This is a genomic window from Campylobacter sp. RM5004 (assembly GCF_022369455.1).
In the GTDB taxonomy this organism is placed as follows: Bacteria; Campylobacterota; Campylobacteria; order Campylobacterales; family Campylobacteraceae; genus Campylobacter_E.
Genome location: NZ_CP059599.1, coordinates 403,700 through 461,370, shown reverse-complemented (window position 1 = coordinate 461,370; position 57,671 = coordinate 403,700). Strand labels below are relative to the sequence as shown.

At 28.3% G+C, this 57,671-nt stretch carries 52 protein-coding genes and 2 rRNA genes (3 of these 54 only partly in view); 8 read left to right on the top strand and 46 right to left on the bottom strand.

The window, feature by feature from the left end; all coding sequences use genetic code 11:
- On the top strand, positions 1 to 756 hold the 3' portion of the coding sequence (locus AVANS_RS02365) for an O-acetylhomoserine aminocarboxypropyltransferase/cysteine synthase family protein (RefSeq protein ID WP_239818057.1). It extends 513 nt beyond the left edge of the window; 756 of the gene's 1,269 nt are visible here — the last part of the coding sequence; its start codon lies beyond the left edge, outside the window; its stop codon occupies positions 754 to 756.
- 33 nt (positions 757 to 789) lie between these two features.
- Here the strand turns inward: AVANS_RS02365 and AVANS_RS02360 are convergent, their stop codons facing one another.
- From AVANS_RS02360 to AVANS_RS02235, 27 genes are all read right to left on the bottom strand, one after another.
- The gene (locus tag AVANS_RS02360) at positions 790 to 1,101 is read right to left on the bottom strand and encodes a multidrug efflux SMR transporter (protein ID WP_239818056.1); all 312 of its coding nucleotides are present in this window, start codon (positions 1,099 to 1,101) and stop codon (positions 790 to 792) included.
- Positions 1,102 to 1,109: 8 nt separating this feature from the next.
- Entirely contained in the window at positions 1,110 to 2,282 is a 1,173-nt protein-coding gene (locus AVANS_RS09550) for a methyl-accepting chemotaxis protein (protein WP_275583451.1), read from the bottom strand.
- On the bottom strand, positions 2,279 to 2,770 hold the full coding sequence (locus AVANS_RS02350; RefSeq protein ID WP_239818055.1) for a PAS domain-containing protein: 492 nt from the start codon (positions 2,768 to 2,770) through the stop codon (positions 2,279 to 2,281). Before AVANS_RS02350 ends, AVANS_RS09550 begins: the two co-directional genes overlap by 4 nt.
- 222 nt (positions 2,771 to 2,992) lie before the next feature.
- Positions 2,993 to 4,303: a DnaB-like helicase C-terminal domain-containing protein gene (locus AVANS_RS02345; RefSeq protein WP_239818054.1), complete on the bottom strand. Its 1,311-nt coding sequence runs from the start codon at positions 4,301 to 4,303 to the stop codon at positions 2,993 to 2,995.
- A gap of 37 nt (positions 4,304 to 4,340) precedes the next feature.
- Positions 4,341 to 5,420: a flavodoxin-dependent (E)-4-hydroxy-3-methylbut-2-enyl-diphosphate synthase gene (gene ispG / locus AVANS_RS02340; RefSeq protein ID WP_239818053.1), complete on the bottom strand. Its 1,080-nt coding sequence runs from the start codon at positions 5,418 to 5,420 to the stop codon at positions 4,341 to 4,343.
- A 1-nt stretch (position 5,421) separates the two neighbouring features.
- The gene (locus AVANS_RS02335; protein ID WP_239818052.1) at positions 5,422 to 6,141 is read right to left on the bottom strand and encodes a transporter substrate-binding domain-containing protein; all 720 of its coding nucleotides are present in this window, start codon (positions 6,139 to 6,141) and stop codon (positions 5,422 to 5,424) included.
- Positions 6,142 to 6,151: 10 nt separating this feature from the next.
- The gene (locus tag AVANS_RS02330) at positions 6,152 to 6,856 is read right to left on the bottom strand and encodes a transporter substrate-binding domain-containing protein (protein WP_239818051.1); all 705 of its coding nucleotides are present in this window, start codon (positions 6,854 to 6,856) and stop codon (positions 6,152 to 6,154) included.
- Between the two features lie 11 nt (positions 6,857 to 6,867).
- Positions 6,868 to 7,602, bottom strand: coding sequence for an amino acid ABC transporter ATP-binding protein (locus AVANS_RS02325; protein WP_239818050.1), 735 nt, complete (start codon positions 7,600 to 7,602; stop codon positions 6,868 to 6,870).
- Positions 7,595 to 8,308, bottom strand: coding sequence for an amino acid ABC transporter permease (locus tag AVANS_RS02320; protein WP_239818049.1), 714 nt, complete (start codon positions 8,306 to 8,308; stop codon positions 7,595 to 7,597). Before AVANS_RS02320 ends, AVANS_RS02325 begins: the two co-directional genes overlap by 8 nt.
- Before the next feature lie 387 nt (positions 8,309 to 8,695).
- Positions 8,696 to 9,424 carry a flagellar motor protein MotB gene (motB, locus tag AVANS_RS02315; RefSeq protein ID WP_239818048.1) on the bottom strand — a complete coding sequence of 243 codons (729 nt, stop codon included), beginning with the start codon at positions 9,422 to 9,424 and terminating at the stop codon, positions 8,696 to 8,698.
- A 2-nt stretch (positions 9,425 to 9,426) separates the two neighbouring features.
- Positions 9,427 to 10,200, bottom strand: coding sequence for a flagellar motor stator protein MotA (gene motA / locus AVANS_RS02310; RefSeq protein ID WP_239818047.1), 774 nt, complete (start codon positions 10,198 to 10,200; stop codon positions 9,427 to 9,429).
- A gap of 36 nt (positions 10,201 to 10,236) precedes the next feature.
- Positions 10,237 to 11,379 (bottom strand): GGDEF domain-containing protein, encoded by a 1,143-nt coding sequence (locus AVANS_RS02305; RefSeq protein ID WP_239818046.1) that lies wholly within the window; start codon positions 11,377 to 11,379, stop codon positions 10,237 to 10,239.
- 10 nt (positions 11,380 to 11,389) lie between these two features.
- On the bottom strand, positions 11,390 to 13,996 hold the full coding sequence (gene polA / locus AVANS_RS02300; RefSeq protein ID WP_239818045.1) for a DNA polymerase I: 2,607 nt from the start codon (positions 13,994 to 13,996) through the stop codon (positions 11,390 to 11,392).
- A 59-nt stretch (positions 13,997 to 14,055) separates the two neighbouring features.
- The gene (locus tag AVANS_RS02295; RefSeq protein ID WP_239818044.1) at positions 14,056 to 14,271 is read right to left on the bottom strand and encodes a hypothetical protein; all 216 of its coding nucleotides are present in this window, start codon (positions 14,269 to 14,271) and stop codon (positions 14,056 to 14,058) included.
- Positions 14,261 to 15,283 carry a DHH family phosphoesterase gene (locus tag AVANS_RS02290; RefSeq protein ID WP_239818043.1) on the bottom strand — a complete coding sequence of 341 codons (1,023 nt, stop codon included), beginning with the start codon at positions 15,281 to 15,283 and terminating at the stop codon, positions 14,261 to 14,263. Before AVANS_RS02290 ends, AVANS_RS02295 begins: the two co-directional genes overlap by 11 nt.
- 11 nt (positions 15,284 to 15,294) lie before the next feature.
- Entirely contained in the window at positions 15,295 to 17,469 is a 2,175-nt protein-coding gene (gene flhA, locus AVANS_RS02285; protein ID WP_239818042.1) for a flagellar biosynthesis protein FlhA, read from the bottom strand.
- Entirely contained in the window at positions 17,469 to 17,867 is a 399-nt protein-coding gene (locus tag AVANS_RS02280) for an Rrf2 family transcriptional regulator (protein ID WP_239818041.1), read from the bottom strand. Before AVANS_RS02280 ends, flhA begins: the two co-directional genes overlap by 1 nt.
- Positions 17,868 to 18,027: 160 nt before the next feature.
- The gene (locus AVANS_RS09545) at positions 18,028 to 18,159 is read right to left on the bottom strand and encodes a hypothetical protein (RefSeq protein WP_275583450.1); all 132 of its coding nucleotides are present in this window, start codon (positions 18,157 to 18,159) and stop codon (positions 18,028 to 18,030) included.
- Positions 18,160 to 18,208: 49 nt separating this feature from the next.
- Positions 18,209 to 18,364: a YbdD/YjiX family protein gene (locus AVANS_RS02275; protein ID WP_239818040.1), complete on the bottom strand. Its 156-nt coding sequence runs from the start codon at positions 18,362 to 18,364 to the stop codon at positions 18,209 to 18,211.
- A 53-nt stretch (positions 18,365 to 18,417) separates the two neighbouring features.
- Positions 18,418 to 18,939 carry a thermonuclease family protein gene (locus tag AVANS_RS02270; RefSeq protein WP_239818039.1) on the bottom strand — a complete coding sequence of 174 codons (522 nt, stop codon included), beginning with the start codon at positions 18,937 to 18,939 and terminating at the stop codon, positions 18,418 to 18,420.
- Positions 18,940 to 19,033: 94 nt separating this feature from the next.
- Positions 19,034 to 19,705 carry a TonB family protein gene (locus tag AVANS_RS02265; RefSeq protein WP_239818038.1) on the bottom strand — a complete coding sequence of 224 codons (672 nt, stop codon included), beginning with the start codon at positions 19,703 to 19,705 and terminating at the stop codon, positions 19,034 to 19,036.
- A complete protein-coding gene (gene exbD / locus AVANS_RS02260) occupies positions 19,674 to 20,048 on the bottom strand; it encodes a TonB system transport protein ExbD (protein ID WP_239818037.1) in 375 nt (124 codons plus the stop codon). The genes AVANS_RS02265 and exbD overlap by 32 nt, the downstream gene beginning before the upstream one ends.
- The gene (gene exbB, locus AVANS_RS02255) at positions 20,035 to 20,457 is read right to left on the bottom strand and encodes a TonB-system energizer ExbB (RefSeq protein WP_239818036.1); all 423 of its coding nucleotides are present in this window, start codon (positions 20,455 to 20,457) and stop codon (positions 20,035 to 20,037) included. Before exbB ends, exbD begins: the two co-directional genes overlap by 14 nt.
- Positions 20,458 to 20,465: 8 nt before the next feature.
- On the bottom strand, positions 20,466 to 21,008 hold the full coding sequence (locus AVANS_RS02250) for a PepSY-associated TM helix domain-containing protein (RefSeq protein ID WP_239818035.1): 543 nt from the start codon (positions 21,006 to 21,008) through the stop codon (positions 20,466 to 20,468).
- 9 nt (positions 21,009 to 21,017) lie between these two features.
- Positions 21,018 to 23,054: a TonB-dependent receptor gene (locus AVANS_RS02245; RefSeq protein ID WP_239818034.1), complete on the bottom strand. Its 2,037-nt coding sequence runs from the start codon at positions 23,052 to 23,054 to the stop codon at positions 21,018 to 21,020.
- 124 nt (positions 23,055 to 23,178) lie between these two features.
- Positions 23,179 to 25,227, bottom strand: coding sequence for a TonB-dependent receptor (locus AVANS_RS02240; RefSeq protein WP_239818033.1), 2,049 nt, complete (start codon positions 25,225 to 25,227; stop codon positions 23,179 to 23,181).
- Positions 25,228 to 25,418: 191 nt separating this feature from the next.
- Positions 25,419 to 25,667, bottom strand: coding sequence for a hypothetical protein (locus tag AVANS_RS02235; protein WP_239818032.1), 249 nt, complete (start codon positions 25,665 to 25,667; stop codon positions 25,419 to 25,421).
- Positions 25,668 to 25,788: 121 nt separating this feature from the next.
- On the opposite strand from AVANS_RS02235, the gene AVANS_RS02230 reads away from it, so the two are divergent.
- The gene (locus tag AVANS_RS02230) at positions 25,789 to 26,868 is read left to right on the top strand and encodes a sialidase family protein (protein WP_239818031.1); all 1,080 of its coding nucleotides are present in this window, start codon (positions 25,789 to 25,791) and stop codon (positions 26,866 to 26,868) included.
- 2 nt (positions 26,869 to 26,870) lie between these two features.
- Entirely contained in the window at positions 26,871 to 27,386 is a 516-nt protein-coding gene (locus AVANS_RS02225) for a hypothetical protein (RefSeq protein WP_239818030.1), read from the top strand.
- Between the two features lie 150 nt (positions 27,387 to 27,536).
- Here AVANS_RS02225 and AVANS_RS02220 read toward each other — a convergent pair whose 3' ends face one another.
- The 6 genes from AVANS_RS02220 to AVANS_RS02195 all read right to left on the bottom strand — a co-directional run bounded on the left by AVANS_RS02220 (position 27,537) and on the right by AVANS_RS02195 (position 37,189).
- On the bottom strand, positions 27,537 to 28,520 hold the full coding sequence (locus AVANS_RS02220) for a hypothetical protein (protein WP_239818029.1): 984 nt from the start codon (positions 28,518 to 28,520) through the stop codon (positions 27,537 to 27,539).
- 1,325 nt (positions 28,521 to 29,845) lie between these two features.
- Positions 29,846 to 29,962 (bottom strand): 5S ribosomal RNA (gene rrf, locus AVANS_RS02215).
- A 116-nt stretch (positions 29,963 to 30,078) separates the two neighbouring features.
- Positions 30,079 to 32,989: ribosomal RNA gene (locus AVANS_RS02210) — 23S ribosomal RNA — on the bottom strand.
- Positions 32,990 to 33,540: 551 nt separating this feature from the next.
- The gene (locus AVANS_RS02205) at positions 33,541 to 35,505 is read right to left on the bottom strand and encodes a methyl-accepting chemotaxis protein (protein WP_239818028.1); all 1,965 of its coding nucleotides are present in this window, start codon (positions 35,503 to 35,505) and stop codon (positions 33,541 to 33,543) included.
- Positions 35,506 to 35,574: 69 nt separating this feature from the next.
- Positions 35,575 to 36,537 (bottom strand): HAMP domain-containing sensor histidine kinase, encoded by a 963-nt coding sequence (locus tag AVANS_RS02200; RefSeq protein WP_239818027.1) that lies wholly within the window; start codon positions 36,535 to 36,537, stop codon positions 35,575 to 35,577.
- Positions 36,527 to 37,189, bottom strand: coding sequence for a response regulator transcription factor (locus tag AVANS_RS02195; RefSeq protein WP_239818026.1), 663 nt, complete (start codon positions 37,187 to 37,189; stop codon positions 36,527 to 36,529). Before AVANS_RS02195 ends, AVANS_RS02200 begins: the two co-directional genes overlap by 11 nt.
- Positions 37,190 to 37,356: 167 nt before the next feature.
- Between AVANS_RS02195 and AVANS_RS02190 the strand changes: the two genes are divergently transcribed.
- Positions 37,357 to 37,659: a c-type cytochrome gene (locus tag AVANS_RS02190; protein ID WP_239818025.1), complete on the top strand. Its 303-nt coding sequence runs from the start codon at positions 37,357 to 37,359 to the stop codon at positions 37,657 to 37,659.
- 29 nt (positions 37,660 to 37,688) lie between these two features.
- Here AVANS_RS02190 and AVANS_RS02185 read toward each other — a convergent pair whose 3' ends face one another.
- Positions 37,689 to 38,156, bottom strand: a complete 468-nt coding sequence (locus AVANS_RS02185) for a YjiG family protein (protein ID WP_239818024.1) — start codon at positions 38,154 to 38,156, stop codon at positions 37,689 to 37,691.
- Complete coding sequence (locus AVANS_RS02180) at positions 38,153 to 38,809, bottom strand: nucleoside recognition domain-containing protein (RefSeq protein WP_239818023.1); 657 nt, start codon at positions 38,807 to 38,809, stop codon at positions 38,153 to 38,155. Before AVANS_RS02180 ends, AVANS_RS02185 begins: the two co-directional genes overlap by 4 nt.
- Before the next feature lie 77 nt (positions 38,810 to 38,886).
- On the opposite strand from AVANS_RS02180, the gene AVANS_RS02175 reads away from it, so the two are divergent.
- Genes AVANS_RS02175 through AVANS_RS02165 form a run of 3 tightly spaced genes read left to right on the top strand, consistent with a single transcriptional unit; the run spans position 38,887 to position 42,216 of the window.
- On the top strand, positions 38,887 to 39,978 hold the full coding sequence (locus tag AVANS_RS02175; protein WP_239818022.1) for an amidohydrolase: 1,092 nt from the start codon (positions 38,887 to 38,889) through the stop codon (positions 39,976 to 39,978).
- A 7-nt stretch (positions 39,979 to 39,985) separates the two neighbouring features.
- The gene (locus tag AVANS_RS02170; protein ID WP_239818021.1) at positions 39,986 to 41,137 is read left to right on the top strand and encodes a hypothetical protein; all 1,152 of its coding nucleotides are present in this window, start codon (positions 39,986 to 39,988) and stop codon (positions 41,135 to 41,137) included.
- Between the two features lie 53 nt (positions 41,138 to 41,190).
- Positions 41,191 to 42,216 carry a hypothetical protein gene (locus AVANS_RS02165; protein ID WP_239818020.1) on the top strand — a complete coding sequence of 342 codons (1,026 nt, stop codon included), beginning with the start codon at positions 41,191 to 41,193 and terminating at the stop codon, positions 42,214 to 42,216.
- 38 nt (positions 42,217 to 42,254) lie between these two features.
- On the opposite strand, the gene AVANS_RS02160 is transcribed toward AVANS_RS02165, so the two are convergent.
- Genes AVANS_RS02160 through AVANS_RS02125 form a run of 8 tightly spaced genes read right to left on the bottom strand, consistent with a single transcriptional unit; the run spans position 42,255 to position 54,207 of the window.
- Positions 42,255 to 43,418 carry a multidrug effflux MFS transporter gene (locus AVANS_RS02160; protein WP_239818019.1) on the bottom strand — a complete coding sequence of 388 codons (1,164 nt, stop codon included), beginning with the start codon at positions 43,416 to 43,418 and terminating at the stop codon, positions 42,255 to 42,257.
- A gap of 46 nt (positions 43,419 to 43,464) precedes the next feature.
- Complete coding sequence (locus AVANS_RS02155; protein WP_239818018.1) at positions 43,465 to 45,636, bottom strand: hypothetical protein; 2,172 nt, start codon at positions 45,634 to 45,636, stop codon at positions 43,465 to 43,467.
- Positions 45,636 to 46,892, bottom strand: a complete 1,257-nt coding sequence (locus tag AVANS_RS02150) for a F390 synthetase-related protein (protein ID WP_239818017.1) — start codon at positions 46,890 to 46,892, stop codon at positions 45,636 to 45,638. The genes AVANS_RS02155 and AVANS_RS02150 overlap by 1 nt, the downstream gene beginning before the upstream one ends.
- Positions 46,885 to 47,715: an MBL fold metallo-hydrolase gene (locus tag AVANS_RS02145; protein ID WP_239818016.1), complete on the bottom strand. Its 831-nt coding sequence runs from the start codon at positions 47,713 to 47,715 to the stop codon at positions 46,885 to 46,887. Before AVANS_RS02145 ends, AVANS_RS02150 begins: the two co-directional genes overlap by 8 nt.
- Positions 47,700 to 48,638, bottom strand: coding sequence for an NAD(P)-dependent oxidoreductase (locus AVANS_RS02140; RefSeq protein WP_239818015.1), 939 nt, complete (start codon positions 48,636 to 48,638; stop codon positions 47,700 to 47,702). Before AVANS_RS02140 ends, AVANS_RS02145 begins: the two co-directional genes overlap by 16 nt.
- A complete protein-coding gene (locus AVANS_RS02135) occupies positions 48,623 to 49,579 on the bottom strand; it encodes a 3-oxoacyl-[acyl-carrier-protein] synthase III C-terminal domain-containing protein (RefSeq protein WP_239818014.1) in 957 nt (318 codons plus the stop codon). The genes AVANS_RS02140 and AVANS_RS02135 overlap by 16 nt, the downstream gene beginning before the upstream one ends.
- A 1-nt stretch (position 49,580) precedes the next feature.
- Positions 49,581 to 53,027 (bottom strand): acyl-[ACP]--phospholipid O-acyltransferase, encoded by a 3,447-nt coding sequence (locus tag AVANS_RS02130; RefSeq protein WP_239818013.1) that lies wholly within the window; start codon positions 53,025 to 53,027, stop codon positions 49,581 to 49,583.
- Positions 53,028 to 53,073: 46 nt separating this feature from the next.
- Positions 53,074 to 54,207 (bottom strand): metallophosphoesterase, encoded by a 1,134-nt coding sequence (locus AVANS_RS02125; RefSeq protein ID WP_239818012.1) that lies wholly within the window; start codon positions 54,205 to 54,207, stop codon positions 53,074 to 53,076.
- 222 nt (positions 54,208 to 54,429) lie between these two features.
- Between AVANS_RS02125 and AVANS_RS02120 the strand changes: the two genes are divergently transcribed.
- Positions 54,430 to 55,767 (top strand): sodium/glutamate symporter, encoded by a 1,338-nt coding sequence (locus AVANS_RS02120; RefSeq protein ID WP_239818011.1) that lies wholly within the window; start codon positions 54,430 to 54,432, stop codon positions 55,765 to 55,767.
- A 74-nt stretch (positions 55,768 to 55,841) separates the two neighbouring features.
- Here AVANS_RS02120 and AVANS_RS02115 read toward each other — a convergent pair whose 3' ends face one another.
- Complete coding sequence (locus AVANS_RS02115) at positions 55,842 to 56,672, bottom strand: 1-aminocyclopropane-1-carboxylate deaminase (protein ID WP_239818010.1); 831 nt, start codon at positions 56,670 to 56,672, stop codon at positions 55,842 to 55,844.
- Positions 56,672 to 57,671: the 3' portion of an LptF/LptG family permease gene (locus AVANS_RS02110; RefSeq protein WP_239818009.1), read on the bottom strand. Its footprint extends 2 nt past the window's final position; the window shows 1,000 of its 1,002 coding nt (coding positions 3-1,002); only part of the start codon is in view: it crosses the right edge, with 1 base visible at position 57,671; the stop codon is at positions 56,672 to 56,674. The genes AVANS_RS02115 and AVANS_RS02110 overlap by 1 nt, the downstream gene beginning before the upstream one ends.
- On the bottom strand, positions 57,670 to 57,671 hold a 2-nt sliver of the coding sequence (locus tag AVANS_RS02105; RefSeq protein WP_239818008.1) for an A24 family peptidase. 769 nt of this gene lie beyond the right edge of the window; a 2-nt sliver of its 771-nt coding sequence is all that appears in the window; its start codon lies off the right edge, out of view — the gene reads right to left on this strand; its stop codon straddles the right edge of the window (only 2 of its three bases are visible, at positions 57,670 to 57,671). The genes AVANS_RS02110 and AVANS_RS02105 overlap by 4 nt, the downstream gene beginning before the upstream one ends.

The following is a 57,671-nucleotide window of genomic DNA, read 5'->3' as shown; positions in this document are numbered from 1 at the left end:
AATATACCTTTAATAATTGATAATACCTTTGCAACGCCAATTAACTGCCAACCTATTAAACATGGAGCTGATATTGTGGTGCATTCGGCTACAAAATATCTTGATGGGCATTCAAGTGTAATTGCTGGGGCTATTCTTGATAGTGGGAATTTTAATTGGGAGAATGAAAAATTTGCTGATTTTAACATGCCAGATAGCTCATATCATGGTTTAATTTATACTAAGAAATTTGGCAAATTTGCTTATATTACTAAGCTTGTTGTTCAATTAATGAGAGATATAGGAGCATGTCTTAGTCCGCAAAGTGCATTCATACTATCAACTCATATTGAAAGCTTAGCTTTAAGAGTGGCAAAACACTGCGAAAATGCTAAAAAAATCGCAGAATTTTTACAAGCTAATAAGCATATTAAAAGCGTAAATTGTCCTATGCTAAAAACTAGTCCTTATTATGAACTTGCACTTACTTATATGCCTAATGGAGTTTGTGGTGTTATTAGCTTTGAGCTTGATGCTAATAAAGAACAAACAATAAAATTCATTGATAGCCTAAAGTTAATCACAATTGCTACACATGTAGCAGATGCTAGAAGTTGCGTGCTTCATCCTGCAAGCCATACTCATAGACAACTAAGCAAAGATGAATTAATAAAAGCAGGAATTAGCGAAGGGCTTATTAGACTCTCAGTTGGTATTGAAAATATTGATGATTTGATAAATGATATAAAACAAGCTTTAAAGCAAGTTTTTAATTAAAATAAAGAATTTGAAATTCCTATTTCAAATTCTTTAACTAACAAGCTTAATTCCGACTAAACCTACTAAAATTAAAGCAAGAAAGAATAATCTTAAAAAACTCACACTATCTTGAAAGAAAAATATACCAACAAGAATAGTTCCTATTCCACCTATGCCTGTCCAAACAATATAAGCTGTTCCTATTGGTATGCTTTTTTGCGATAAATAAAGCAAAAAACCACTAAGAGCCATAGAAAAAATAGCAAATATAATCCATAGTTTTGAGCCTTCATTTGCTAATTTAAAGCCTAAAGGCCAACCTATTTCAAAAACACCTGCTAAAATTAAATATATCCAAGCCATTAAACTCCTTAGTTTTTACACATATTATAAATTAGCTTATCAAATTTTTGAACTAATTTTATTTGTTCGTTTAAATCATTTTCATTGTAAATATTTTCATATAAAGCCAAAATATCTTTAAATTGTTTAACTTGCTCTTGATTTATTGCCTTTAAAATACTTTCTTCAAGGCTTTTATTTTGCTTTAAATTTTTATTTAGCAAACACCTAATTGCATCATCTTTATAAAGCAATAAATGAATTTGTATAAATAAATTATTTTGCAAACTTCCACTATTTTTTGCATCAATGAAATTATTTTCTGATAATTGCTCATATGAACTAAGAGTGCTAAAGAACTGATTAGTTTTTTCTTGATTTTTATTGCTTATTTCATAAACTTGATTTGAATATTCAAGGCATTTTTTCACACTATCTTTTAATGAGCTAATGTTTAAATTTATTGTATTTGTTGCTTCTTCTGTATTGTTTGCTAATTTTCTTACTTCTTCAGCAACTACGGCAAATCCACGCCCATGCTCTCCTGCTCTAGCAGCTTCAATAGCAGCATTTAATGATAATAATTGAGTTTGATCGGTTATATCCTTTACCATTTCAATGATTTTTGAAATTTCATTTGTTTTATCGCTTAATGTGTGAATTAAATCAGTAAATAAATTTATATAATTTTGCAATTCATTTGAGCTTTTAGTAAGCTCTTTTACCATAGCTTGAGTAAGATGTGAGCTTTCTGCTATATTTTTTGATGAATTTAAAATATTGTTTAAATTATCTTGATTTTTATTTAAGCCTTTTGTTAGGATATTTATAATTTCTAAATCTTCACTATTTTGTTGAATCTTAATACTTAACTCATTTAGCTTTTGCGCTTCAATACTTTTTGAAATGCCTATAATTGCATTTACTAAATTATCAGCTGTATTTTTAAATCTACCCTTTAAGCCTACGCTATTTATATTCCTATAAGTATTACCTAAAAAAGCATTTTCTATTGAAGCAGCCACTTCTCTTTGCCAAACTTCAACTTGATCTAATAAATTATTTAAAAGATTAGCAAGTTTTTGATAATTTTTACCTTCTACATTTACAACTCTTGATTCTAAATAACCATTAGAAGTAAGTTCTAAAACCTTTATTATTTCTTCTAGTGTTTTTTCATTGTTTTTATTAAAAATACTCATTTTAAATCCTGTATGCTTATTATAAATTCATTATAAGTTTTGTTTTCTTTATGCAAAATCTCTTCAATGATTTTCCAAGATTCATCTACGCCTTTGCTTTTTTCTACTTCTATCATTTTTTTATATAAAGAAATAATTAATTCTTTAGCTCTTTTGCCTATTTTTCTTCTTACTGAGTAATAACCTATAATATTTCCATTTAAATCATAAGAAACACTAATATTCGCAAAAACCCAATAATATCCATTATCAAAAGTTTTATTTTTTACAAAAGCATAAACTTCTTTTCTAGCCTTTAGCTGTTGCCATAAATATTTAAAAACAGCTTTTGGCATATCTGGATGTCTTACAATATTGTGTGGTTTGTTTAAAATATCGCTTTCTTTAGCATAAATTATCTTAATGAAAGACTCATTTGCATAAGTAATATTGCCCCTTGTATCAGTTTTACTGACTATAAAATCATGTTCATTTAACTCTTTTTCCATTTGTCCCTCTTTTTAGGAAATTAATATGAAATATTATTACTTATAGGCAAAAAATTATTAAATAAATCTAATTATCTTATAAAAAATTTATTTTATTAATTAAGATTTTAATTTAAGTTTAATTTAATAACTAAACTTAAATTAAAGTATATTTTTAAAGAATTTGAATTAGGAATTTGCTTTTAATTTTTATATTTAAAAATGACTTTTAAATGAATATTTTTAAAACTCTTCTGTTTCGCTAGGTTGATTATTAAACTCAATTTGAGCGAATTTTGCTTTGCTTGTTTTAAAGTCAAGATGGATTTCTTTTAATTCACCACTTCTATTTTTTGCAATATCAAGTATGGCGTGGCGTTCTGCTGTTGGGATTGGATTATCTACAACTTGATTTATAAATAATATCAAGTCAGCATCTTGCTCTATACTACCACTTTCTCTAATGTCTGATAATATAAGCTTTTTATTTGTTCTTGAATCTACCGAACGATTTACCTGTGATAGTGCTAAAATAGGAATTTTAAGCTCAAGTGCAAGTAATTTTAAACCCCTGCTAATTTCACTTACTTGAATATGTCTATCCACTCTAGTATTAAGCGAATTCATTAATTGAATATAATCTAATACACAAAGACCTATATTGCTATGCTCTTCTTTTAATCTTCTTAAAGATGAGCGTAAAAACTCTATGTTTAAATCGCCTTGATCGTAGATATATAAAGTGCTTTCACTTAGCATATTTGCACTCATTTGAACATTTTCTAATTCATCTTGAGTAAGCTCACCTTTAGTAATAGAACCTAAAGAAATTCCTGTATCTTGAGCTATAAGCTTTGCCATAATTTTATGAGCTTCTGTTTCAAGACTATAAAACACAACTCCTACATCTTTTTTAAGTGCGTGTAATAAAATATTTAAGGCAAATGTAGTTTTACCCATACCAGGACGTGCTGCTAAGATTATTAGCTCCCCTGCTTTAAAACCTTTCGTATAATGATTTAATAAAGAAAAGCCTGTATCAACTCCGATTACATTCTTATCTAAAATCTTGCTAACTCTGTTTAATTCTTCATAAAACTCGCTTACTGCCATTCTTGAGCTTTTTAAAGAATTGTTTTTAACCCCTGAAATAAGAGAATAAATTTTAGCATTTAAATTATGTGTATAATCAATACTATCTTGAACGCTTACTAATTCATTCATTGTAGTTTGCATTAAAGAATTAAGCTGATCTTTTACACTTAAATCCCTTAACATTTTTGAATAAGATTCAACATCAATAGACCAGTTTTGCTGCTCTAATTCAGCCCAAAACATATCCTTAGCATTAGGAAAAACTATTTTTAACTGCTTTAAATCAACACTTTCTCTTAATCTTCTTTTATTTACAATGAATTCAAAAATATCGCCATTTAATCTATTAGAAAAATCACTAGGTTTAATGATACTTGCTGCTATATCAATATTTTCATTAATTTCTATACAAGCTAATAATAAGCTTTGCTCAAGCTCTATATCAAAATATTTACTCAATTTTCATCCTTTATATCAAAGAATTTGAAATAGGAATTTAGCTTTCGTGCAGTTTTGCTTCATCTAGCACTTCATCTAAAAATCTATCCACTAAAGTATCGTATTTACACTTTGCTACTACTTCTCCGTGTCTTATCACTAAGCCTTCGTTTTTGCCAAATGCAATTGCTACATCAGCTCCCTTAGCTTCGCCTAAAGCATTTACAACGCAGCCCATTACGCTTATATTTAAAGGTGCTTTAATATGCTTTGTTTTTTCTTCTACAATCTTAATAGCACTTAATAAATCGCTTTGAATTCTTCCACAAGTAGGACATGAGATTATATTTATGCCGCTTTTTTGTATTCCACTATCTTGCAAAATCGCCCTTGCTACTCTTATTTCTTCGCTAAGCTCTCCTGTCATAGAAACACGAATAGTATCTCCTATGCCATTTAATAATAATTGCCCTATTGCAATTGAGCTTTTTATGGTGCTATGAAATTTAGTCCCTGCTTCGGTTACTCCTAAATGAAATGGATAATCGCAAAGCTCTCTTAGTCTTGTATAACTTTCTATTGTGCTTTGTGCGTCTGAGGTTTTAATACTTATTTTAATATCTCTAAAATCAAAATCTTCTAAGAGTTTTATATTATAAACAGCACTCTCAAGCAAGGCTTTTACGCTTCTTCCATATTTTTCTTCAAATTGCTTTTCAATACTGCCGTGATTTACTCCAATTCTAATAGGAATATTTCTTTGCTTACAAGCATTTACAACTTCTCTTATATTTTCTTTGCCACCAATATTTCCTGGATTTATTCTAATTCCATCTATAAATTCAGCACAATATAAAGCTAATTTATAATTAAAATGAATATCTACAATCAGTGGCAAAGGGCTTTGCTTTTTAAGTTCTGCTAAAGCCCTAGCGTCTTTTATATCTAAACAAGCAACCCTTACAATATCAGCACCAGCTAATTTTAGCTCAATTAATTGCTCTAAACAGCCTTTAATATCTTGAGTTTTAGTAAATAACATTGATTGCACGCTAATAGGTGCATCACCACCGATTTTAACCCCGCCTACATTAATTTGCCTAGTTTTAAATCTAGGCTTAAAAAAATCGCTTTTCATCTTAGTTTATATTGTATTTTTTAAGTAAAGCTTCATATTCACTAGTTTTCATAAACTCTTCTAAAGCTTTATTTAGTTTTTCTCTAAGCTCTACATTTTCATTTTTGCTAAATGCAATAGAAAATCCTTCAGTGCCATCATCTTCGCTATAAAACTCTGCTAAATCAGGATATTTTGCTAAATATTCTCTTGCAACAAGCGCATCAAATGCTAAAGCTTGTAATTTTTTATCATTTAAAGCCATTACTAATACAACAGGATTTTCATTAGGTTGAACTAAAGCACCTGCATTTTTTACTGCCACTTCTTGCACTGTGCCTAATTGAACCCCTACTTTTTTACCTTTTATATCATCTTTTGTAGCAATATCGCTATCTTTATGCTTTAGATAAATTGTTTTAGCTTTATAATAAACATCACTAAAATCACAAGCCTTTTTTCTTTGTTCGCTTGCACTCATAGCACTTATAATTGCATCAATTTTACCTGCCTTAAGTCCTGCAATAAGTCCATCAAAACTCATAGCCTTAAACTCATACTTAATACCTGCAATTTTTGCTAAATTATCAAATAATTCAGCATCAAAACCAGTAATTTTGCCATCTACTAACATATCAAATGGTGGATAATCAGGTGAAATTCCTATCTTATAAACCTTATCATTTGCATTTAAACACGCACTAAAAATAAGTGCAAATAAAACTAATAATAACTTTTTCATAATTTACTCCTTAAAGTCCATATTTTTTAATAAGCTCGTCATATTTACCACTAGCTTTTACTTTTTCTAAACCTTCGTTTATTTTATTTCTTAATTCTTGATTTTTACCTTTTGCAAATACAAAAGCAAAACCTAAAGCTCCATCATTTTCTTCATAAAAACTCTCAATTTCAGGATTTTTTGCCATAAATTTCTTAGCCACAAAAGAATCAAAAACAACCGCATCAATATGCTTATTAATAAGGCTCATGATAACAACAGCTGAATCTTCATGCAATACAACATTTGCACCTAAATTTCTTGCTGTGTTTTCTTGAATTGTGCCAAGCTTAACTCCAGTTTTAATACCTTTTAATTCTTCTTTATTAGATATTGCATCGCCTTTTCTTTTAAGATACATAGTTTTTCCGAAAAAATAAGGCTCTGAAAAATCACAATTCTTCTTTCTTTGCTCACTAATACTCATTCCCGAAGCAATCATAGTGATTTTTCCTGCTACTAAAGATGGAATTAGTCCATCAAAGCTCATATTTACAAATTCAATTTTTAAATTACTAGCTTTTGCGATTTCTTCTACCAAATCAACATCAAAGCCACTTAATTTACCATCAACCATCATATCAAATGGTGCGTAATTTGCCGAAATTCCAACCTTTACAACTTGATTTGCATAAGCAAATAAAGAAATAAAAAGAACTAAAAAAATCTTTTTCATACCAAACTCCTTTAATGGTTTAAAACCTTGTTTAAAAACTCATTTAATCTAACATTAGAACTATTATTAAATACATTGTGTGGGGTATCATCTACTGCGATTTTGCCACTTTCCATAAAAAATATTCTATTAGCAACATTTTTTGCAAAACCCATTTCATGAGTTACTAAAATCATAATAGGGGCATTTTTTGTATTTGCTATTTCTTTAATTAAGCTTAAAACTTCTCCTACCATTTCAGGATCAAGCGCACTAGTTGGCTCATCAAAAAGTATAATCTCAGGCTCCATCATAAGACTTCTTGCTATTGCAATTCTTTGCTTTTGTCCGCCACTTAGTTTGTGTGGGAAGAATTCTTCTTTATCTGCTAGGCCAACTTTTGCTAAAAGATTTCTAGCTTTTGTTATTGCTTCATCTTTGCTTAAAATTTGTAAGCTAGTAGGTGCTAGGATTAAATTATCTAAAACATTTTTATTTGCAAATAAATTAAAATGCTGAAATACCATTGATACTTTTTGTCTGTGTTTATTTATATCAATTTTTTCATCTAAAATATTTTCATCATTGATTAAGATTTTGCCACTATCTGCTACTTCTAATCTATTTAAGCATCTTAAAAATGTGCTTTTTCCGCCGCCACTAGGCCCTATAATCGCTATTATGTCGCCTTTATTAATATCAACACTAATATCTTTTAAAACTTGTAAATTGCCATAATTTTTACATAAATTAGAAATCTTAATCATTTTTCTTTAGCCTCATTTCTAATAATCTTACAAAAAATGTAAATACTTTAACACTAACATAATACACAACACCTGCGAAAATATAAGGTTTTGGATCGTATAAATTAGATTGAAAAATCTTGCTTTGAAATGTCAAATCCACAACACTAATAAACGCAACTACTGAAGTTTCTTTAAATAATGAAATAAATTCATTTGCTAAAGCTGGAATGATATTTTTAACAGCCTGTGGGAAAACTATCATTCTCATAGCTTGAAAATGCGATAAGCCCATTGACCTTGCTGCTTCCATTTGACCTTTATCAACGCTTTCTATTCCACTTCTAATGATTTCTGCAACATAAGCACTTGAATTAAGACCTAAAGCAATAACAGCAACAAAAAACATATTATCGAATTGAGCAAATACAACGAATGCAAAAATCATTAAAAGTAGCATTAATGGCATGCCCCTAATAAGGTCTAAATATTCGTTAATTAACATTGTTAAAAATCTATTTCTAAGCACTAACAAAAATGCTAATAAAAATCCACCCGTAAGGCCTATAACTAAACCAAGTGAAGTAAGCCCTAAAGTCGTTCCATAACTCTTTAAATAAGCTAAATGATCAGCCTTGCTAAGCTCAAATGGATAGCAATAATAAGTAGTAATTACAACTATTGCAAGTGGAAAAACTACTTTAAATATATTTTCTAAATTTTTCAATTTTTTTCCTTTAAAACTAAAAATAAATAAGGTGTAAAAACACAACTAAAACTATAAATTAATGAATATTGCGTAGATTTGAACGAGAAATTTGACGGATTGTAAGGTATTTATTGTGCTTGATTAAATCTATGATTTTCATCTTCTCGTCCTTTTAAAAAAATTAAGTTTGATTATCTCTTTTTTATCTTAATGATTTATTAAATTAATTGAATTTTAAGCTTAAAATATTTATTGCAAAGTATTTATAAATTTTCTTAATTCTTGCTATGTAATTTAATAAAGCAAAAAGAATTTGAAATAGGAATTAGGATTTGAAATTTTATGAAATTAAGTAGCAAATTCCTATTTTAAATTCTTTGGAATTTGAAATAGGAATTTGAAAAATTATTTTACATTTTCTACTGCATCAAGAATGGTTTTTTGTGATTTTATATCATTTATATCTGTTTTAAAATACAGCTCAACTCTATTATTTTTCACACCTTCACTACCATTATTATCAAATCTAGGGCTGTTTGCTCCATAGCTTTTTATACTAAGTTTTGATGAATCAACTCCGCTTTTAATTAAAATCTCTAAAACTTCTCTTGCCCTTGCTGTTGCTAAATCAAAGCTTGTTAAATAGCTGTCATCATTATCGCTAAAGCCACGAATTTCAAGCTGAACCCCATCTCCTAAGCCGTGCATTATCATTTTAATTCTTTTTAAATAAAGCATATCATCGCTATTACTTACCTTAGTTTCATCTTTGTTAAAAAATAAAACCGATGGTAATTCCATATAAAATTGATTTTCTTTTTGGTCTAAAATTGCTTTTAACTTTTCTATGCTTTCTTGTTGGTTTATATTCTGAGCTTGAAGAGCTTTTGAATCTTCATTATTTGATGGATTATACTTACCATCTGTTTTGCTTTCTTTTTCTACAACTTGTGTGCTAGGAAAATCAAAAATCTTAACAAACTCTTTTGTTAAAGCCTTTGCCTTATCTGTATTAACCGAAGCAATAGCATATAAAGCAATAAATAAAGCAAGTAATAACGAGAAGAAGTCAGCTAGTGGAACAGCCCACTTCTCGCACGCTGGAATCGGTGGGCACTTTTTTTTCTTAGCCATTATTATTCACCAAATTGTGATTTTGGAACAACACCATGTGGCATATATAAGAATAATTTTTGTTCTAAATCTCTTGGGTTTGCACCTTCTGCTATACCAATTACTCCTGCCATCATAAGCTCTTTTTCCATAATAAGGTCGTGTCCATTACCTTTGATTTTATTTCCCCAAGGAACAAACACACCATAACAACAATAAATCCCAGTAACAGTAGCCGTAAAAGCACCCGCAATACCCATAGCCATTGCTTGTGGGTCATCTAGTAGTTGAAGAGCAAGCATAAGTCCGCACACCGCTCCTACAAGTCCAAACGTAGGACATGACTCACCTACACGACAAAAGAACTCTCTACATTCATCATAATAAGTTTCTGAGTGAGAAATATCTAACTCCATACTTTCTTTTATCTCTTCTACGTCTTTACCATCAACCATCATCATCATTGCTGATTTTAAACAAGCATTATCTATTTCTGCTACTTTTGGCTCAAGTGCTAAAAGCCCATCTTTTCTAGCAATTGAAGCAAATTCTACTAATTGATCTACTCTAGCTTGAAAATTCACTCCACTACCTTTAAAAACTATCTTTAGCTCCCTAAAAGCACCTTTTATATAGTATTTATTTGTAGCAACCATAGTTGAGAAAAACGCCGTAGGCAAAACGATAAGAACCGATGATATATGTATAAGATGTAGCGGGTTACCACCCTCTAAAATATCCCCAACGCATATTGAAGTAAGCGCTAAAACCATTCCTAAGACCGTTGTTAAATCCACAATATTTCCTTTATTTTAAATCTAAAAATCATACATTTAATTAGTTAAAATTTCTTCACTATAAACTCTGATGCAATTTTTACCAGCATTTTTAGCTGCATATACTGCTAAATCGGCTTTTTTCATAAAATCATTTGCACAGGTTATTTTGCTAGGAGTTATTGTTGCAATTCCTATGCTTATGCTACTATTCCATTTATCATCTAATCTATCCCCTACTCTTATATTTAACTTTCTAGTTACTTCTAAAAGTTGGTTTGCTAGAATAAATGCACCCCTTGAGTCTGTATTTGGTAAAAGTAAGAAAAACTCATCTCCACCAAGTCTAGCAAATACATCATCAGTTCTAATTGCTTCTTTGATCGCTTGAGAAAATTCTTTTAATACTTTATCTCCCATTTCATGACCATAATTATCATTGATTTCTTTGAAATTGTCCAAATCTATCATGAGCCCACTTGTAAGAAGTAAATTTTCTTTTGCTTCTTCTAAAATTACATCTAAAGCTTCAAATAAATATCTTCTATTAGGCAAATTTGTTAAAACATCAGTAGAAGCTAAAGTTCTTAAAGTTTGATTTGCCGCTGATAATTCTCTAGTTTTTTCCATTACTTTTAACTCAAGATTTCTCTTAAGCTCTAATAATTCATTATTTCTTTTAATTACAACATTTACTAAGCCATTTAAAGCTTTTACTAAAGGTTCTGTTTGTTTATTGGTATTTTGTTCTACCATTTCATAAGCTTCGTTAGGCGAATGTCCTTTATCAATCAAATCAATTTGCTTTGCCATATTTTGATCTGTTCCTAAAATATGAAAAGCAAGCCATGAGATTAAAAATTCTAAAAGACTTCTAACAGCTTCTTTATTAACCCCATCTCCAACTTCAAGGAATAATTGTTGCACTTGCTCTACAAATTGTTTATGGCTTTTTTCGTGTTTTTCATAAAAAATACTATTGATATTTTTTTCTTTCATCAATTTTTCTTCAGCCATAAAGTGATAACTTGCATAATCTAATATCTTCTTAAAAGCTTCATCTAATTCTTGCTTATTAAGAGATTTTTCACTAAGTTTAATCGCAATTTCATTTGTTAAGCTAACTAAATACTTATGTTGCTCATCAACTTCATTTAAACTAGTTTCATAGTCTTTTGTCCAATCAAATAATAAATTCATTTTGTCCCCTTTATTTTAACTCTGCCCAACTTTTGCCTACACTAAGGCTAGTTTTAAGCTTTACATTTAATCCATAAGCATTTTCCATAATATTACGAGCTATTTTAGAAAACTCTAAAACTCTTTCGTCTTTTACTTCAAATATTAATTCATCATGAATTTGCAAAATTAATTTAATTTCTTTATTTAAATATGGATAAAGTTTAATCATAGCTAATTTAATTAAATCAGCAGCCGAGCCTTGCAAAATACTATTTATACATTCTCTATCGTGTGCGTTATTAACCTTTATATCATTTGTATATTTAAAAAATCTCTTCCTACCTAAAAGAGTTTTTATATAACCTAAATCTTTTGTTTGTTTTTTTGTATTTTCAAAGTAATCTTTAATACTACTAAAAGAATTAAAGTATTTTTTGATATATTCACTAGCTTCGCTATAAGGTATTTTTAGCTCTTCACTAAGACGCCTTGCACCCATTCCATAAATTAAACCAAAGTTTATGCTTTTTGCATAATTTCTCTTTTCTTTATCGCTTTCTTTAAAAATCTCAATCGCCGTTCTTGTATGAATATCTTCATCTAATAAAAAGGCTTTTAATAAATTTTCATCTTTACTAAAATGAGCAAGCATTCTTAATTCTATTTGAGAATAATCAAGACTTATAAAAGAATATCCTTGCTTTGCAACAAAAGCTTCTTTTAATAAATTAGCATATTTGCTTCTTGCTGGAATGTTTTGTAAATTTGGATTATTTGAGCTAAGTCTTCCAGTAGCTGTTCCTGTTTGTAAGAAATTTGAGCGAACTATAAATTCATCTTCATTATTTGTATTTAACTCAAGTAAAGGTAGAACATAAGTGCTTAAAACCTTATTAGCACTTCTATATTCTAAGATTATTTTAGCCACAGGATGAGCTAGGTTTTGCAATGCTTCTTCGTTTGTTGAGCCTTTATAATTATTAGGGAGTGCTAATTTCTCATATAAAATCTCTTTTAATTGCTTAGGAGAATTTAGATTAAAGCTTTCGCCAACTTCGCTAAATACTTGCTCTTCTAATTCTTTTAAATTATTTTCTAAGATTGTTTTTAATTCTAATAATTTATTTTTATTAAGACTAATTCCATTAGTTTCTAAAGAAATTAAAACCTTAATAAACTCACATTCATAAACAAAATCTTTTTTACGCTCATCATCTAATTTTGAATACGCATATTCATAAATAGCTTTTGTAATGAATGCATCTTCACTTGCGTATTTACAAGCTAAAGCTGTATCAATATCGCTAAAATTTTCGCCCTTTTTTACCACTTCTTCAAAAGCTAAGCAAGAATAATCAAAATATTCTTTAGCTAAAAAATCAAGAGAAAATTTTGAACTTGGATCAAGCAACCAAGCTGCTATCATACTATCTTTATAATTTTTTGGAAAATTAATTCCTAAATCATTTGAAAGCATTTTTAAATCAAACTTTAAATTATGTCCTATGATTTCGTTTTCAAATAATTTTGCAATAGCTTTAATTGCATCTTCTTTTGAAATATTTTTTGAGTTTTTATGCAAAATCGGCACATAATAACTATTGTTCTCATAGCAAAATGAAAAACCAACAATCTTATCATCAAAATTAAGCCCCGTTGTTTCTGTATCAAAACCTATTACGCCATTAATACTATCAACAACTTTAAATAATTCTTCTTTTGTATCTAATAAAATAGCATTAAAATCCATTGATATTTCTTTTTGTTTTTCTACTTTTACTTCATTGTTTATTAGCTTTAAAAACTTAAATAATTCAAATTCTCTTAATTCATCAGCTATATTATTAAATACATTTATACTAGGTTTTCTAGCACTTTCTAAGAAATCTCCTAAAGGCAAATCATCAACTAATTTTGCTAATTTCTTAGATAAAATTGCGTCTTCTTTATGCTCTATTAGTTTTTTTTGTGAGCTTTTATTACCTAAAACATTTAAATTTTTATATACATTATCAAGGCTTCCGTATTCATTTAATAATTTCTTCGCAGCAACTGGACCTATGCCTGGAATACCTTTAAAATTATCTGCACTATCGCCTACCAATGTTAAATAATCTAGCATTTGATTAGGCTTTACTCCGAATTTTTCTAAACACGCTAATTCATTAATAATTTCATAATTTTTGCCTATTAGCTCGGTATTATTATCATCAAGTAATTGATAAAGGTCTTTATCGGTTGAATAAATGCTTGTAAATAAGCCTTTTTCTTTTGCGTATTTTGCAACACTTGCTATTACATCATCAGCTTCGTAATTTGATACTTCTATGCTTAAAAATCCTGATTTTTTAATAAGCTCAATACAAATTGGAATCTGAACTCTTAAATCATCTTCTAATTCTTTTCTATTTGCTTTATAGTCTGGCAAAAGCTCTTTTCTAAACGAACCACCTGAGCTATCTAGTGCAAATACTACATAATCGCATTCAACTTCTTCAACGATTTTTAAAATAAAGTTAAGCAAACCAAAAATCATTCCTATTGGTTTTTCATCTTTTGCACTTCTTAAATTTCTCATAGCATAGTATGAACGAAATAAAACGTTTAAAGTATCAATTACAATTAATTTTTTCATATTAGCAACCTTTAAAGTAGATTTTAAGAATTTGAAATTCCTATTTCAAATTCTTTAGATTAATTATTAAAAAACTCAGGGTGTTTTTTCTTTAATAATTCCATCGTTTTTATAATAAGTTCGAAGTCATCTTCGCAATCAACCTCATCAATTAATTCAAGATATGCAAAAGCTGCTTTTTCTAAACAATTTTCCTTAACTCCTGCATAATATAAAGCTGCTTTATGCATTAAAGCAATTTCTAGCATTAAATCTTCAATTTCTTCATTTTTCATTAAATTTCTCCAAATAAGTTTTAGTTTGTTCGTAGATTTTAGAATATACATTAGAATCTTTATAAGATGAAAATATTCCGCCACTTGCATTAGCGTGTCCGCCACCATTAAATGCAGTCTTAGCAAATAAACTTACATCTATTTTATTATTTGCTCTAAGAGATATTTTCTTGCCTGGATTTATTTCTAAAAAGAAATCATATTCAGGATTTTTAACTAAAAAATCATTACCTATTACGCTAACATTGCCTATATCATAAACTAATAAGCCTTTTTTGTCTTTATAATATATTGTGTAATCTTCTTTGTTTTCGCTTAAAATTCTTACTAAATAATCACTTATTAGATTGCATAAAGTATCGTTTTTATTGCTTTTAAAGAACTCTTTTTTAATTTTATGTGTTGCATCTTCTAATGCAATATGTGGCTCATTTAGGTGAAAAAATTCTTTAGCTTTATTTAATAAAAAGAACATATAAGCATGGTTTTGCTTAGAAAACATAACTCTATTAATCTCTTTACTACTTGCAATTATTTGCATTAAAATTTTGCCCAGTTCAAAATGCTTATTATCACTTAGCCAAATATCAATACTATTAATAATATCAACCATTAAACTAAGCTCTTTATCTTCGCCAAAAATTTTGCTAAAAAAATCATAAGTAATCTTAGTAGCACACCTTGAGCTATCTAGCAAATACCACGGATATTTTTCCATACAAGCCTTGCCTGTTTGGTGATGATCTAGTAATAATAATTTAGCATTTTCTAACTTTGCAACCCTATTGCTAAAATCTTCGCAAACACTATCAACTGGATTTACATCGGTTATTAAAATAAGTGCTAATTCATTTGGATTTGCTTCTATTTTTTGTATGATTTCATCAAATCTTTCTTCAATTTCTTTGCCATAATTAGAATTATAAAATTCACAATTTTTAAAATAATTAGCTACTACATATTGACAGCCATATCCATCTAAATCAGTATGGCTTAAGTGATATATCTTCATTATTTTCCTTTCTAAATATCTGCATCAATATTGCCTAAGTTATTAAAGTTTGTATTATTTGCCATTTCTGAAAACGCTAATACAACAACTTGCTTTAAGCCATATTTCATACAAATTTCAGCTATTTTTCTTCTTACATTAGATTCTACTAATAATACAAAAGCACTAGATTGCATACTATAATGCTCATTTACCTTATCGTTTAATGCAGTATATAGTGCATGAGTTTGCTCCATGTTAATAGCCAAGGTAATATTTCCTAATTTATTTGTTACTAACATTTCTTGCAATCTTGCATTTACCTTATTTGAAAATGCGTAAAATTGTAAAGTGCCGTTCTCATCTAAATATAAATTAGTAATAACCCTATTTAAAGCAACTCTTACATGATCGGTTATAATATCTTCGTCTTGAGTAACTTTTGCTAAAACTATGATTTGTTCTAAAATACTTCCCATATCTTTAATAGGGATTTGATCTTTTAATAATTGTCTTAAAACCTTTTGAATTAAGCTAATAGGAGCTACTTTTAAGCATTCATCTACAACAATGCTTTGGGTTGCTTTTAATTTTTCTAATAAATAATGCACTTCTTGTAAAGTTAAAAGCTCGGCAGCATTTTGCTTGATTAATTCACTAATATGAGTACAAATCACAGCTCCTGGATGAGCTACAACATAACCACTCATAGTAGCTTTGTTTTTCTCGCTTGGATCAATCCAAATAGCTTTTGAACCAAAAGCAGGCTCAATCACTTCAATACCTTCAAGCTCATCAGTTTCATCAAAACCATTATCAATTGCCAAAAATTTATCAGGATAAATAATATTTTTTGCAACAGGAATTCCTCTTATAATAAAGCAATATTCATTAGGTTGTAACTGCAAGTTATCAGTAATTCTTATATCTTGCATTAAAAAGCCTAAGTTTTTAGCTATTGTTTGACGCATTGTAGGAATTCTATCTACTAAGTCATTTTCAGCAATTTTAAGCAAAGAATAACCTATTTGAAGCTCTAACATTTCAAGTTTTAAGCTATCTTCTGTCTTTTTCTTTCTTTCAGCTGCAATTTCTGCTTCACTCTTTTTAGGTGGTGTGCTTGGTGTTGCACCTGCACTTGTAGGCGCTTGTTGTCCTGCTTGTGTTTTTGGCTTTGTTTTTGTCTTTAAGAAATTTTCATCTTTAGTTTTAAGCATTAAATAGCCTAAACCAGAAAAGACAAAAGCCATAAAACCCAAAGAAAGCGTAGGAAGACCAGGAACTAAAGCAAAAACAAATAAAATAAAGCCTACTATAAACAATGTTTGAGCATCGCCAAATAATTGCTCTAAAGATTTTTCAGCAAACGGTTTTTCTTCTTTACTTGCACGAGTAATTATTATCGCTGTTGCAGTTGAAGTAATAAGACCTGGTATTTGAGATACTAGACCATCGCCTATTGTTAAAATAGTATAATAAGAAGCTGCTAGCGAAATATCCATATCATGCTGAAACATACCTATCATTAAGCCACCAACAACGTTAACGATAGTAATAATAATACCAGCTACCGCATCACCCTTAATAAACTTAGAAGATCCATCCATAGCTCCATAGAAGTTTGCTTCTCCTATGATTTCTTGGCGTCTTTCTCTAGCTTGTTCTTCTGTAATAAGACCTGCGTTTAAGTCCGCATCAATTGCCATTTGCTTTCCTGGCATTGCGTCTAGTGTAAATCTTGCTTGAACTTCGCTTACACGAGTTGAACCCTTTGTTACAACCATGAAATTAATTAAAACTAATATACAAAAAACAACCACCCCTATTACATAATTTCCACCTACAACGAATTCGCCAAAACTTGCGATTATATCGCTAACTGCAGCAGGTCCTTCATGACCTTTGCTTAAAATCATTCTTGTTGTTGCTATGTTTAGACTTAATCTAAAAAGAGTAATTACCAATATTAAGGTAGGAAAGGTTGTAAGATCAGTTGGCTTTGGTATATACATTGAAATCAATATCATAAGCACCGATATTGCAATACTTAAAGCAAGACAAAAATCAAGTATTCCCGAAGGCAATGGAACAATAATAATTGCTAAAATAGCAACTATTAAAAACACCATTGTAAGGCTTTTGAATTTTAGCACCGGTGCTAAATACGGAGCTACTAATTCCCCTATACTTTTTGTCTGTCCTGCCATTATTTTAAAATCTGTTCAAGCGTAATATTTGTTAAAAACACATTAATTTTATTCTGAAGATTATTGATTATTGGATAAATCTTGCAAGTATCATGCCTATTATTAGGGCATTTATCATCGCCACTACATTCAAATACTAAAGGCTCTTTTTTCTCAGCCGAAATTATCACATCTTTTATATTTATTTTACTTGCATCTTTTGCTAAAATAAAGCCGCCATTTATACCTTTATAGGATTTTAAAATATCAGCTCTTGCTAGATTTTGTAAAATTTTTGCTAAAAAACTTCTTGGTATATTTAATTCATTTGATAAAGTATCTACATCAACTGGGCTTTGATGTTTTGCTATATAAATTAAACTAATTAAAGCATACTCACTTGCTCTTGTAAATAACATAATTTTCCTTAAATATTTTTTATATAAATCTTAACTTTTTTTATTTAATACACGAATTAAATTATAGTGATTATTGATTAGCTTTATCAGTAAAGCTAAGAGTAAAGTATCTCCTAAAAAAGGAGATTTTTGTATAAACTAACTAGTTTCTTTTAAATATTCAGCAACTTTTTTTAACTGCTTGAAATTCTTCTTTACTTTTTGGCTTTACGCCATTTTTTTCACACTCTGCTAAATAGCTTTCATAGCTTTGTGTTTTTGTTTTAAAAACTTCTAAAATTTTCTTAAACATTGCTTGTCCTTAATTAACTTGTATAAGCAAACTTGCTTCTTAATTAACCTCAAGCACAATTTGAGTTAAGGCGTTCTTTTTCACGCTTTAAGAACTCTTCTTTGCTTAAAGGCTCTTCGTTTGGGTGCTTTTCCTTATGCTCTTTTAAGTAAGCTTCATAATCAGGAATTCCACAAGCTGCTTTTATTTTGTCAAAAAATCCCATAGCTACTCCTTGTTATAATTTAAAATTAAAAGATAGCATAAAATATTTGCTAATTAATTTCTTTTATGTTCTAATCTAAAATCTCTTGGATTTTGTGGGTTTTTGCTTTGCCATAAGCCTAATTTGTTTGCTCTTGCATATTTTTCATCTTCTAAATATTTTTTAGTGTAATTTTGATAAGACCAAGCACATCCATTTCTTACCATTTTTTGGTTTATATCTTCATTATTCGCATAAACTATACCTACTACTCTTCCGTATTTATCCTTATCTTTTATTTCTAATTTAATCTCTTTTCCTTTTAAAAAATCTCCTAACATATCTTTACAAAACTGCCCGTATTCTTGAGCACTCTCAGGTGCGTCTATACCATAAAATCTAACTTTTATTTTTTCTCCTTTTGTAAGTAAGGTTATAGTATCTCCATCACTTACATGCTCTAGTGAATATTCTTTAGTAAAAGAGCTAAAATAAGAAAAATTTGCAACAACTAAAAATATAATTAAAGCTATTATTTGATATTTAAATGGTAGTTTTTGAATTAATTTCATTTGTGCTTTTGTGGGTTTTTTCATAATTTATCCTTATAATTTTTATTGCATATAATAATAAAATTATTTAATATTGCAGTGTAATTCCTATTTCAAATTCTTAAAATAGGAATTTATTTTAATGTAGGCTAAATTTAAGTGGAACGCTAATATCTAAAATTCTATCATATCTTTTAAATTTAGCATTTTCTACGCTTTTAATACCTGCTTGATTTAAGTTTTCGTATTTTGATGCTTTGATAATTTTTATATTTCTTGCATTTCCATAATCATAAGTAAATCCAACAACCACAATTCCTTGTTCTCTTCTTTTTCTAGAACTCATAGGATAATTTTTCTTAGCACTTTTATTCAATACTGATTGTATATGAGATATAAGCTCATCTTTAGTATTTCCACCAGCCATTGTTTCATTGCTTGGCTTATTATCCTTTATATTGCTTACTTGATTATTTACTTCGTTTATTTCTTGTTTTGCTTCTTCTTTAATTACTTGTTCTTCTTTAATTTCTTTTTTTACTTCCTTTTTTCTTTCTTTTTTAAATTCCTTTTTTGGCTTTTTGAAATGTTTTTTCTTAATAGCTAGCGGCTCTTCTATAATCTCTTCTTTAATCACTTCTTCTTTAATAGCTACGCTAGGAGTATAAAAAAGCACCGATAATGCCTTATCATTCTTAATCTCACTTGCCTTTACATCGAATTTTAAAAAATACACCAACAAAATCGCATGAATTAAAAAGGAGATAAAAAATGCGATTTTATTTTTGTGTTGCAATAGCGAAATTTTCATGTCTTAATTCTTTTAACAAATCTATTACCATTACAAAATACTTATAACTAGCGTTTTCGTCTGAGCGTAAAATAATTATTTCATCTTTACTTATATTATTTAAGCTAGACTTTAGTTCTTCGTAGTTTAAAGCTTTGTCATTGTAAAAAAACTCACCATTTTCATTAATACTAATAAAAGTCTTTTGCTTATCTTCTACACTTACACTATTTTCTGATTTTGGTAAGTTTATAGCGATTTTTTCTTCTGCTATAAAAGTGCTAACACTTAGCACAATACATAGTAAAACCAGCATAATATCAATGAATGGAACTAGATTTAAGCCTTCTTTATTTACTCTCATTGCCAAACTCTGCTAATTTTACTTCTACTTTTCTATTAAAAGCGTTGTATATCATAAGAGTAGGAATTGCTACAACAAGTCCAAGTGCCGTTGCTTTAAGAGCAAGTGAAAGTCCTAGCATAATGTTTTTTGCATCCATGCTAGCAGCATTTGCCATATCATAAAAAGTAATCATAATTCCAATAACCGTGCCTAAAAGCCCGATATAAGGTGCATTTTGATAAACGATGTAAAGACAGGTAAGATTTTTGCTAAGCGCTACTTCTAACTCATTTTTATTTTTATAATTATTTACCTTTACATTGCTAAAAAATATAAGCCTTTCAATACTAAATGCTAAAACTAAAAAACTCATAAAAAACAAAATAGCAAAAACAAAATAATCCAAATATTCTTTTAAAAATTCCATCTCTTCTCCTAAATACTAAAATAAACACATAATGCTGTAATAACAATGCCTAAAATTGTAGATATTAAAGCACCCTTTTTATCTCTTTTACAAAACGCTGTTAAAAAAAGCCCTGAGATATAAAAAATCACTAAAGCAACAGCAAAACCAACTGCTAAAATATCAAACCAAAATCCGCCATTAGATTTATGCAAAAGCAATAAAACACCATATAAATTCCTATCAAAAGATAAAAATCTATGTTCATCTTTACCTAATTTAATCAAGTATTTATTATTTAAAGTTCCCATAGAATAAGTATTTCTTGCAAATTTTACACTTGTATCATCTGGCATTTTTAAATTATTTTCTTTAATAAGATTTATCATTATATCTTTAGCGTTATTGTGATTTACCTCATCTTTTATTTTAATTTCTAAAGTATTTGCTCCAGCATTTACTCCGTAACCAAAAATATAAAAAGCTCCCGTAACAGCATAAATTAATGCCATCGGCAAGAAAAATAAGCTTAAATACAAATGTATTTTCATCCAAGTTTTATTACTAATCATTATTTATCCTTAAAAATCATATTTGAAACTTAAATAAAAGCTTCTTCTATTAGTGTAATCTTCATATTCATTGCCCCAAACCATAGTTTTTGTTCTTTGTCCTGTTTCATATTCGTAAGGACTAAAGTAATTCTTATCAAAAATGTTATAAACTACAAAAGAAAGCGATGAATTCTTTGTAAAATCATAATTAAAACCTAAATCAAATGTATAAAAATCTTTATATTTAGGCTTATTTATAGGTGCTTCACTAAAGTCTTTTAATGTATTAAGCCTAGCATTTGCTTGAAAAAATGATGAGAATTTATCTTTTTTATAATTTAGCGTTGCGTTAATTATATGCTTTGGCAAGCCTTCGACCCTATTTGTGCCAAATCTATTCTCTTTATCATCGTAAGTTTTATTCATAAATGTATAACTTGAATTAATACTAAAGCCATTAAAACTAGCGCTCTTAAAGCTTAGTTCGATTCCTTTTGTAGTGTTTTTATCTTTATTGATAGGAATTCTGCAAACTTTGTGATTATTTCTTGCGCTTGCTGGCTTTTCACAAATTAAGCCATTTGGCATTAAATCACCATCTGAAAATCTTTCTTGAGCTATTTCGTTTTTAAGCTTTGTAATAAATCCAACTACACTAAAATTATTATCCAAATAATCAACATAAAATCCTAATTCATAATTAATACTATTTTCTGGCTTTAAATTAGGATTACCATAAATATTTCTGCCACCACTTCTTACTGTTCCTAATAAGCCATTATAAATTTCTTTAATTTTTGGTAATTTATAACCTTTTGAAACCCCACCTTTAATAGTAAAATTATCATTTAGATTATAACTAGCATAAATTCTAGGGCTTATTTCTTTATCAAATAAATTGCTTTTTGTATATCTTAAACCTTGAGTAATAGTTAGATTTTCTGGCAAAAAATATTCTAATTCTAAATATGGCGAATAAGTTTTCTGACTTAATTTCTTATCATTTAGCATTTTACTTTCATTTTCACTTTCGCCCTTATAATCTTCATATTGATAATTAATCCCAGCACTTAAAGTCGCAATGCCAAACTTATCAAAATCAAAAGGATGAATTAGCTTATTATCAATTACTATTGTTTTACCTTTTGAATTAGCGCTTTTATCTTTTATTAGATTAGTTTGTGCAAAGCTATTTATACTTGTAGTATCAATCTCGCCTTTATAATCTAATGCGAAATTATCTTGAATTACTTTTTTATCTCTTTCTTCGCTCTTATCTGATATATAAAAAATCTCTGAATTAATTCTTTCATAATCAAAATATATATTATGATTGTCTAAAAAATTATAATTAAGTCTAGTTCCTATATTATAATTTTGTAATTTATCCCCTTGATTACTTGCTAAAATACCATTAGGATAAACTAATTTTGAAGCACCTTTTTTATAATACTTTGCTCTAAAGCTTGAACTAAAATTATCAGTTATAGGAATGTTTAAAAATGTTTCAAAACCACCGCTATTTGCATACTTACTATGCTGGTTTATAAGGGTATTTAACTTTAAACTTGCATAAAATTTATTTGTATTTTTCTTAGTAATTATATTGATTACACCACCTACTGCATCACTTCCGTATAAAGTTGAGCTAGCACCTTTTATTACTTCAATTCTTTCTATTGCTTCAATCGGTGGAATTGCAAAACCATCGCTTGGGCTAATATCGTGGTCAAAAAATCCTGCTATGCTGTTTTTTCTTTTCCCATCTACTAAAACTAATACATAATCCTTACCAAAACCACGAATACTAAAATTGCTAGTTCCTTGATTGTTAAAGCTTACATCAATTCCTGCAATATTTTTTAAAGCTTGTCCTAAATCTTGGATATTTTTGCTTTTTATATCATCTTGAGTGATTATATTTATAGTTGCAGGTGCGTTTTTGATATCTTGCTCATATCCACTAGCAGTTACCACAACTTCATCTAAAATAATATTTTCATTAGCAAAGATAAAATTACTTGTAAGTAAAAACATAGAAAATGCTAACTTTTTCTTAAACATTCATATCCTTTTATGATAGTAATTATAAAAATTTTTATTAAAACATAACAATCTTAAAATATACTTAAAATTATTATCATTATATAATTTGCGACTTATTTCTAAATCGCAAATTTAAATAATATTAAAACTTATAGCTAAAGCTAATTCTTACATCACGACCAGCTTCCCAATCGTTTCTTGAATCACTACCAAATGCTCTTTGTGAATGTGAATAATATGCTTTATTGAAAATATTATTAACGCTTAAATTAAGCTCTAAGCCCTTTGCAAAGCTAGGTGTATAACTTAAATAAACATCACTTACTGCATAACTAGGTTTCACAAAAGTTTCAATATTTTTACTTGTTACATAAATCAAGTTATAACCTATGTTTAAATCAATAGGTCTAATGAAATATTCTGCATTAAATGTATATTTATCGCCACTATCGCTATATGCTAAAACACCACCTTTAATGTCGTTTTTGTTTCTTAAATCTGTTTTTTGAGTTGTATAACTTATGCTTGTTTTAAAATCTTCATAGCTATAACCTGCAAAAAGTTCAAATCCACTTACATTTGCTTTACCGCCATTAACACGAGCATAACTTGGATCGCCTTTTTTACCAGTTGTACTAACCATTTCTTTGATTAAATTTTGGTATTCTGTGTGGAAGTATTTAGCTATAAAATTTACATTGTGGCTATCAAAACTATTCTTATAACCAAATCCTATTTCTTTTGCATGTCCTGTTTCAGGCTCTAAATCTTTTGAAGCTATAATAGATGCAGCTTGACCTTCTGTAAGTCTTAAAGACTCAATCGGATCTGGTCCTCTAAATACTTTTGAATACCCTGCAAATAAATTAAAGCCATTATTAAACTTGTAATCAACTGCAATAGCAGGAGAAACGTTTTTAAAAGAATAAGAAGTTTGTTTTAAATTATCAGCAAGAGTTGTTAATTTAAAATAATCAAATCTAATTCCAGGAATTACGCTTAAATTACCATAAGCTATTGTATCTTCTATATAGAATGAATGGTTTTGTGCTTTATCGTTAGGTGCTAGATTTACATTTTTAGTAACTAGATTGCCACTTGCATCTAAAGATTTGCTACCGCTTTCTTTCATAAATGAGCTTGTATTGTAAAATTCATATCCATATTTAAAAGTATGTGTAAATCCACTATTTTCTAATATAGATTTATTATTCAAATACACACCATAAGTTCTTACGCCACCATCAAAAATTCTAGTGCTAGTGTTGTTTGCTTTCACATATTCATCACTAAAAGGTAGCCATTTTAATCTGTGTTCAGTTAAATACGCTCTTAAGTTTAAATCTACTAATTCGCTAGGATTATAATTATAATTTGCTGTATAGGTGTCTCTTAGCATTTTTTGATTTATTAAATCTTGCGATCTTTGTTTTGTAACTGCGTTAGTTCCACCAAATTCAGCTCTAAATGGATATAAACCCTTATATTCATTATGCTCTAAACTAAGATTTGCTTTGCTATCATCTTTTTCTAAGCTTGCTTTAATTAAATAGCTAAGGTCTTTTCCATCTCCACCTATTTCATTGCCATTGCCGTCTTTGCCATATCCATAATCTTTATGATTTACATAGCCTAATAAACCAAAACCGTTGTATTGTCCGTATGATGTTAATGACTTTTGCCATTCTTTATTATTGCTTGAATAAGAAGTTTTGATTTTACCACCGAAATTGCTTCCATCTTCAAGTAAATCAAATGCGTTTGCAGTAGTAAATGCAACCGAACCACCTAAAGCACCAGAGCTATTTACAACACTTAACACACCTACGCCAACATCAACTGATTTTAATAAATCAGTATCTAAAATCAAATCAGCTGAATGATGAAACACATTTCCACGCTGTCTTGCACCATCTATTGTAATATTAATACCCCTATCATTTACACCACGCATATAAAGTTTTTGGTTTAAATTATTTGTACCACCAACATAAACGCCAGGAATATCACGCATAATATCTCTTATATGAGAAGCATTTTTATTGCTAATATCAAACGAATCAAGACTAGAATAACCAATAGCATTCGCATTTACTTCAATAGTATCAAGTGTAGCATTATCATTAGCTGCTAAATTAATACCTCCTCCCATTAAACATAAAACTAATGATAGTTTAAAAGTTTTTTTCAAGATTTCTCCTTAATTGATAATAAAAATGATATTCTATAATAAAAAAAGTTAATATTAAAATTTATTATCATTTTAATTTTATTATTAAATTAAGGTTATATTAATTATTAAAATATATTAATTCTTATAATGATTATTAATAAATTCCTTTAAAAATTTATTATATTTTCAAAGGAATTTGAATTAGGAATTTACTTTTTAAGTTTGTTTAGCTCTTCTTCTTTTTCTTTTAGTTTGTTTTCAAGGTCTATTACTTCGTTTTCTTTTAAGTTTTTTGCAATCATTAGAAGTAAAACAGCAATTGTTGGTAAAAATGCTGCGATGTTTGATTGATTTATTCCGTTTTGATATGGGTCAATGCTAATATAAAAGCATAAAAATAAAAAAAATGTAATATCTACTGAGTTTAAAAACTTCTTAGTTCTTTTTTCTTTTTGCATGTTAAATCCTTTAATAGTTTTAAACATTATAAACTAATTAAACAATTATTCAAATTCCTTTTTTAATCTAAACATTAATAATTATGTATTAGATTAAGCAAAATCATTTTGAAAGGAAATTATGAAACAATTTATTTTATTTTTTATTAGCACAATAATTTGTGCATGGGGGGGGGGGTATTTTTCAAATTTAGAATATGAAATAAATACAAACCTTCAAAAAACAAACATAAAAGAAGAAAAAAGCGAGCAAATCCCAAACTCCAAAAATCCAAAAAGTTTTCACTCATCAAGCCTTACAATGCTTAAAGATAATTATTTATTAATTACTTATTTTGCAGGCTCTAAAGAAGGCGCTAAAGATGTAAAAATATATGCAAATCTAAAAGATAATGAAAAAATCAGTGACGCATTTGTTTTACTAGATAGACAAAAACTCATGAGTGATACTAAAGAATATATCAAAAAATTAGGAAATCCTGTTCTTGTAACTTGCAATGATAAAATTCATTTATTTGTTGTAGGCGTTAGTTTTGGCGGCTGGGCAAATAGCAAGATATATCATTATGTAAGCGATATAAATATAATTGATTTTGAGTTTAAACAAAGTCTTAATCTAAGCCCTTATTTAAATATCTCTCATTTGGTGAAAAACAATGCTATAAATATTAGCTTTAGCGATAAACAAGGCTTTATTTTGCCTATTTATCATGAACTTTTGAATAAATATTCTCTTGCTTTAGTTTTTGATGAGAGTGGAGAATTATTAAAAATTAACAAGATTACAAACAAAAATGGCTTGTTTCAACCAAGCGTTGTGGCTTTAGATAATTCTAAAATCTTATTTACTTTTAGAGCTGATAAAAAGGCTAATAATGACTTATATACTCTAACTTGCGATAAATACTTTAAATGTAGTGATTTAGTAAAATCAAATCTTAAAAATTATGATAATTCAGTGGCTTTATTTAACGCAAACAATAAAATCTATCTAGTTTATAATAGTGATTTAACAGGCTTGCGAAATACATTAAGCCTAGCTTTAATGGACAAAAACTCAAATTTTACAAAGCTTTATGATATTGATAAAGGAGACGAAATGAGTTATGCAAGTGTTGTTAATGATGATAATTCATTTTATATTTCTTATACACATAATCGTGATTTTATTAATTTAAAACAATATTTATTAAAGGATTAAGCATGCACGCTCTTTATACCTTACTTTATCTAGCAATTTTTGTAATTTTTGTGAAAAAATATTCTATAAAGTCAATTATTACTATGTTTTTTATAATAATTCTTACAAATATAAATATCTATAATGAGCTAAGCATAAATGATTTTACTTATAGTATATTCTCAAATATAAGCATAATTAGTCTTTATTTGCTAATGCTAATTATTTTTAAGCAAACTAGGTGTATAGATTTTAAAAGCTCTTTGTTTGTGTTTTGCATTAATTTTATTTTTTTACTTGCTTATTTGAATATAATTAGCGTTGATATTTATAGTAGCTTTAATGTAATAGCACTTATGATAGTTTGCTTGATTACTTATTTTATTAATAAAAACCTTGCTTTGGTTTATTTATTAGCATTATTTGTAAGTATGTTTGTAATTAATAAATTTAATTTATTTTTTGATATTTTATCGCTTTTCATCTCTTTTATTTTTATAATCATAAGAGCTAAAAATAATAAATATGTGAATTTATGAATGATATTTAGTGATAAATTAATTATTTTTTTAGATAAGTTAAAAGGTTGCAAAGCTAGTATTATTTACGATAATTTTAAAGCTAAATGAAAAAAAATATATACTATGATAAATTTAGGAAACACACTATAACATGTGTTCCTTGTATGCTTATTTAAAATTTTGTAAGATATCTGCAATAAGCATATTGCTATTGATGCCATTTATAGTTATAGATAAAATATCTAATCCTAAATTTTTATTTTTTATTTCAAAATAAAACTCTTTTGGCTTTATATTTATATCTAAAGTTTTTGTTTGTTTTATAGATTCTATAATTTCATCTATATTGTTAATATACTTATAATTATTTAGCATTGATATTAGTTGTTGTTCATCTTTAAACCTTATGTAAATATTGAAATTTTTTAATACTAGTGAATTATAGAGTTCTTGAGTTTGACTATCGCTTATTGTTAAAAATTGATCGTTTATATACTGCTCTTCTACATTGTATTTTACACTATTTAAATCTAATATATTTATAAACTCACTATCAAATTTAAAATCAGCAAGAATACTTATCGTGTTACTTTTATCACTATTTATCAGCTTGATTGTTAGTGACATTCTTTGAGTATCATTGTTTATGATATTAAAATTTATATTTGCATTATATGTATCGTTCGCTAATCTTGTTAAAAATAACATATCTTTATTTTTTATTGTTGCAAGTGCTGCTAAACCAAAAATAAATTCTCCAAATTTAATAGACTGCAAATTAAAATTATTGTAACTAGTAGATGGAATTCCTTTAAAATATTCATTCATAGTTATTTCACCCTGTTGTTTTCCTAAATACTGCATGTTTGTGCTATTTTTTATCTTTTCAGTAGAAAACAAAGTTTGCTCATTAAGTTCAAATCTTAAAAAATCACTTTCACAAGTGATAACCATTTGTTTTTCTTTACATTTAAAAGGTTCTAATACATTTTTACCTTTATTGTTTTTTAAAACAATTTCTAAGTCCTTAACTCCTTCTATAAAATCATTATTGTAATGTTTTTCAAAATTGTTAATATCTAATATATCTTTTGCACATAAAGTACCAAACAGCACACAAGTTGTAATAATAGTTAAAATATTTTTTTTCATTGAAAATCCTTTTTTTAATTTTTATAATAAATTTTTAATAATTATATTAAAACTTTATAATAAACTATAGTTATTACTTTGTCAAATATGGCATAAATAATTAACAATATTTGCTGTATTTAATTGCTTAAAACCTAAATAATATATAATTTTTTTTGATAATGATATTTTTCAAATAGCAATTTTAATCTTAACACTTATAATTAGCATGATTTGTTTAACTATTAAAATAATACAAAATAACTTTCATTTATCATACATTTTAAAGGCTTATCATAATAGCAAAATAAATTACTCTGTATTTAGTTTTATAATAAAATTAGATTATTCATCAAAACTAATTATATAAATTAAAAATCAATCTAATTATTACAAAAGAACTTAATTCAAAATATTTTTAAAACAAAATATCCTCTACTTTTAAAAACCATTAAAACTTTAATATAAAAAATAAATTATCATACTAAATCTTAGCAATACTAAAACTAAATGTTATTAAATAATAAAACTATCTAATAAAAAATAATTACAATCCAAACAAAGCTATTAATAAAAACACAAATTAGAAATTGCTTTTAAAATATTAATTACATGGCCTTAATCTTTTTTAATAATTTATGTAAAACATATAAATTTCTATTCTCTTACAAAACTTATTTTACTTTATATATTTAGCATATCTATTAAAACAACACTATTAGTGATATAATTTATTTAAACAATATTCCTCAAATAACCATCTATAATTAGTTTTAAAGATAATTTTAATGGCTTTTTATATAATAAATTTTCTTTAAAATAAACTAATTAAATTATTTATAGTTTAAATAATTATTAAAATTAATTTTATAAATTTTAGTATTTATTTTGATTAATATTTCCAAACAAGTTAATCTTATTTAACCTCTTCATTAAATCTATTCTTAATTTTTATTAGTCTTATCATTGATAACTACTATATTTTTATAGCAAAAAACCTTTTTCTAGCTTTCTCATCTTTAAATGCCATTTTATTTCCCTTATATAACTTTTTACTAATTATAATCTCTATAATTTACTATCAAAAACTAATCCATATAAATTCTTAAAGCATAATTTAGCACTCACCACCAACCTTTTAAAAAGATAGTAGCTAAATTAAAAAATTAAATTAAAAAAAGAATTCAATAAAAACAACAACCATAAAAACCAGAAAAATGCAATAAAAACACCTTCTAGCCCTATCCCGTTTTTAAAAAAATAAATAAATATAAAATTGATTTAAAAAAATAAATATGTAAAATTAATTATTATTAAAAAGAAAGGAGTTAAAAAAGATTTTAACAAGTCCGCAACGAGCTACTTTCCCCATACCAGTAAGGTGCAGTATCATCGCCCACAATGTGCTTAGCTTCTTGGTTCGGGATGGGACAAGGCGTTACCACATTTGTATAATCACGGACATTGTTATTTAAATCTATTAGTTTTTAATAAACTTAAATAACAATGTTAAAAGCAAGTAATTTAAACTCTTAAACTTACTAAAGTAATAAACCTTAGCAAGGAAGTAATGCTTATTTAAAGTAAGCGGACGGTCTATTAGTATTGGTCAGCTAAATGGCTTTCACCACTTACACACCCAACCTATCAAGCAGCTAGTCTTGCTGCGACCTTAAGAGAAGATTCATCTTAGAGTTGGCTTCGAGCTTAGATGCTTTCAGCTCTTATCACATCCGAACTTAGCTACGCTGCGATGCTCTTGGCAGAACAACAGCTACACCAGTGGTTCGTTCAACCCGGTCCTCTCGTACTAGGGTCAAATCTCTTCAATCTTCTTACGCCCACGGCAGATAGGGACCGAACTGTCTCACGACGTTCTGAACCCAGCTCGCGTACCGCTTTAAATGGCGAACAGCCATACCCTTGGGACCTGCTCCAGCCCCAGGATGCGATGAGCCGACATCGAGGTGCCAAACCTCCCCGTCGATGTGAGCTCTTGGGGGAGATCAGCCTGTTATCCCCGGGGTACCTTTTATCCTTTGAGCGATGGCCCTTCCACACAGAACCACCGGATCACTAAGACCGACTTTCGTCTCTGCTTGACGTGTTTGTCTTGCAGTTAAGCTGGTTTATGCCTTTATACTCTACAAACGATTTCCAACCGTTTTGAACCAACCTTTGTAAGCCTCCGTTATTTTTTGGGAGGCGACCGCCCCAGTCAAACTACCCACCAGACATTGTCCTACGTGAGGATAACTCACGCTAGTTAGCTACCCGAATAAGAAAGAGTGGTATCTCAACGATGGCTCATTATAAACTGGCGTCTATAACTCAAAGCCTCCCACCTATCCTGCACATTCTTATCCAAGTAGCAGTGTCAAGCTGTAGTAAAGGTCCACGGGGTCTTTCCGTCTTGCCGCGGGTAGGAGGAATTTTCACCTCCACTACAATTTCACTGGATCCCTCTTTGAGACAGCTCCCATCTCGTTACGCCATTCATGCAGGTCGATATTTAATCGACAAGGAATTTCGCTACCTTAGGACCGTTATAGTTACGGCCGCCGTTTACTCGGGCTTCGATCAAGAGCTTCGCATTGCTGCTGACCCCATCAATTAACCTTCGAGCACCGGGCAGGCGTCACACCCTATACATCCACTTACGTGTTAGCAGAGTGCTGTGTTTTTGGTAAACAGTCGGGAGGGACTCTTTGTTGTAAGTTTCCTTGCTTTCGGAGTAAATCCTAATACAAGGCTAACCACACCTTATACCGAAGATACGGTGCTATTTTGCAGAGTTCCTTAAAGAGAGTTCTTCCACGCGCCTTAGAATACTCATCCCACCCACCTGTGTCGGTTTACGGTACGGGCAACATTATCTAAACTTAGAAACTTTTCTTGGCTCGACGGCATCAGCAATTCTTCCTTCCATCCGAAGACTTCAGAAAGCCTTTCAGTTCTCGGTCTAACGTTACACGGATTTGCCTGTATAACAACCTACGACCTTAGACTAGCACTTCCATCAGCTAGCTTGCTTAGCCCTAAGCGTCCTTCCATCGCACAATAATGTTGGTATTGGAATATTAACCAATTTTCCATCGCATACCCCTTTCGGACTTTGCTTAGGACCCGACTAACCCTACGATGACGAGCATCGCGTAGGAAACCTTGGGTTTACGGCGTTAATGATTCTCACATTAATTATCGCTACTCATGCCTGCATGCTCACTTCTATACGCTCCAACGCTCCTTACCGGTACATCTTCAACGCCTATAGAACGCTCTCCTACCACTTAGTAAAAACTAAGTCTACAGCTTCGGTACTTATTTTAGCCCCGTTATATTTTCCGCGCAAAATCACTAGACCAGTGAGCTATTACGCTTTCTTTAAAGGATGGCTGCTTCTAAGCCAACCTCCTGGTTGTTAAAGTAACTTCACATCGTTTTCCACTCAAATAAGATTTAGGGACCTTAGCTGGTAGTCTGGGTTGTTCCCCTCTCGACGACGGATTTTATCACTCGCCGCCTGACTGCTGTGATTACACTATAAGTATTCGGAGTTTGATAGGGTTTGGTACATTGGTGTATGCCCTAGCCCATTCAGTGCTCTACCCCTTATAGCTACTACACAACGCTATACCTAAATATATTTCGGAGAGAACCAGCTATCACGAAGTTTGATTGGCCTTTCACCCCTATCCACAAGTCATCCGGAGCCGTTTCAATGGCCGTCGGTTGGGTCCTCCACTAGCTCTTACACTAGCTTCAACCTGCTCATGGATAGATCACTTCGTTTCGGGTCTGCAGCATCTGACTTATCGCCCTATTAAGACTCGCTTTCGCTACGGCTTCACGTTAGCTTAACCTTGCCAGACACCACAACTCGCAGGCTCATTATGCAAAAGGCAGTCCATCACACTGTATTGCTACATAGTGCTCTGAATGATTGTAAGCAAATGGTTTCAGGTTCTATTTCACTCTGATCACCTCAGTTCTTTTCACCTTTCCCTCACGGTACTTGTACACTATCGGTCAGACATTAGTATTTAGGGTTGGATCGTGGTCGACCCAGCTTCAGACAAGATTTCACGTGTCTCGCCCTACTCAGGATACTGCTAAGTAAAGTAAAGATTTTATGTACGGGAGTATCACCCTCTACGCTCAAGCTTTCCAACTTGTTCTACTATCTTTGCTTAGTCTTTATTGCAGTCCTACAACCCCACTAGTAAACTAGTGGTTTGCCCTCTTACGCTTTCGCTCGCCGCTACTAGCGTAATCTCTATTGATTTCTTTTCCTGTTGGTACTAAGATGTTTCAATTCCCAACGTTCGCTCCATATATGGTAATACATATCTCTATGTATTGGGTTGCCCCATTCGGAAATCTACGAATTAATGCCCCTTGACGGCTCCTCGTAGCTTATCGCAGTCTAGTACGTCCTTCATCGCCTCTGTCTGCCAAGGCATCCGCCATTCGCTCTTATTAGCTTACCTTTATTAATAATGTTAAATATTATTACAATTAAAATTGAAATATATTTGCATGCATTATTGTTATTGTTTTTAGTATTACTAAAACGCATTACTTCCTTGCTAAAGTTTTTATGTAATCATTCTTAACCTTCAAGACGGAAAGCGTCTAAGCTGTGATGCTTAAAAACTTTTTCTTAATATTTAAGAAAGAGATTAAGACTTAATTACCTTTAACAAGCTTATGAAATTGTTTTATATTACTTGCTTGTGACTCTTAACATTGATAAATAAAATAACACTAGGTTAAAACTATATATAAACATAGAATTAAATTAAATAAAACCTAGAAAGAACATTTGCTTAAATGCTCTGTTTAAGTTTTTGATTTGTGAAATAAAGCTCGTATTCTATCTCTTTAAGCTTAAATTATTCTTAAAGAGAGAAAAAATTTTAAAGAATTTGAAATAGGAATTAATTTTTGTAATTCCTATTTCAAATTCTTTATTAAAAATATATATTAAAAGAAACTTCACTTAAGAAGTTTCTTTTAGCTTTTTAATGTAGTGTGTTTATTAAAACTTATTCTTCATTACAGATTCAACTGCACTGCTTGCCATAGAATCTACTTCATCTGATATCTTATTAGTATTATCAGCTACAACAACATTAGCACGTGTTAATTCATCTATACTGCTTATTGCTTCATTTATTTGAGTAATAGCTTGAGTTTGTTCTTTAATGCTTTCGCTCATATCATTTATTCCTTGAGTTAATACATTAACACTAGCTTCTATTTCTGTTAAAGATTTTTGAGTACTTTCAGCTAGTTTTCTTACTTCATCAGCAACTACTGCAAAGCCACGTCCGTGCTCTCCTGCTCTTGCAGCTTCTATTGCAGCATTTAGTGCAAGTAGATTAATTTGCTCAGCAATGTCTCTAATCATAGTGATTACATTTTTAATGTCTTCTCCATTCTTAATCACTTCGTTTGATTTTTGATTTACTGCATGCATAGATGCACTCATTTCTTCTACTGCTGCTGCACTTTCTTGTAAGCTTGCTGCTTGCTTTCTTGCACCTTCGTTTATATCAATAACACTTGTTTTTAGTATTTTTGATTTTTCTTGTAGGTTTCTTGCAGTTTCAAGGTTTGTTTTTAACATATCTCTTATTTGCTTACCTAGCATGTTTGTAGCAAGTTCAACCTTACCTCTAGCATTCTTTATTTCGTTTCTAAAGTCGTTCTGACTATATTCATCAAAGATTTTTTCAATTGAGTTTGTATTAGCTCCTACTTTATCTTCTAAAGTATCAAGCATTTTATTTAATACATTCTTTAGTTCAATTAATTGTGGGTTTGCAGGATTTAGAGTAATTCTTGCTTTTAAATCACCGCTTTCAATTGCAGCTGCTGTTTGAACGCTTTGTTCTACTGCTTGGGTGTCTTTATCTAAAGAAGAGATTGTTCTTTCTATATTATCATTAATAGCTCTTGCCATTGCTCCGAATTCGTCTTTAGAGTTTAGGTTTATTTTACTTGCGTGTTTGGTTTCGTGATTTACTAAACTAAATACTTCTTTAAGACCTTGTTGGATTATGTCTAGTGGGCGTAGAGAGTGTTTGATTAGGAAGTATAGTAATGCTAGTATGATTATTAATGAGATTGTAAAGATTGTTAGGTTTTGTTTTAATAAATCTCCTAAATTTTCATCAAAATCTTTATTTTCATTTGTGCTGCAAATTACCCAACCTAACTTATCATACACTACGCAAATTGCATTTTTATCGTGATTTTCAAAAGTATATTGAATAGTTTTAAAGCCATTTTTATCTTTTGCTTTATTTAATTCTTCTTTAATTGTTTCTATAACTGGATTTTTCTTTAGTTCATAATCTGGATTTGAATGTATTGTGAATTGATTATGTTTATCAAACGCAAAAATTGCATTTGTAGCTGAATATTTAAGTTTTAAAATATTATCTTTTAATGGTTTTAAAGTTAAATCTCCACCAACTACACCTATTATTTTTCCATCTTTTTTAACAGGTGCATAAATTGTAGCTACAACTGTTTTTAATCTATCATCAAAATAAATATCATCGCTTAAACCTACTTCCTTAGCATTTAAAGCTTCTTTAAACCAACCACGACCTCTAGCATCAAAACCATCAATTATATTAGCTGGAGTTTTTACATCAGCTTTATAAAAAGTCTTTCCATCTTTTACTTTTGCAAAATATAAAGCATTAAGACCTGAAGCAGAATATAATAAATTAATTCTTCTTAAAATCATATCTTCATTTGCATCTATATCTATTTTTTCAATAGCTTGAGCAAACTTAGTTGTAAAATTCATTTTACCTGCAAAATAAGCATCAATATAAAGCATAGTAGCTTCAAGAGTTTTTTGCTTGCCATTGTTTGAATACTCAATCGCATCAAACTTTGAACTATTATAGTTCATAACACCAAGAAAAATAAAACATATTACTAGCGGCACACTCACTAGCATTGGAATTTTGTTTGTTAATTTCATGATAGTCCTTTCATCAAAATTATTTAAAATTGATTATAAAATCAATGTATTAATTTAATCTTAATTATATTATTTATTTGTGTTTTTAAATACTAAAATAAATTCGCTTCCTTTGTTTGGTTCTGAATTAAGCATTATTTTAACTTTATGAATTCTTGCGATTTTTTTAACTATTGAAAGCCCTAAACCTGTGCCTTTTATGGCTTTATTACGACTTGTATCTTGTCTAAAAAATCTTTCATATATTCTATTTTGAATATCTTTAGAAATCCCTATACCTGTATCTTTTATAGATACAATAATTCGCTTTTTTTGAAATTTTGAACTTATAAAAATTAATCCATTATCAATATTATATTTAATAGCATTGTCAATGATATTATAAAACATTGTCTTTATTAGCTTTTCGTTAGCAAAGAAAGCAAAATCGTTAAAATCTAAATTAATTTTAATATTCTTTTCTTTTAATTTAAATTCTAATTCTTTTATGATTTGCTCTAAAATATCTTTAATATTTACACTTTTCATATCAAAATTATTTACTTCATCTAAAAAAGAAAGCTTAATAATCTCATCTATCATTTCAAGCAAAGCACTTGATTGATTATAAATAGTATCAATAAATTGCTTTTCATCTTCTTTTTTTACTAAATTATTCTTAAGCATTTCAGAACTTAACATTATTGAAGTAAGCGGTGTTTTTAACTCATGAGTTACATTAGCACTAAACTCAGCTCTTATCTTTTTAAATTGTTTATTATGCTCTTTTACCTGAGTTAAAAATGTTTTTAACTCACTACAATTAAAATCTTTATCAAGCTCGTTAATATCTAATTCTAACAAAGGCTTTACTATTATTTTACTAATATAAAAAGCTAAAATTAAACCAAATACAACAACACATAAAAACGCAATAAAAATACTTTCTAATACAAATTCACTATTATGAACGATATATAAAACAAAAGCTTGTAATAAAATAAGTAAAAAAGATGAAATCAAAAAAATAGCAAAAAATATCCTAGTTCTCATCGCTTAATTTATACCCTACTCCACGAATTGTTATTATATATTTTGCATAATCTTTTAATTTATTTCTTAAAGTATTAATATGAATATCTAGTGTTCTACTAGAAATATTGGCCCCCCAAATCTCTTTTAAAATTTCTTCTTTTTTAAGGCACATATTTTGATTTTTTACAAGATGAGTAAGTAATTCAAATTCTTTTAAAGTTAAGTTAATTTCTAAATCATCAATACTTACATTTCTTGTTTTTAGATTAATCTTTAGATTTTTAAAAACAATCTCGCTACCAAAGTCAATTCTTCTTAAAACATTTCTAATTCTTGCTAAAAATTCTAAAATAGAAAAAGGCTTGCAAATATAATCACTTGCCCCCATATCAAGACCTTTTACCTTATCGCTTTCATTATTTAAAGCACTTAATAAAATAACTTCTATATTTTTTGTTTTTTCATTGCTTTTAATATTTTTTAAAACACTAAAACCATCTTCGCAAGGCAGCATAATATCAAGGATTAAAATATTTGGTATTTGTATTCTCAAAGCTTCATAAAGTTCTTTGGCATTTTTAAAACCTTTTGCTTTAATATTTGAGTTCTCAAGTGCATATTTTACTAAGTCATTAATGCTAGAATCATCTTCTAAAATATAAACAAGCATAAGCTAATTCCTAATTCAAATTCTTTTTAAAAATCTTACATAAAATAAGTTAGTTTTCTAACTTGAGATTCATTATTAATTTAAATAAATTTTAAATATTATTTAAATTTTGGTTTGTTTATCAAAAAAAATTACAATTCTTCCACTTTTTTAACAAAGGAGACAAAATGAAAAAAGTATTATTAAGTTTAGCAGCGTTATCTTTATTAAGCACTGCAGCAATGGCAAGTGATGGAGCAACTTTATATAAAAAATGTGTTGCCTGTCATGGAAAAGCAGCTGAGAAAAAAGCTCCAGGTGCAGAAGTTATCATCAATACTTTAGATGAAAAAACAATTTTAGAAGCATTACAAGGCTATAAAGCTGGAACATTTGGTGGTAAAGCTAAGAAAAATATGGAATTACAAGTTAAAAATCTTAGCGATGAAGATATGAAAGCTTTAGCTGCTTATATCGTAACTTTAAAATAATTCTTAAGTTCAGGAGTAATCCTGAACTCTTATACAAACTTTAAAATTATATTCATTACAAACATACAAATAAAAGCATTCAGAATACTTGTTAAAATAAGTAAAGGCCAATATTTTTTAGCAACTCCAGCAACTCCTAGTAATCTTCCTAAATACTGAAGTTGAGCTCCCATTAAAAATATTGCAGGTAATATGATAGTAACTTGAACTTCATTTAAAATCCCACTTTTATATAAATTAGCAGCAACCCCAACACCAGCTGATGAACTAAGCCAAGCTGATAATAAAACGGTGATTGATTCTCCTGGTAAGCCAAAAACATTCATAATCACACCACAATAATCACCCAAAATTTTCATAATTCCTAAAATCTTTAGCATTTCTGCAATTATATAAGCCATTAAAACATTAGGAATTAAACTATAAATAGCAATATTAAAGCCTTTTTTAGCTCCAACTATAAAAATATCTAATGGATTTTTGCTCTCGTTATTCATTCAAAATCCTTTCTATAAAATGTATTTAGCACAATTCTTACAAAAATTGCTCCAACGAATTTGAGTATAAACATAACAACAAGTGGTATTAAATTAATGCAAACTAATTGACCTAAAAGCGCTGAACCTATTGCAAAAAAGTTATTAATCATTCCAGCACCACTATATTGCCAAGCAGCAATTACTATTAAATCTTTATCATTTATATAGTTTTTCTCCCTTGCTTCTTTACTCATAGCAGCTCCTGCATCAGTGCTTTGTAAATCAGTAATTAGTATAAGCCCACAAAGACCTGGAACTCCTAAAATCGGCTTTAAAATAGGATTTAATAATTTTTGAGCAGCTTTTATAGCACCATAATGCTCCATTACTTCAATAACTCCAAGCGCAAGCATTACAGCAGGAATTAAACTAAAAGCAAATAAAAATCCAGCTCTAGCACCAAATCCACCACTACCAACAAATGTTGTGCCTTTAGCACCATCAACTCCTTTTACAACAGCACCAAAATTACCTGTTAAGGTGTTAAAATCAAACGCTTTTAACATATCATGGCCTGCTAAAAGTCCTGAAAAGAACAAAACCAAAAAGATTAAAGCAAGATAAGCACCTGGCTTTACCTTTCCTACTTCAAATTCCGTAGCTTTTTGCATACTTTCTCCTTTAAAAAGATTAAGAATTCTATTCTACAATAATTTTTAAGATTAGTAATAAAAATAAAGGAGTTAATATGGAAGTTATAAAACATTATGAATATTTACACGAGATTCCAGAGCTTGGATTTAATGAATTTAAAACAAGTGAATATTTAAAAACCACACTTAAAAATGCAGGATTTAAAATACAAGAATTAGACAAAACTGGCTTTTATACAGAGCTTGGCAGTGGTGATGAAATCATAGGTCTTAGAGCTGATATTGATGCTTTAGGGCATATTATAGATAATATTGCCTGTGCAAAACACACTTGCGGACACGACGCTCATATGTCAATGCTACTTTGTGCAGCCTTAAAAGCAAAAGAGCAAAATATCATTAAAAACAAAAAAATAAGATTTATCTTCCAACCTGCTGAAGAGCTTGGAAGTGGAGCTTTAAAAATGATTGAATTAGGAGCTTGCGATAATCTTAGTGCAATTTTTGGAATGCATATTCGCCCTATTCAAGAATGCCCAAGCCCTAAAGCAATCGCTTCAATGTATTATGCAGCAAGTGCAGCGATTAAAATAGATATAGTAGGCAAAGCTGCTCATGGAGCAAGACCACATCTTGGAATTAATGCAATTGATATAGGAGTTAGCATAATTGATTTAGCAAGAAAGATTTATATAGACCCAAATAAACCTAGCAGCATAAAGGCTACAAGATTTATTTGTGATAGCGGAGTAACTAATTCAATTCCTAGTGAGGCTACTTTGGTATTTGATTTAAGAGCTCAGCATAATGAAAGCATGCAAGAAATGAAAGAAAAGCTTGAAAAAATCATCGTAAATATGGCTAATACATACGATGCTAAAATAAATTATGAATACCTAATCAATATTCCTGCAGCTATAATTGATAAAAAACTTGCAAAAATCTGTGAAGAAGTAATTGTGGATACTTTAGGAGAAGATAATTTAATAAAAGAACAATTCACACCTGGTGGAGAAGACTTTTTCTTCTACCCTATAAAACTAGGCATTCCATCGGCATTTATGGGGCTTGGAGTTGATTGCTCACCAGGGCTTCATCATCCACAAATGCAACTTAATAAAAACGCTTTAGAAAACGGAGTAAATCTATGGCTAAATTTAATCAAAAAATTAGAGAATTTGAAATAGGAATTAGATGAATTATAAATTAGGCATTATTTTATTAATTGATGTATGTATTTTACTATGGCAAAATAGTTTTTTAAGCATTAGTATTTATGAACTAAATGAGCTTAGTTCAAGTAGTTTAAATGGCTTATTTGCTAACTTTGCCTTAAGTGTTTTTGGCACGGAATATATAAGATATGCTTATATTATTTTGCATATTCTAAGCAATATTTTACTATATAAAATCTCAATTAAATACCTTAAAAATAATGCCTATTTAGCTAATATTATTTTTAATCTTACTCCAGGAAGCCTAGCTTCTGCATTGCTAATAAACCCTGCTGGACTTATTATATTTGTTTCTTTACTTCTTACTTATCTTGCGTTAAATAAGAAATTTTATATATTTTATGGGGTTTTAATAGCTTGTGTTTATATTGATAAAGCAATGATTTCATTGTTTATTGCTTGTATATTTTATGCATATTTTAATAGATTATCAAAATTATTAGTCTTATCGATTTTACTAATGTTTGCAACTTTTATAATCTATGGATATGACTTTTCTGGTAAGCCTAAAGGATATTTTTTAGATTCACTTGCGGTTATGTCAGCTGTTTTTTCTCCGCCGTTATTTTTGTATTTTTTCTATACGATTTATTATATTAGCTTTAAAGGTAAAAAAGATTTGCTTTATTGCATAAGTGCAAGTGCTTTTATAATTTGCCTTATTTTATCATTTAGGCAAAAGCCTGAAATTGCTGATTTTTTACCATTTTTATTACCTGCAATACCTTTGATTATTGCTAATTTTTTAAACTCTTTTAAAGTGCATTTACCACAATTTAGAGCTAAACATAATGTTATTTTATTTTTTATATTAACTTCTTTAGTAATTAGCTTTTTGTTTTTAATATTTAATCCATTTTTATATAGATTTATTGATGAAAACGAACATTTTGCTAAAAGCTATCATCTAAATAAAGAACTAGCAAAAGAACTTAAATCTCGTGGGATTAATGAAATTAGCATACATAGTCAAAATTACAAAATCTTAGAATTTTATGGCTTAAAACCTTGCTATCAAAATTGCAAAATCATAACTCCTTGCGAAAAAGGAAATATAAATATAAACTTTTTTGCTAAAGAATTTTCTTTTTGTTTAAGAAATGAAGATTAATTAATATTTAAGAAAAAGTAAAATAAAATCCTTTATCAATTAAAGGAGATTTAATGCAAGTTAATTTAAGCAACATCTACAACAATACTTATCATAAGATGGGTGAGAGTTTTGGCGGAGTAAAGAGCGAAAACGAACTAAAACAAATTGATGAAAACATCAAAAACAATAAAATAGACAATCTAAAAACAGGCGATAATAGTGGTAATAAAATCTATTTTGAAAACAAAAATGGCATAAGCTCTGCAAGTATTAGCGATGAAAGTTTAGCAAAATTGCAAAGCCATTTTGATAGTAAAGACTTTTATAAGCGTGAAGATGGGAGTATTATATTAAATGGTAATGCCGAAAAATATGTAAGTGGTTGGTTTAGCGATATTGCTTATGCTAGAGGATATGCAGCTGCTAATAAAAACAATAATGAATTTTTAAATAAAGATGAATTATTAGAGCTTAATGTAGTAGCAAAATTTAGCTTAGATGGCACAAATGCTAAAGATTATAAAGCTTATCAAAAAATTGAGCGTTTTTTGGCTAATAATTCTACGATTTTAGATTCTGTTCCTAAAAACATTGATGAAGCCTTAAATCAAACAATATTATCAAATAGCGATTTTGATGATACTATAACTCTAGGCGAGAGCGAAGAATTTGCAAATAATGATAATTTACAAACTTCTTTAAATGTGAATATCTCATCAAATGAAATAAAAAGCATAAATGTAGATGATGAAGAAGCTAAGAAAAAACAAGAAATAGCAAACGCACTCTCAAGCCTTACAAGAATTAAAAATACAATAAATACAAATGGAGTAAAAGCACTTAGCAAGGCTGATTTAGATAAGCTTGAAATTTTAAATATTGATCCAAATTCCTTAGAAAATCCACAAAAACTAGAGCAATTAAACAAAGCTAGCGATAAAGCTAACGAACATTATGCAGAGTTTTTGCATGTTAGCAAGGAATTTATTGATAAAAATATGGCAAAAAGCGATGATTTTTTAGGAGATTTTACCCATGATAGTGCTGCTTTTGCAAAAGAATTGCTTGATAATAAATTAATAGATAAACTTGCTTAAAGAAATAGGAAATTACTTCCTATTTCATAATTTTAGACTTAAAACAATTTAATTATTCTTATTTTTAAAAGATATAAAATACTAGATAATAAGCAAAATACACTAATAACACAGGCTAAAGTAAAGCTTGTATTAGCATTCATAACCCCTACTAAAAACGCCGCAAATCCTGCGAAAATAAATTGCGAAGCACCTAAAATCGCCGAAGCACTTCCTGAGAAGCGTTTTGATTTACTCATTGCTTTTGTAACTAGATTTGGGGTAATAAAGCCTAGCATACATAAAGTTAAGAATAAAAACACGCTAAAAGTGTAAAAATTATTAGAAAAAATTATTAAAAGTATAGAATTAATAAACATTATTAAATAAGCAAAAAATATCACTTTAGCTACACTAAATTTATTTGTAAAATAAATATTAAGCCTAGCAGCAATCATAAAACCTAAAGAATTAATACCAAAAATTAGTCCATATTCTTGCAAACTAATATTAAAAACCTTAGTAAAAACAAAGCTAGAACCACTAATATAAGCAAACAAAGAACACATAATTAAACTTGAGCTTAAAACATAAATTATAAAGCTTTTTTTAGATAAAACACTCTTATAAGCTAAGCAAATATTAAAGATTGAAAAAGCGATTTTATTATTATTGCTTTCTTTAAGATAAAAAATACTTAGCAATAATAAAACTATTCCTAAAGCAAAAAGAGTTATAAAAATACTTTGCCAAGAAAAATATTTAAGCAATAATCCACCAATGCTAGGAGAAATCATAGGAGCTATGCTTGAGCTAATCATCATTAATGAAAATACCGCAACAGCCTTTTGTTTAGAAAAGCAATCATTTACTATGGCTCTAGCTATTACAACTCCAGCACAACCGCCAAGAGCTTGCATAAATCTTAAAGCTATAAAAGTATAAATATCATCAACCAAAAAGCACAAAAAACTTGAAATTATAAAAATACTAAGACCTATAATTAAAGGTATTTTTCTACCATAAACATCGCTTAAAGGACCATAGATTAATTGTCCCAAAGCAAATGCTACGAAAAAACTTGCAATGCTAAGCTGGATAAAATATTCACTTGTTTTAAAACTATCTTGAACCAAACTTAAGGCCGGTAAATACATATCAGTTGCTAAGGGCGCAATAGCACTTAAAAATGCTAAAATTAAAATAAAAAATTTTTCTTTCATAAAATACTCCTAATTTTAAAAACTGATATTGCCTTAATTTGGTAATTTATAATTTGTATTTTTTCAAAATTTTTGCATAAAACTTAGTAGAAATTTTACTTAGTATTAAAACAATAAATCTTTTTAAAAACGGCAAATGTTTTATATATAAAAAGCTATATTCAATACAAGGACTTAATTTACGATTTGTCTTAAAAATAGGAGCACCTGAGCTTAGATTTAAAAATTTTTTAGTATTTTTACAATACTCTAATATAAAGCATTGCAAGGCTCTATAAAGAGTGCCAAGTTCTTTTTGCTTACTCATTTTATAGCCAAGCAAAGGAACGCTTATATAATCATTATTTTGCATAAAGCTTACAAATCCTACAATTTCTTGCGATTTATCAAGCATGTAATAAGAGTCTAAAATATTATTTTTTTCTAAATTAGATAAATAAACGCTAGAAAATTGTGGATTAAAATAAGAATATTTTTCTAAATATAATTCATTATAAAGCTTTAAAGCCTCAGCAAAATCATCATTTACTTTTATAAAACTAAAGTCTTTTAAGAGCTTTTTATCATCTTTAAAATCTCTTGAAAGCTCTAATAATTCATAATCATTCATCAAATACACTTGCCTAGTAGCTAGCATTACAAAATCATTATTTTTTAAAAAGTTAAACAAATGTGGATTTTGCACTTCATTTACACATCTTAAAGCTAGGATTTTTTTAGTATTTTTTAGTTTAGAAAAATCGTTTAAAAATTTAGTGTTTAAAAATTCATAATTTTCCCAATGTTTTTCATATAAATTAGTGCTAAAACAATGATTATTTATAAAAACAATATCATCAATATATTTAATTATTTTTTCAAAAATACTAATTAAAGCCTTGCAAACTTGCCTTATAAAAGGATTTTCTAGCTTTATTAATTCATCTTTTGCAATATAAATAAGCCCTCTTAAAGACGCTGTAAAACACTGATTATCATTAGTATAAATAATGTCCGTATAAAAAATATTATCAAGTTTTTTGATATTTACATTTACATTTTTTATAAGTTCGTTCGTTGGCTCATAAAAAGCATTTAAAAATCTAGTGCTAAAATCATCTTCTTTAATATCATCTAAATAATAATCGTTTAAAGCGTTAAATTCTATATCTTTTGTGCTTGCATCACTTAAATTATAAGACACTCTAAAAAGCCCATAAATATAAAAAATAAAATCCTTAATTCCTATTTCAAATTCCTTTAAAACATCGCTTGCTTTATAGTAATCTTTAAATAATTTTGCAAGCTTTAATTCTTTTAAGGATTTTACAAAAAACATATATAAAATACTTTTTCCAACTCTTAAATGAGAATTAGCATTGTTTATAAAATGAAGACCACTTGTTGCTCTAGGATTGCATTCTATTAGATATAAGCTGATTTTTTCATCATTTTTTTGCATTAAAAAATCAAAGGCAATTTGCCCATTTAGCTTAAAATTAATTCCTAATTCTTGCATAAAATTAAAAATACATTTATTAATATTTTCATCATCAATTCTTACAAAATAAGAGCCTGCTGAATTATTGATTAAATACCTACTATCATAGACAATATGCTCTTTTAAAATACCATTTTCAAATATTGCGTAATTACAAATTTGATTAGCATTTATTTTTTCTTGCAAAACATAAGGATTATTTAGACTAATATTAAGCTTATTTATATCAATATTTCTAATCACATTTAAGCCAAATCTTGAATAAATAGGCTTTAAAATAAACTTACTTAAATCATACTTTTTAAGTAAGCTAACATTATTTATATAATAACTTTTTGGATATTTAATGCTTACATTTTTATAACTTAAATTTCTCATATCTTTTAAGGCTGAAAAAATACTAAATTTATTATGAAAAGTAAGTAAAAAAGAAGTTTTAGGTATAAAGAATTTATATTCTTCATTAGGATTTGCCTTTAAATACAAATCCCTTGCCTGTGCTATATAAAAAATCTCTTCACAATTGCAAATAATCTTATCAACTTGTTTAAAAAGCTTAAAATACTCATTACAAAAATTATAAAAATCAAATCTAGGGCTAGGCATTTTTATATAATTTATATTTTTATTTAGCAAAATAAAATCAATTGAATCAGCGAAAATTAATTCATCGTTTTTTAAAATCTTTAACCATTCAAAGCTAACAGGAGCTCTTGCACCGGTGATTAATACACGCATTAAATGACCTTTATTCTAATTCTTTTGTTCATAAATTCAAATCTTTCATATTGCTTTATCATAATTTTTGGACTAATAATATCTAAGTCTTTAAATAAAAATTCTAAATTATTCTTAAGTTCAAGTTCGTATTCTAAATTGTCTATATAAGCAAATAATTCATAATTTTGCTTATTAAAAACAAAGCAATATTCACTAATTTCTTTTGTTCTTAAAACAACTCTTCTTAAAAAATCAGGAAAAAGCAAAAAATCCTTATTAAATTTATCTTTAAGATAAATTATCTCATCACATCTTCCTTCAATTCTACTAATTTTAATTCTAGCTGAGCCACATTCACAAGGGCTATTATCAATATGCAAAATATCATTTAATCTATATCTTATAATAGGTTGGGTTTGTCTTTTAAAATCCGTAATAATCGGAACAAATCTAGTTTCATCAAGCCATTCTTTTTCAAAATACACAATATCTTCATTTAAATGCAAATGCCCAAAACTACAAGTATGAGCTAAAAATCCTTCAGTGCATTGATAAATCTCGTGTATTGTTTGATTAAATCTAGCTTTTAATTTATCTTTTATATGTGGCTCAAGCGTTTCAGCAACTGAAATAATTTTGCAAGGTTTTATATCTAAATTAGTAGCATTTGCAAGATAGCTTAAAACACTTGCAGGTGCTATTAAAATATCAGGCTTATAAGCATTTAAGCTAGTTATATGCTCTTTTATATTTTTATAAAGGTCAAAAAATCTAAATTCTAAAAAGCTTTTATTAGTGCTTTCGTATAAATTACTATTTGCTCTTAAGAAAAAGGCTATTTTTCTTTTTTTAAAATATGGTTTTGGTAGCATTTTTTTAAGCATATAGCCACTCCAAATAGCTATTTCTTCATCGCTTAGCAAAAACACTCCACGATTTTGCGAAGTTCCTGAGCTAAGTCCTATTGTAATGTTTTTGTTTTTTATCTTTAATTTAGAAGAAAAATCCCTACTATCTTCTGCTTTTATAGCTATATTAAATGCTGTTTTTTCATCAATATTTAAGGTATTTATTTTAGAAAAATTATCCATAAAAATCTTTTTATCAATAATATTAAAATCCTTTAAATCTAATGATTTTGGATAAAAATCACTATTTAAATTTTTTAAGAATTTGAATAAGGAATTTGCTTGATGTTTATTTAGTTTTTGCCTTGATTTATAGTCTTTTGTAAGTATAAAAGTCTTTAAAAATAAATAAAGTTTTTTAAGCATTTTTTAGCCCTTTTATAAGTTTATTTATACTGCTTTCGCAATGACTTGGAACTATTAAAACATTAGGATTTTGCTTAGAAAAAATCTGTAATTTTTCTAAAGTTTCATAAAATTTTTTACTATCATCAAAAAGCAAATTAGCTATCTTAGAAGGCTTTATATTTTCTTCAATACTTTTTATATCCCACACTGCATCAGAAACTAATAATACTTCTAAATCATTATATTTAAAAGCTAAACCAAATTGAGCCTTTGCATGTCCATCTAATCTAAAAATCCTAAAAACATCAAGCCATAAAAACTCATCAAATAATTCATTTTTTATCTTTGTTAAACTTTCAATATCAACTAACTTTTCTAAAAAATCATCTGGAATTAACTCTTTTAAAAAGCCATTTTTTAATGCTAATAAATTATTTTTATTAAATAATTTTTCAAATTCACTCCTAGAACTTACAAAAAAACTATCCTTAAAATCAAGCAAACCACCTATATGATCAGCATGAAAATGAGATATAAAAATATAATCAATCTTGTTTATTCCATCAATTTCAAGCAATTCTTTTAGGCTTTTTTTAAGCTTTACAGGAGTTATTAGTGCATATAATTTATTTGGAAATTTTGCAGTTGCATTAAAAAAATGCTTAGAATATCCACTATCAAATAAAACATTTAAAACTTTACCCCGAAAAAGTACTTCAAAATAAACACTCAAGGCTAAAAAATTAGTCTTTTGCAATTTCTCACTACTTAAGGCTATATTTTTATAACTTTTACAAGAGCCTGTTATATAAACCTTTGCTTTTATTATTTTACTTTGCATTTTAAAAGCCCATCTTTGATAGAATAAATTGGCTCATATCCTAAAATCTCTTTTGCCTTGCTAATATCTAGCGTTTGAGAATAAGATATTAAGCCTAAGGTATAGTTTGTAATCAAAGGCTCTTTTATAAGCTTTGCTTTAGCTAAAAGTTCGCTAGTATTTGCAAATATTTTTAAAGCTTTTTGATTTACTTTTTTTATCTTTAAATTTGGCTCTAAAATATCTTGTATTAAAGTATAAACATCTTTTAATTTTAAGCTCTCATCATTTGTTATATTAAAAACTAAATTTTCATCACATTTACTAGCTAAATAAATAGCATGAGCTACATTTGCTGAATATGTTATATCGCAAATTACCTCATCATTTACTAAAGGCATAAAATTAAGCTTTTTAAGCCTTGGAAGCAATACATTATCATATTCTCCAAATATCCCTCTAGGTCTTAAAATCACATATTTTAAACCTGAAGTTAAAACTAAATGCTCTGCTAAAAACTTTGTATATGTATATAAACTTGCAAATTTTTTAATCACTAAATCTTCTTTAATATTAAAGCGATTTGTATAATCAAAATAAATGCTAGGACTTGAAATAAAGATTAACTTTTTTATACCATGTTCTTTTGCTGCTTTTATAATATTTGAAGTTGCTAAAACATTATGCTTATAAAACTCATCTAAACTACCCCAAGCAGAACTTAAAGCAGCTGAGTGTATAAGACAATTTGCTTTTGAAAATACATTTAAAACCTCATCTAAATTACTTAAATCGCATTTTTTAAAATTAGCATTTAGACTAGCTCCGATTACTTCATTTCTACCAAGAGCTAAAATACTATCTTTATCATTAATATAATCAACAAAAGCCCTTCCTAAGCCACCAGTTGCACCTGTTAAAATATAATCTAAGGTTTTTGCCATAATACACATCCTAGCGAAACCCCTGCACCAGTGCCTAAAAATAATAATTTTTCGCCACTTTTTAAGTCTTTGGTTTTAATTACGAAATTAAGTGCAATTGGAAGTGATGATGCTATTTGATTTCCGTGGTTTTCAAAAATATTTATAATTTTTTCGCTAGGCAATTTTAAATATTTTATAGCGTTTTTTAAAGAACTAAAACTTGCTTGATGTGGAATAATATAAGAAATTTCATCATAATTTATATTACAATCTGCTAAAAATGCAGGCATTTCATTCATTACAAGCCTAAATAATTCCTTGCCATTCATACAAAATTGCCCTAATTTGCTTTGGTCTTTATAATCTCTTGGATTATACAAATACCCACCTGATTTTAAAGTGCAAATCTCATAACCACTTGAGCAAGTGTAAAAATTACTTTTAATTAGTCCCCCGCTTGATGATTTTTTAAAAATAACTGCACTAATACCATCTCCAAATAATCCTGCTGTGCCAAGATTTTCCCAATCAAGCCCAACACTTGCTACATCAACACTAACAAATAAAATATATTCGAATTCTTCAATCATTCTACTAGCAATATCAAATGCTCTTAAAAATGATAAACAAGTCATATTCACATCAAAACTTCCAACATTACTTGAAAGCTTTAATAATCTATGAATATTTGAAGCATTATATGGAATCGCCATTTTATTTACTGCACCAGAACTTATAATACAAGCGATTTTATCTTTAGTAATATTTGCATTTTTTAAAGCTTCATCAACGGCTTTTAAAATATATTCATCAATATCCTTTACATCATCAAAAAAATGTCTTGATTTTAGCTTTGTAACCTTCTCTATACTTGATAGATTAAACTTCTTCTCAAGCTCATCATTACTAACTTCTCTAGGTAAAGCTACTCCTATTCCTGCTATATCAATATTTCTCATTTTAAATTCCTAATTCAAATTCTTTTGCCAAAGCCTTTACTTTAGAATAATCTACCTTGCCACTTCCTAAAATAGGCATAGCATTTGTGTGAATGTATAAACTTGGCTTATAAATTGCAAGCATTTCGCTTTGTTTTATTAAATCTACAAGATTATTAAACTCACTCTCATCACATTCAATTACAAGTGCTATTAATTCTCCTTTTTTGCTATCTTCAAGTGAAGTTGCACATACTTTTAAATCCCCTGTAATTTTTGCTACCATTTCTTCAACTAAACCAAGTGAAATCATCTCTCCGCCGATTTTTGCAAACCTTGAATATCTATCTACGATATATAAAAATCCATCTTCATCTAAATGTCCTTTATCGCCTGTTTTATACCATCTAATGCCATCAATTTCTACTATTACTTCATTAGTTTTATTAGTATCGTTTAAATATCCTTGCATTACTTGATGTCCGCCTATTAAAATAAGCCCGTCTTCATTTACTCCAAGCTCTTTAAGGCTATTTGGATCAACTATTCTAATAGCCGTGCCAATTAGTGGCATTCCAACGCTTCCAACTTTATTTGCTCTATGCAAAGTCCAATAAGTGCTATCAAATTGATTTGGCAAATTCACACTAGCAACTGGTGTTGTCTCAGTAGCTCCATAACCTTCATAAATATTCTTTTTAAACTTTAACTCAAATGCTGTTTTAATCTCAGGCTTTAATTTCTCAGCCCCTGCAACAACAATTCTAAGACTTTCAAACATAATCTCATCAAGCTTTTTATTTCTTGCATATATTCCTAAAAATGTTGAAGTTGCACACATAATACTAACTTCATTTTTTACAATAACTTTTGCAATACCTAAAGCATCGGTTGGATCAGCATAGCTTGCACTCTTAATTCCTTCAATTAATGGCATAAAAGTTGTAACCGTTAGGCCAAATGCATGAAATGGTGGTAAAGATGAAAGAATTACATCATTATTTCTAGCACAAATTACATTTGAGATTGAACTAATATTGCTTAAAATATTTTTATGGCTTAACATTACACCTTTTGGCGTGCCTTCACTTCCACTGCTAAATAATATTGCTGCTGTTTTTTCATTGCTATAATTTTTCGTAAATATTGCCTTTAGCATAAAACTTGGCAAAATTGTGATTATAAATATATAGCTTAATACTTTTAATTTTTCTTTTTTAAAGTGACTAACTATATCTTCTAAATAAATTAATTTAACATTATCTAACTCAAGTTTAAAGCCTTTGCTTTCAAGCTTTTCTAAGAATTTTTTAGATGTATAAATATGCTTTATATTTGCATTTAAAATGGCTTTTTTAATAGCAGTAATTCCTGCTGTATAGTTTAGATTTACAACGCACTTTCCAGCGATTAAACTTGCTAGATTTATTAGACTTGAAGCAAAAGAAGCTGGTAAAATTATTCCGATATTATCATTATTAGGGATTTTTTTGCTAAGCATTAGACTTAGAGCTAAAAGTTTTTTATAACTTATTTCACCTGCTAAAGGATCGCTTATAGCTATATTTGATGAATACTTTTTAGCTGTATCAATGAATGATTTTTCTATGCTAGTAAGATTATCGCATTGAAGTTTTGTTGCAATAAAAGATAATTCAAATACCTTTTGCTTTAATTTTTCTTTACTTGTATGAATACTTAAAGGCTTGCTAAATGCTAGAGAAATTTCTCTTTTTGATATTTTTTTATTGCTTAAATTATATTCTTCTTTACTTCTTGAAAACGAACTTCCCCAAAGCCCATAAATATAAAAAGCAATGATAACTCCATCATTTTCACTAAGATTTTTGCAAGCTAATTCATATCCACTTTTAAATTCATTCAAATGTCCGTGTCTTGAGAGTGTGCCTTCAGGAAACAAACATACGATTTCGCCTTTTTTAATAAAACTAGCTATTAATTCTAAGGCTTCTTTACTTGCAGCTTGATTTACAGGAATTACTCCAAAATGCTTTACAAACATTCTAATATACCATTTTTGATAGTATTTTCTCTCCATTACAAAATGAACTTTTTTAGGAATAGCCATTTGTATAATAGCCCAATCAATAAAAGAAATATGATTTCCTAACAACAACACTCCGCCATTTTGTGGGATATTTTCAAAGCCATTTACAAATAATCTATATTTTTGCAAAAACGCTAAACTTACTAATATTCTTACCAAAGAAAAAGGTAGTTTTAAAACAACATATAAAGAGCCACAAAGAGCAACCAAAACAATGAAATAAAACAAATATAAAACATCAATTTGTAAATACGCAAACAAGGTTGCAATAATTACAAAACTTAGCATAAAAATATTTTGAATAAAGTTATTTCCTGCTAAAACTACGCCTAATTCATTTTCTTTAGCATTAAATTGCACTAAAGAGCTAAGCGCAACCACAAAGCAACTTCCACTAACTCCAAATATAAAAAATACTAAGGCAAATAAACTTAAGCTATTTATAAAACTAATTAAAATTGAGCATATTAATATACCTAATGCACCAAGTGGAATAAGCCCTAATTCAATGTAGTTTTTAGAAAATCTTCCTGCTATTATTGAGCCAACGATTACGCCTATTGCACTTGCTGCTAATACTAATTGCACATAAAATGTATTGCTTTCGTTTAGATGATTTTTAGCAAATACAGGAAAAGATACTAAATAAAGCTGTGAAATTGCCCAAAATAATGAAATACCTATTATGCTAAGCCAAATTGTATTGTTTTTAAAGATTAGGCTAAGGTTGTTTTTAAGCAATTTTGCTCTTAAATAATCTGCTTTATTAAAGGCTAAATCTTTATTATCTGCTCTAGTTTCTGGCAAAGTTCTTGCTAATAAATATTCACAAAATGCAAAAAGAACTAAGATAATTCCTAAAGGAGCAACCTGCATTAAAATATCTTCTTTACTAATAAAAATATCTAAAAGCATTTCAAAACCAAGCGAAAACACTAGCATTCCAAGTAAAATAGCTATTATACTAACAGCATTAATACTAGCATTACCGATAGCAAGTTTTTTAACACCAACTAATTCTTTAATATAGCCGTATTTTGCAGGAGAATAAAAGGCTGATTGTATGCCTAGAATTAAAGTCATTATAAATGCTAAATAAAAATTACCTAAATAATATGAAAAGCAAATTATTAAGAGTAAAAATACATTAATTAAAGCTGAGATTTTCATAACTTTATTTTTTGAAAATCTATCGGCTAAAAAGCCTGAGAGTGAAAATGCGAAAATATAAGGTAATAATATCAAAGCATTTATGATAGCTGTAAGTAATAATTGCGTGCTTCCTTCATAAACCTTATAAATCGTATTTTGAATTATAATTTTATGCCCTAAATCTACAAAGGCATTTAAAAATCCTATTGTTAAAAAAGCAATTATGCCTTTAATTTTAAAAAAGTCCATTAAAACCCCCTTAATTTAGCTAATATTACCTAAAGTGTAATAATGATTACTCTTTGCTCGTTAAATTAATCATCACTATCTCACTTTTTGCAATTAGTCTTGCAACAACTCCCCAAAAACCTGCTCCGCTTGTTACATACATATTGTATTTTTTATAATATCCATATAAAAATCCTTGTTCAAGCTTTACAGCTAAGCTAAATGGGAAAATCTGCCCTGCATGAGTATGACCTGCTAGAATTAAATCATAGGAGCTTACATCATGCAATTTTGCGAATTTTGGCTGATGAGTTAGCAAAATATTTGCCTTTAAAGAGTTTGGTTTTAAGGCATTTATATCAGGCTTAAAGGTATTTAGCTTATTTCCCATTAAATCATTTACACCTGAGATTACAAAATCATTAAATTCTATGCTTTTATTATCTAAAATATTTATATTATATTTTTTTAATTCTTCTACTATGCTTGCAACTCCGTGATAATATTCGTGATTGCCTAAGACATAAAAAGTGCCATAAGTTGAGCTTAAATCATTTAAATAATGAAGGCATTTAATATCTTTAATAGAGCCATCAATTAAATCCCCCGAAATTGCTACTAAATCAGGCTTTTGCTCGTTTATTCTATCTACGATTTTTTTAAAAAAATCATCATTTAGATTTCTTTTTAGATGAATATCTGCTATTAGGGCTATTTTAAGATTATTTTTAAGCTTATTATTGCTTAGTGTAATTTGCTTAATTTTAGGAGTTTTGATAGCGTTTTTACATACTTTATAAAAGAAGAAAAAGGCTAAAAAAGTATAAACGATAGAAAGCTCAAAACTAATCTTGCTTAAAAATATGCAAAATAATGGAATAAATATTACAATCTCCCAAATATCAATATTTTTAGCAAAATCTATTGAATAAATCTGCTTATTTTTAAGATATTGAAAACTCATTAAAATTAAAAAAACCAAAGTGCTAAAAATAAGCAAAATCAAAGTATAAAACAAAAGCTCTTTTACTAAATTTATATCACTTAAAATATTTATCTCAAGTGCAAATATCAAAGAAAACAAAGCTACAATTAATTTTCTAATTTTATTAAAAGTATTTAATTTTATTACTCTTAAAAGAATGTTTGCATTAGTAAAAAATATAGCCAAAAAATACAAAATACTAAAAACAATATTCATTTTTAATCCTTTTTAGTTTTTGTTATTATAAAGATTTATAGTGTTTTTAAACTAAATCAAAATTCGTAATTCCTATTTCAAATTCTTTGAAATTTATAATATCCTTAAGATTAAAATAGTTTTGATTACAAATTTACACATTTTAATAAATTACTTTGCTTATATTTGTAACAAATTTAATCTTTTAAGACAAAATAAAAAACTTAATAAAAAGGAGAGCTTATGAACACAATAAATTATGGCATTGCTAAACTTATTAGCAATGATAATGGTTCTAGCATACTTGAGCTTAATTTTTATAGCACATTTATTTGTATTATGCTAGTTTTAATTTTAGGAAGAGTAATTACCAAATACTCAAAATTCTTAAAAAATTACGATATTCCTGAGCCTGTAACTGGCGGTATTATCGTTGCATTTATCTTATTCTTGTCTAGCTATTATGCTAATTTTACTATTAAGTTTGCAGAAGATATCAAAACTCCGCTTTTACTAGCATTTTATGCTACGGTTGGGCTTAGTGCTGATTTTAATAGCATTAAAAAAGGTGGTAGTTTATTAATCACTTTTGCTATTGCTGTTTTTGTTTTACTAATAGTTCAAAATGGTATCGGAGTAGCTGTAATGAAAGCTATGGGTGAAAATCCTTTAATAGGCTTACTAGGTGGCTCAATTACTCTAAGTGGTGGTCATGGAACAGGTGCAGCATGGGGCGCTACATTTCAAGCAAGCCCTTATAATTTCTCTCAAGCAACCGATATAGCAATGGCATGTGCAACATATGGACTTATTGCTGGTGGTCTTATAGGTGGTCCTATGGCAAACTATTTAGTAAAGAAATTTAATCTAAAAAGCGATGAAATAGAAAGCAGTGAAACTTCAAGCGATGAAGCATTCACAAGCCCACAAAAAGTAAGATTAATAACAAGTGATAGTTTTATTACAAGCTTAAGCTTAATCGCACTTGCTTTAGTAATAGGTAATACTATTGATTATTTATGTAATTTTTTAAATAAAATCACTATACATGAAGTAGTTGATAAAGTAACTGGTGCAGTAACTATGGAGTCTAATAGTGTATTAAGCTTCTTAGATAGTATGCCAACTTTCGTTTGGTGCTTATTTGCTGGAATTATTATTAGAAACGGCTTTAGCTCGCTTAATATTCATAAAGTTTTTGATAGAGAAGTAGGCGTTATCGGAAACGTTGCTTTATCATTATTCTTAGCAATGTCAATTATGACTTTAAATATCGTTGAGCTTATAAAACTAGCTATTCCGATTAGCGTATTATTAATAATTCAAACAATAGCAATTATTATTTATGTAAGATATGTAACCTTTGTAATATGTGGCAAAAACTACGCAGCTGCTTGTCTTGTTGCAGGGCATTGCGGCTTTGGTATGGGAGCAACTCCAACAGCGATTGCAAACTTACAAGCTGTAACTAATCACTTCGGACCTTGCAAAATAGCATTTATTATCGTTCCTATTATGGGTGGATTTTTAGTAGATATTGTAAATGCTATTATAATTAACGGCTTTGTGAAGTTTTTATAATAATTTTTAGGAATTTCTTTCTTGAAATTCCTATTTCAAATTCTTTGAAAAATTATGAGAATTTGAAATAGGAATTATGTTAATTTATATTTTCTTAAATAGCGTTCTTTTAGAGTATTTGAGCCTATTAAACCACCTTGATGAATATATAAAATATTTTCTTTAAAATCATCAAGATTTTCATAAATAGCTTTAAGTCCAACCCCATCATAAAGCAAATCAAACTTAAGCTCATCAATATTCATAAGCATAACAAAAAGTTCTTCATATAAATGCGCAAAATGATATTTCTTAGCAGTTTTTAATAATTTTAGATTTGAATTAGGATTTAATTTATTGATTTGTTTTATAAAATATTCATCTGCACTAACGCAACTTGTGGTAAAAACTCTAATATTAGGATTAAGCTTATTTAGATATTTTTCAAGATAAATTGCACTTGTATATGTTCCACTAGGCAAAAATACATCAAAATCAATATGTTTTGCTAAGGCGTTTATTTCTTTTGCCATTTTATGAAAACCAAATCTTGCATAATCTTCGCAAACACCTTCGCTAATCAAAAAACTTTCATTATCATTTTTATGTAAAGTTCTTGCGAATTCTAAAGGATTATTAGCATAATAAATTATTGCATTATTATCTATGGCATCTTTTAAATTTCCAGTAATTTCACATTTTCTAGCAACCACAAAAGAAAATTTATAATTGTTTTTATTAGCAAAAAGGGCTATTGCTTGCATTGCGTTTGATTGACTTGAGCCATAAGAGATTAAATGCTTATATGGCAAGCGAACATCTTTTAAAAAATCTAATTTTCTAGCTTTATTCCCGTTAATTTCGCCTAATAAATCATCTCTTAAAACTATGAAATTTTTATTAAATAATTTTAAGCTTGAATACATTAATACCTACTAAGGATTTTCTTTCTAAAACAAAGTTTTGAGATAAAAAACGCTATGCTAAATGTAATAATAATCGTATAAAAATGATAATTTAAAAACAGCATCATAGGAACAAGATAAATTATCAAAAACACAAGCATAGCCAAATATTCATGACTTTTTTCATATCTTGAGCTAATTATGCTAAATGCTAAAGCAAAATGAACGCTTGCAATCGGTAGTAAGCTAAGCATTATATAAATTACTAATTCTTTTGATTTTGAAGGGCTTTTGTAATCTTTCCAGTATTCTTTAAAAGATTTTATATCAGTAATCGTTGAATTAATTAAGGTGCTAAAATTAAGGTTTTTTATCTTTGCAATTTCTAAATTTTGCTTAAAATTATATAAAGTTACATTTTCTAATAAAAATGATATTTTATTATCTTCGTTTGTGATTTTGCCATTTTTTGCGATTAAGATTTGCTCGTTAGCACCTTTATAAGAATATAAAATAATATCTTCATAACCGCCATCTTTAGACTCATTAGCAAAATAAATATAATTTCCTATCTTTTGTCCGAAATTATTATTTTTAAGATTTATCTTAGAAAAAGCTCTTTTATAATCAATAAAATTATCATACAACGAAAAGCTAAGTGGCATAAAAACAATACTAATTACTAATAAAATAGAGCTTACAAAAAGAGCTAAAATACTAAAAAAATTAGAGATTTTTCTAGGCGAATATCCTAAAGAAAAAAGCATAATTATTTCATTTTCTTTAGATAGTCTTAAAACACACATAAAGCAGGTTATAAAAAAGCTTATAGGTATTGTAAAAAGAATGAGTTTTACGCTCATTAAAGAATATAATTTAAACAATTCATAAAGGCTTAATTCAATATATGAAGTAATTTTTGCTATTTGAAAAAGAACAATAATTGAGCTTACTAAAAATAAAGTTAAAAATATTGATAAAAACGAACCTATAAATTGTCTAAATAAATACTTCTTAATC

Excerpts from the sequence above, each read along its gene's own strand:
- motB (WP_239818048.1), bottom strand. The coding sequence starts at position 9,424 with ATGGCTAAGAAAAAAAAGTGCCCACCGATTCCAGCGTGCGAGAAGTGG.
- AVANS_RS02360 (WP_239818056.1), bottom strand. The coding sequence starts at position 1,101 with ATGGCTTGGATATATTTAATTTTAGCAGGTGTTTTTGAAATAGGTTGG.
- AVANS_RS02200 (WP_239818027.1), bottom strand. The coding sequence starts at position 36,537 with ATGAGAACTAGGATATTTTTTGCTATTTTTTTGATTTCATCTTTTTTA.
- AVANS_RS02140 (WP_239818015.1), bottom strand. The coding sequence starts at position 48,638 with ATGGCAAAAACCTTAGATTATATTTTAACAGGTGCAACTGGTGGCTTA.
- AVANS_RS09550 (WP_275583451.1), bottom strand. The coding sequence starts at position 2,282 with ATGAGTATTTTTAATAAAAACAATGAAAAAACACTAGAAGAAATAATA.
- AVANS_RS02145 (WP_239818016.1), bottom strand. The coding sequence starts at position 47,715 with ATGCAAAGTAAAATAATAAAAGCAAAGGTTTATATAACAGGCTCTTGT.
- AVANS_RS02150 (WP_239818017.1), bottom strand. The coding sequence starts at position 46,892 with ATGCTTAAAAAACTTTATTTATTTTTAAAGACTTTTATACTTACAAAA.
- AVANS_RS02305 (WP_239818046.1), bottom strand. The coding sequence starts at position 11,379 with ATGAATTTATTATTTGATTGGACAAAAGACTATGAAACTAGTTTAAAT.
- exbB (WP_239818036.1), bottom strand. The coding sequence starts at position 20,457 with ATGGAATTTTTAAAAGAATATTTGGATTATTTTGTTTTTGCTATTTTG.
- AVANS_RS02125 (WP_239818012.1), bottom strand. The coding sequence starts at position 54,207 with ATGAATATTGTTTTTAGTATTTTGTATTTTTTGGCTATATTTTTTACT.
- AVANS_RS02295 (WP_239818044.1), bottom strand. The coding sequence starts at position 14,271 with ATGAAAAATGAAGAAATTGAAGATTTAATGCTAGAAATTGCTTTAATG.
- AVANS_RS02115 (WP_239818010.1), bottom strand. The coding sequence starts at position 56,672 with ATGTATTCAAGCTTAAAATTATTTAATAAAAATTTCATAGTTTTAAGA.
- AVANS_RS02270 (WP_239818039.1), bottom strand. The coding sequence starts at position 18,939 with ATGAAAAAACCCACAAAAGCACAAATGAAATTAATTCAAAAACTACCA.
- AVANS_RS02185 (WP_239818024.1), bottom strand. The coding sequence starts at position 38,156 with ATGAATAACGAGAGCAAAAATCCATTAGATATTTTTATAGTTGGAGCT.
- AVANS_RS02350 (WP_239818055.1), bottom strand. The coding sequence starts at position 2,770 with ATGGAAAAAGAGTTAAATGAACATGATTTTATAGTCAGTAAAACTGAT.
- AVANS_RS09545 (WP_275583450.1), bottom strand. The coding sequence starts at position 18,159 with ATGTTTAAGAAAATTTTAGAAGTTTTTAAAACAAAAACACAAAGCTAT.
- AVANS_RS02335 (WP_239818052.1), bottom strand. The coding sequence starts at position 6,141 with ATGAAAAAGTTATTATTAGTTTTATTTGCACTTATTTTTAGTGCGTGT.
- AVANS_RS02170 (WP_239818021.1), top strand. The coding sequence starts at position 39,986 with ATGAATTATAAATTAGGCATTATTTTATTAATTGATGTATGTATTTTA.
- AVANS_RS02155 (WP_239818018.1), bottom strand. The coding sequence starts at position 45,636 with ATGCGTGTATTAATCACCGGTGCAAGAGCTCCTGTTAGCTTTGAATGG.
- AVANS_RS02195 (WP_239818026.1), bottom strand. The coding sequence starts at position 37,189 with ATGCTTGTTTATATTTTAGAAGATGATTCTAGCATTAATGACTTAGTA.
- AVANS_RS02175 (WP_239818022.1), top strand. The coding sequence starts at position 38,887 with ATGGAAGTTATAAAACATTATGAATATTTACACGAGATTCCAGAGCTT.
- AVANS_RS02160 (WP_239818019.1), bottom strand. The coding sequence starts at position 43,418 with ATGAAAGAAAAATTTTTTATTTTAATTTTAGCATTTTTAAGTGCTATT.
- AVANS_RS02230 (WP_239818031.1), top strand. The coding sequence starts at position 25,789 with ATGAAACAATTTATTTTATTTTTTATTAGCACAATAATTTGTGCATGG.
- polA (WP_239818045.1), bottom strand. The coding sequence starts at position 13,996 with ATGAAAAAATTAATTGTAATTGATACTTTAAACGTTTTATTTCGTTCA.
- AVANS_RS02245 (WP_239818034.1), bottom strand. The coding sequence starts at position 23,054 with ATGTTTAAGAAAAAGTTAGCATTTTCTATGTTTTTACTTACAAGTAAT.
- AVANS_RS02225 (WP_239818030.1), top strand. The coding sequence starts at position 26,871 with ATGCACGCTCTTTATACCTTACTTTATCTAGCAATTTTTGTAATTTTT.
- AVANS_RS02290 (WP_239818043.1), bottom strand. The coding sequence starts at position 15,283 with ATGAAGATATATCACTTAAGCCATACTGATTTAGATGGATATGGCTGT.
- AVANS_RS02275 (WP_239818040.1), bottom strand. The coding sequence starts at position 18,364 with ATGGGATTTTTTGACAAAATAAAAGCAGCTTGTGGAATTCCTGATTAT.
- AVANS_RS02250 (WP_239818035.1), bottom strand. The coding sequence starts at position 21,008 with ATGATTAGTAATAAAACTTGGATGAAAATACATTTGTATTTAAGCTTA.
- AVANS_RS02180 (WP_239818023.1), bottom strand. The coding sequence starts at position 38,809 with ATGCAAAAAGCTACGGAATTTGAAGTAGGAAAGGTAAAGCCAGGTGCT.
- exbD (WP_239818037.1), bottom strand. The coding sequence starts at position 20,048 with ATGAGAGTAAATAAAGAAGGCTTAAATCTAGTTCCATTCATTGATATT.
- AVANS_RS02235 (WP_239818032.1), bottom strand. The coding sequence starts at position 25,667 with ATGCAAAAAGAAAAAAGAACTAAGAAGTTTTTAAACTCAGTAGATATT.
- AVANS_RS02265 (WP_239818038.1), bottom strand. The coding sequence starts at position 19,705 with ATGAAAATTTCGCTATTGCAACACAAAAATAAAATCGCATTTTTTATC.
- ispG (WP_239818053.1), bottom strand. The coding sequence starts at position 5,420 with ATGAAAAGCGATTTTTTTAAGCCTAGATTTAAAACTAGGCAAATTAAT.
- AVANS_RS02165 (WP_239818020.1), top strand. The coding sequence starts at position 41,191 with ATGCAAGTTAATTTAAGCAACATCTACAACAATACTTATCATAAGATG.
- AVANS_RS02130 (WP_239818013.1), bottom strand. The coding sequence starts at position 53,027 with ATGGACTTTTTTAAAATTAAAGGCATAATTGCTTTTTTAACAATAGGA.
- AVANS_RS02220 (WP_239818029.1), bottom strand. The coding sequence starts at position 28,520 with ATGAAAAAAAATATTTTAACTATTATTACAACTTGTGTGCTGTTTGGT.
- AVANS_RS02135 (WP_239818014.1), bottom strand. The coding sequence starts at position 49,579 with ATGAGAAATATTGATATAGCAGGAATAGGAGTAGCTTTACCTAGAGAA.
- AVANS_RS02205 (WP_239818028.1), bottom strand. The coding sequence starts at position 35,505 with ATGAAATTAACAAACAAAATTCCAATGCTAGTGAGTGTGCCGCTAGTA.
- AVANS_RS02120 (WP_239818011.1), top strand. The coding sequence starts at position 54,430 with ATGAACACAATAAATTATGGCATTGCTAAACTTATTAGCAATGATAAT.
- AVANS_RS02325 (WP_239818050.1), bottom strand. The coding sequence starts at position 7,602 with ATGATTAAGATTTCTAATTTATGTAAAAATTATGGCAATTTACAAGTT.
- AVANS_RS02280 (WP_239818041.1), bottom strand. The coding sequence starts at position 17,867 with ATGTTATTTACAAGAGCAAGTGAGTATGCTTTAATTAGTTTAATTTAT.
- flhA (WP_239818042.1), bottom strand. The coding sequence starts at position 17,469 with ATGGCAGGACAGACAAAAAGTATAGGGGAATTAGTAGCTCCGTATTTA.
- AVANS_RS02330 (WP_239818051.1), bottom strand. The coding sequence starts at position 6,856 with ATGAAAAAGATTTTTTTAGTTCTTTTTATTTCTTTATTTGCTTATGCA.
- AVANS_RS02190 (WP_239818025.1), top strand. The coding sequence starts at position 37,357 with ATGAAAAAAGTATTATTAAGTTTAGCAGCGTTATCTTTATTAAGCACT.